The organism is Bacteroides sp. MSK.20.82, assembly GCF_019052485.1.
In the GTDB taxonomy this organism is placed as follows: Bacteria; Bacteroidota; Bacteroidia; order Bacteroidales; family Bacteroidaceae; genus Bacteroides; species Bacteroides thetaiotaomicron.
In genome coordinates this window covers 1-57671 of record NZ_JAHQUN010000001.1, presented here as the reverse complement: position 1 = coordinate 57671, position 57671 = coordinate 1, and the positions used below count along the sequence as shown (strand labels likewise).

Here is a 57671-nt window from a genome sequence, read left to right as displayed (position 1 = left end):
ATAAAGGTTGATGCCCAATTAAAAACCATTGACATCATGCACTTTGGTTGGAATATAGGTAAGGCATTTGGCAAGCCACGTTTGCAGACAGCCACATTTATCAAAAGGGTATTTGCTCATACCCTCCGTGATTCAGAAATATCTACCATTGAGCGTAAGATGTCGCATACGGAATCCGTATGCAAGATTAAATTAGATAGGAGAATTGCATAAAATCACCACATATAATGACAACATAAATAGTCAAAGCGAACTTGATTTTTCAATTATTGACAAATACGCTTTTATTCCTTGTAGCTTATTCTTTATAAATTCGTGCGTTGAGAGCTGCTTGGATAGTATTGCTATCTTTTTTTTTATAACCCAAAGGAGCAAGAAGTCGGTTATTTTGGCATATTACACCTGTTATAATAGGATTTTTAGTTTGATAATGTGTCTTTTTGTGACTGATTCTGAATCCTGACTTTTTAATGATTGCAAGGAACTGAGGTACTAGATTTTTAAAATCAACTTTAGATGACAAAGTTATATCATCAACAAACATTGAAAATTTAATATGATGCTCCTTTGCTAACTGGTCAATTTCCGTACCTATGGGTTTAAATACCAAATTAGCAATTAAAGTTGAGGTTGGAACACCTTGCGGAACTTGATATTTATGAGTAGTTAGTTTAGTTAATATTCTTGCTATAGCAGGCGTACAACCCTCTCGAAGAAACATTTGAAAAACTTGCTTATGAGAAATAGATGGAAAAAATGACTTCAAGTCTGTCGTAAATATATATTTATTTCCTTGATGAAGACGAGCATTACGCACATTATTTTTCCCCCGAATACCACCATAAACATATTGAGGAATTTTAACTTGCTTTGACATAAAATCGTAAAGGCGCGTTTGAACCTCTTTTAGTTTTCCTCTAGACGAGTTTATTTGTCTAGTGGCAATTTCTCCATTACTATTCTTCTTTGGTTTGTCAGTAAACTTATTAAATTTTACTCTTTCAAAAGAATAATAGTAATCTTCTATGTGTGCCAATAAGTAATCCAACTGTCCCTTATTAACACCCAGTATATATAGTAAATATTTTTCGTTTGTTATCATCAAAAAAAGAAATTAGAGAGCTGATTATAACAATTCAAAAAAAGATTTGCACCATTCAATCAAAGGCTTCATTACATTCGATAATTGAATCAATGCCTTTATAAATTCAGCAATGGCTTTAATCCATTTTGCCAATTTTTTTATCTTCTTCTCCTGTGTTACAATCATTGGAGAACAATGGAGGGAAATTTTGTAAGCCTTCTTCCCTCTCTTTGAAGGCTTCTTCTTTTTTTTAGCCATAAGCATTTAATTTTAGTTCGGGCAATATTGCCACGTGCCTAAAATCAATATGACCTAACTAAAATATGCTTAGACATTGTCTTCCATTGTACTCTCTATTTTCACGTGCCTAAAAAATGGACACAAATTAATGAAGTAGATACGAATCTTCCATGTATCGACAATCGGAAATAATGAACGAACTATATGAGATGTTCTTGTCTCCATTCTGCCATACTTCAAAACTATATCCGCCCCATTTTACCAATGACTTGGTGCGATTGCTCGCTTTAGGTTTTAGCATAATCTAGTCTCCAAAGCCTTCCTCAGTCTATCAAAGAACTAATACATTGTAAACATAGCGAAATCTTCGCAATTATTCTACCAACTACATCAAAAAGTTATTCATCAGTTATATTTTGGTGAATAATTCCACCATTGAAACACCTGTTTCCTTTGCCATCGAACAATTAAAAACGATTGGCGTATGCAAAAAGAAACAGTAACATTTGATAAGCTGCCCGAAGCGGTAGGTTATCTGACCGAACAAGTCATCGAGTTGAAAAGAATGGTATCGGAACTTCAACCGCCCGCATCAGACAAACACGTGTTGGTTGAAATTGAGGATGCTTGCCGTATTATCAGAAAAGCCAAGCCTACCATTTATACATTGGTACGCAAAGGGCTGCTTCCTGCCTATAAGAAAGGAAAAAAACTCTATTTCTACGAAGACGAACTTCTAGCATGGATTGAGAATGGTCGAAGAAAAACTTCCGAGCAAACATACGAAGAGATGCTTGCCAATATGCAAGGCGGCATCCGTCATAAGCCCAAATCATCCGTGAAACTTTAATAGGTGTGGCTATGGATACATATTCTATTAATCCGGCATCCATCATTGACGAAGCGGTTGATTTAAGTATGCGACTAACGGGTACTGATTTCCCTGTTAGCATATTCCCTACAAGAATCCAACGTATCATCAGCGAGGTACACGAATGCCATAACTACCCAACCGACTACATTGCCGCAGCTATCCTTACGGCACTAGCAGTCGGCATTGGCAACACGCATCTTGTCCAAATCAAGCAAGGCTGGGTGGAAAGCCCTATCCTATATATAGCATTAATTGGACGACCGGGAGCAAACAAAAGCCATCCGCTCAGCTTTGCGATGAAGCCGTTTCTTGATTATGACTACCGACAGAATCAGGAATTTGAAAAGGCACTTGCAAAGTACGATGAGCTGATGAGCATGAGCCGCAAGGAACGTGCGGAAAGCGGTAGTGAGCAATTTCCACAAGAGCCTATCCGCAAACGCTTCTTGGTTTCGGATGTAACGCCCGAAGGATTGAGCCTCATTCATGCTCAAAACAAACGTGGGTTATGCTTGTGGGCTGATGAATTATCCGCTTGGTTCAAGAATTTCAACCGCTATAACAACGGTTCGGAGGAACAGTTTTGGCTCTCAGTATTCAGTGCAAAGACCACCATGTCCGACCGCAAGAACGCCAAGAGTTCCATCTTCATCAAGCGTCCGTACATATCGGTTATTGGGACTATCCAAAATAAAATCTTGAATGAGTTGGCTAAAGGTGAACGTTCCAGCAACGGGTTTATCGACCGCATCCTGTTTGTAATGCCGAATCTGCAACAGAAAGCACGGTGGAATGACAAAGAACTGCCGGAAGATATAGAGCAAGAGTGGAATGCCATCATTGACAAGCTGATACAATCAGAGTGCCACCTCAATGAACATGGAGAGATTGAACCACAAATCCTTTTTTTCTCAGAGGATGCCAAGAAACGGCTTTACGAGTGGCAGCACCATTTTTCTGAGCTGTGCGACCGGGAAACAAACGACACCATCGTAAGTATCTATTGCAAGCTGGAAATATACATCATCCGTTTCTGTCTGATTATCCAATTAGCACGATGGACTTGCGGAGAATGTGATAAGACCTGTATCGACCTGTTGACAGTGGAACGAGCAATCAAACTGACGGAGTATTTCAAAGAGTCTGCATTGAACGTTCAAAATGTCCTCAATGAAAATACGCTCAACAGCCAACAACAGACAATAGTCAATCTGCTTCCTCCATCCTTTACAACCGCCCAAGCTATGCAGATAGCCGAGCAAAACGGGATGAAGGAGCGCACGTTTCAACGCTTTCTCAATGACAACATCGGGACATTGTTTCGCAAAGAGAAACATGGAGAATATTCAAAGACTAACCCGTGACATTTTTGTCGGTATTGACACTTTCCAAACGAAAACGACAATAACGACAAAAGTGACACACTAAAAAAGAAACATACAATGAGTACACATAGATTCATATTAGAACCCTACAAAGGTGTCAGCACTCGACATACTTGTCCGAACTGTCACCGCCAAAGATGCTTTTCCAAATACATTGATACAGAGAAGCAAATCAAGTTCCCAGAATACGTGGGGCGTTGTGATCATGAGCAGAAATGTGGTTATCACTTCACGCCTCGTGATTACTTTGAGCAGAATCCATCTGAGAAAGAAAAGTTTGCAGAGAATAGCTTCGGAAGTTATACACCTATTAAAGAAGTAAAACCGATAGCCATCTCCTACATGGATTTGGATATAGTCAACCAATCATTACGAGGCTATTCTGCGAACAAGTTATTTCAGTTTCTATCGGCCCAATTCGGAGAGACGGAAACATTGAATCTTATGAAGAGATACAAGGTTGGTACATCCAAGTATTGGGATGGTGCAACCGTATTCTGGCAAACGGACAATCGGAGTAAAGTCAGAACTGGTAAGATAATGCTTTACAATTCCAAAACGGGTAAGCGAATAAAAGAACCATACAATCATGTTACGTGGGTGCACTCCGTATTACACAAAGATGATTACAATTTGAAGCAGTGCTTCTTCGGTGAGCATCTGCTTTCCGAAGACAAAAACCGTCCAGTTGCGCTGGTCGAAAGCGAGAAAACGGCAATTATTGCATCTTACTATCTGCCGCAATTCCTATGGATAGCATCAGGTGGAAAGAACGGTTGCTTCAATGTCAACAGCCTATCCGTTTTAGCAGGAAGAAGCGTTGTATTATTCCCTGATTTAGGTGCAACCGACTATTGGCAGAGCAAAATCAGCCTGATGAAAAGCTGCGGAATTGAAGTACAAATGTTCGATTATCTGGAAGCCAACGCTACCGAAGACGAACGCAAAGAGGGCTACGACATAGCTGATTATCTACTCAAAGTGAAGCCTGACGAAGCCATTCTTCAACAAATGATAAGGAAGAATCCTGTCTTGAAAACACTGATAGAGACATTCGATTTAAAGCTCATCAGCGTACAACAAGGCACTCCACAACCGAAGGTTTTACCACCCAAGAAGCGAGGATTCAGACTTTGAACTCAGGGAGAGGAATCGAGACTTTTTTACTGTAGCAAGTTAATGTCGGTGTATTACATTCCCCGACCACTTGCTCCTCAAAAAGTCTGAGGAGGCGGCTCCCGATGGTCACACATTATTCACTAAAAACAGATTCAAATGGAAAAGAAATATACAGTAACACTCCGTCTGTCATATCAGCAATACGCATGGCTTGGTGCGCTTTGCAGACGGAGCAAGCAGACTCAAAGCGAAGTGATCCGTTCGCTCATCGAAAACGGTTCGGTACGTGAACGAATCACGCAAGAGCATATTCACATCATCCGTCAACTGATTGGCGAAAGTACCAATCTTAACCAGTTGGCAAGACAGGCAAACACCTACGGTTTCTTCGCCGTAGCGGACAGATGCAAGGAAATGGCTCAGCACATTAACCTACTTATAAAACGTTTGAAAGATGATAGGTAAACAGACTAAAGGGACATCGTTCGGTGGCTGTGTTAGCTATGTTCTCAAAGAGGAGAAATCCAAATTGCTGGAAGCAGTTGGAGTAGAAGGTACACCCGAACAGATGGCGGAGCAATTTGAGTTACAATCGCTGCTCAATGATAAGGTAAAGAATATTGTCGGACATACTTCGCTCAACTTCTCACCGGAAGATAGCGAACGCTTGAAATATGATGATGAACTGATGTTGCAAATTGCCCACGACTACATGAAACTGATGGGAATCGAAAACACGCAGTACATCATTGCCCGGCACATCGACCGTGAACATCCGCATTGCCACATCGTCTTTAATCGAGTGGACAATGACGGCAAAACGATTAGCGACAAGAATGACTTTCGCAGGAATGAGAAAGTTTGCAAAATGTTGACCGCCAAATATCGCTTGCATTTTGCCAATGGTAAAGACCATATCAAGGAGGAACGATTGCGCCCTTATGACCGAGCAAAGCATGAGATATACAAAGCGTTGAAAGAGGAACTGTCCCAAGTACAAAATTGGGCTGACTTAAAGGATGCACTTGCCGACCGAGACATTGATATGAAATTCAAGGTCAGCCGAACTACACGGGAAATACAGGGTGTAAAATTTGAGTACAACGGTTTTTCTTTCTCCGGCTCTAAGATTAGCCGAGAGTTCAGCTACTTGAATATCGACAACCGACTGGAAGAGAATGCTTGTGCATCCTTGTTTGAATCACCCAAACAGGAATCCAGACATAAGGAAGATAATGTACAACAAAGCGTTTCCCATTCCGATGATGGCTCAAGCATCAGTCTCGGCTTGCTAAACGGCAACTCGTCCTACGATGCCACTGCCGCAGAAGAAGCCGAGTTCAATCGGCTGATGAAAAAGAAAAAGGCTAAGCGCAAGCGAGGCTTTCATTTATAATCCACTTTTTATTAACACTTTAAATCAATTATTTATGGAAGATTTGATTCTAGATTTCAATCTCTACTTGTGTGAGAAGTTCGGCTACAGAAACAGTTGTAGCGTGATGCAAAATGCCAATGGCTTTTGTGTGAACATCAGTGAACGTGATCTAGACTGCTACATCCGCTTCTGGGAGTATAGTTGTGGAAGAGGCAATTTCCCCGACTGGTCTATCATCATTGTGCGCAGTAACTTCAAGAAGAACCAAGAAGAAAGCCTGAAAGATTTGGCTCGCTTCTTCAAGGAGTACATGCCACGCTACGGTTACAAATACCTTTGTACCGAAGGTGATAACTACAAGTATTATCAAACACTCGGTTTAAAGCTCATCTATCGAGGAATCTTTGATCAAAACAATTATGGATTGCCGATTAAAGACTTAAATGTCTGACACATCGTTTAAAATTGAGGAGGGGACTTTTCCTCTCCTTTTCTTATATACCGATAAATCAGAATTTAGAAGCAATGGCAAAGCAGCTTTACGATTACTGGTTTGTGCAATTTGACTTTCCAGATGAGAATGGAAGACCATATAAGTCAAGTGGCGGTGAAATGGTTTGGAATGAGAAGTTGAAACGTAAGATTCCTGCATCTTGGGAAAACAAAAATATAGAGGATATTGCTGATGTTTACAATGGTGCAACCCCTTCTACTATTAATGAACAAAATTATGGAGGAGATATTGTTTGGATTACTCCGAAAGATTTATCTGACCAGAAGCAAAAGTTTGTATATCAAGGAGAACGCAATATTTCGCAAGCAGGATATAATTCTTGCAGTACTCATTTATTGCCTCCAAATACAATATTGATGTCAAGCCGTGCGCCAATAGGTCTGTTATCTATTGCTAAGACTGAGTTGTGTACCAATCAAGGATTTAAGAGCTTTGTTCCCAAAGCGGAAAACATATCAACTTACCTGTATTATTATCTAAACATTCACATCAAGCAGATAGAACAACTAGGCACTGGAACAACATTCAAAGAGGTGTCTCGTGAAGACGTGCTGAAATTTCCAATTCTAAAGCCAAGTGATGCAATCTTGGATTTATGGGAAAAGCAAGTGTCAGCTCTTAATAACAAACAGTTTGTAATTCAAAAAGAAAACGAATTCCTTACTAAGCAACGAGACGAACTTCTCCCACTTTTGATGAACGGTCAAGTATCGGTAAATTCTGATTTAGCAGTCTCTTATATTACAATACTTCGTTAAATTTATACCTAATCCGTTGAGAACAAACAAGTTAATTGACAAAGTTTAGCAAAATAAAATAGGTCAAGTGGCTGATTATCATTATCTTTAATGGTATCCTACCACACATTAAAGGTATGAATAAGACAGCACTTGACCAATATGAGGAAATCGTAACCGATGCTTTGAAAAGTTGTTCGGCGAAGTTACGCAAAAGTTTTGAAACAGCATTCATCCAACTCATGATTTTGTATATGGTACTACCAAGAAAGATAAATTTCACACAAATGGGGCGTTACTCAGATAGCTCGGAACAACGCTTCCGACAGTTGTTTGAACGTGGGTTTGACTGGATGCAGTTCAATCTCTTCCTTATGCGGCAGCGGTTTGGTGAAAGCGCCAGGAAAGCCATTGCCATAGACGCAAGCTACATTTCAAAGTCGGGAAAGAAGACTCCCTTATATCGGCAAGTTCTGGTCGGGATGCGCTTCTGCAATGAAACGAGGATTGGAGATTCTCGGCATTGGCATTATCGACATTGATAGTCGGGACTGTATGATGCTACGTGCGGAACAGACACCGGACAAGGCGTATATGGAAAAGCAAGGCGAAGATTACAACCTTGTGGACTGGTATCTTGACGTACTCCGCAAATACAGGGACAAGTTGCTCGGCATAACACGTTATATCGTTGCGGATGCTTGGTTCTCAAAGGCTAAGTTCGTGGGTGAAGCCTGTCTGCTGGGATTTCATGTCATCAGCCGCCTACGTGATGATGCCGCCTTGTGGTATTCACATAACGGTGTCCGCACAGGCAAACGGGGACGACCGCGTATCAAAGGAGAGAAGATTGATTTTGAGAGACTCGACCTTCAGCATTGCGAGATTCTAGACATTGAAGGAGGAAGGGCTTACTCAGTCAAGGCATATTCAAAAGCAATGAAACGCAACATCAAAGTAGTGGTTCATTATCCGGAATCAGGAGGACATAAAATCTATTTCTCCACCGATCTTGACATGCCGGCCAAAGACATCATCGAATACTACCGTACACGATTCCAGATTGAGTTTTGCTTTCGGGATTCAAAGCAGTTTACCGGACTCAATGATTGCCAAGCAAGAGACTTGAAGAAACTCGACTTCGCTTTCAATGCTTCACTGGCCTCGGTAAACATCGCAAAGGTCATGCGGAAACAATACTATCCGTCGCTTTCCATCGGATTGCTAAAGGCCTATCTGAGTAATATTTATATGTTCAAAAGATTTTTTAGCAAGTCCGGTCTGAAACCGAACAGAACTTTTAATACTAAACTTATCCAAGAACTATTTGGCATAGTGGCAGAAGCCGCTTAGCCGATATGTTGAATTTTTAACGGACTGTTAAGACTATAAGTGAAAGTCACAAAATAGGCTGAAAGCTCAGTGGTCTTCCTCGCCCATTTTGTCTCTTTTAACCCAATTCGGTCGTTAGAACGAATAAAAATAGTCAGTCGCTTTACTTTTCTCGTTCTAATGACTGATTGAGGTTTATCCGCTAAAAGCCCTACTTAGGCCACATATCTACTATAAATTCTTTATTCCAGGCATCTTTCTCCGCTAAAACATATTCCGTTTCCCACTTGCCTAACGAATATCCCACTATATGCAATTCGGCTCCTGTCTTACCGGCCAGCTTAAACTTGCCGCTGGTGTTGACCTTGAACTGATAGTCGGAACCCGTTACTACACTTGCAGACAGATCTGTTGAAACAGAAGGACCTACTTTAACGAAAGGACCTCCGCAATAGGCTATATTGACTTCCGTCTTGAAATATACACCCAGGCTTGCAGCCACTTCACCAGAGTAAGTGATGTTGGTTCGATCTACATAGCAGTTAAACGAATGGTTGTATTCTTTATAAAAGACCCAGCCTCTGTCTCTTGCATAGGAAGGACCCAGCTTAAAGGAAGAATCAAAAGTCATGGGCAGAGTTATGCCTATCGTGCCTTTTGCATGTGCATTACAGTCCATAGTTAAAGTGGGTATAACCATGACCGAAATGTGAATGGGACCTGCTATCGGGAATACAACTACAATAGGAGGATAATAGACTAATGGGACTTCACCGCCGCTTGATTTATCCTTCACATCCCATTCAACGAACAGAGGACCATCCAGTTTGTACTCACCTGTGAAGTAGCAATCAAAGTTACGTAATTTGAACCAGGAAATGTTGATGCCGATTTCAAGGTCTAATGCTGTGTGGGTCTGTACATCCTTCAGTCCAATGCGTAAGCCTTTTTCTTCGTATGAATAATTGGTTATTCCATCCTTGTTGAAAATGTGCCATGTAGCTTCTTGGGCCAGCAGCTCTTCGGCTGTTGCATACTTTTTGCCATTGTCTTCTGTACCGCTGAAGATAACCACGCTGGGATGATAAACGCCGTCTTTGGAATAACGGTTCTTCAAGCCTTTCTCGCCGTAGTTAACATACAATTCCGTGCTCAGCTTGAAGTCGCCATGCTCTATCAGGTCTGCCAATGTACCTTGGGTTGTCGTCAGAATAGCATCCTTTCCGTTTGCCGATACATTTGATACCTTCCGAATGAAAGGTGGCGTGTCAATGCTGCGCCATATAGACAACACATCGTTCTTGTTTACCTTTGTCTTTATCTTATCCAGGTATGCCTGGCTCACACGAATCTGTGTTGTGTCAGCATTTAAGATCTCCACATCGTTCGGATTGATAAAATCAAAATAGTTGAGAGCTTGGGCATTTTCTGCAAGCTCAATTTCGCCTTTCTCAATAGGCGGATCGGGAGAAACATTGTTATCGTCATCGTTGTCACAAGATATTACCGTAAGTGATACGAAGAACAAGGCAAGAAAAGCAAACTTGCCTGATTTGAAAAAAGACCAATACTGCTTCATAAATGTGGATTATTTTACGCCTTCCAGGTTTCTTGGAAGAACCTGATAATACATGGAAGCGTGAAACCGGAACACCGCATTTTGAGTGGAGTCACAACAAAACAAGCATAACGCTTCCTCAATTGTTGATATACCTAATTTCCGCAACACTTTTGTACAAGAATAATTTAAAGCACTGAGTAGTAATGTATTACCCAGTGCTTTGTCATGTCAGAAGATTCACTTAACTTCGTGTTGCAATAAAAATCAAACCAATCTTCAGCAGACATGGCTAAAGTACAAATAAAATTCGATTCAATCACACCTTTTGGCGGAATATTTTCAATCATGGAGCAATTTGATGCTCTTTTATCGGACGTAATCGACTCCACATATAGGACTGCGTAGCAGAACCTATGGTTACCAATACAGTGAAATCATCCGTTCTCTCATGTGCGTATTCTTCTGTGGCGGCTCGTGCATTGAAGACATATCCACTCATCTCATGCCCCATCTTTCCCTGCATCCCAAACTTAAAACCTGCAGCGCAGACACGATTCTTCGCGCCATAAAAGAACTGACTACAGACAACATAACGTATTCATCTCCAGACTCAGGTAAATCATATGACTTCAATACAGCTGACACAATGAACGAATTGTTGGTCAAGTCTCTCATTGCTACCGGAGAATTAATATTATATATAAGAACAAAATTATTAGAATTATGAAAGAAAACATCATTCAGGCGATAGTTGCGGAAATGCAGCGTGACTTAGATTGCCGACAAATGGCACGGCTTAAAGCTGTGCTTACATCAGAACTGCATAATGTAGAAATCATTGAAAAGAGCGATTGTGCCACACAGCAAACGCAGGAGAATGAACATCTTCTTAACTCTTTTATATCAGCCAAAAAGATAGAGGGATGTTCAGAAAAGACATTAACTTACTACCGTAATACCATTGAACGGTTGTTAGTCACGCTTTCATTGGCAATTTGTCACATTACGACAACAGATATTCGTACTTATCTATCCGATTATCAAGAAGAACACCAATCGAGCAAAGTGACCATTGACAATATGCGACGAATCTTTTCCAGCTTCTTTGCATGGTTGGAAGATGAAGATTATATCGCCAAAAGCCCGGTAAGACGCATTCACAAGGTTAAGACAGATTCACTTGTAAAAGAGGTGCTTTCTGACGAACAATTGGAGCAACTTCGAGATAGTTGCACGACCAAACGAGATCTTGCTATTATAGACTTTCTTTCATCCACGGGTATTCGTGTGGGTGAGTTGGTCAAACTGAGCCGTGAAGATATTGATTTCCACGAACGGCAGTGCGTGGTGTTCGGAAAAGGTAACAAAGAACGTGTTGTTTACTTCAACGCCCGTACCAAACTACATTTGCAACAATATCTTAATGAGCGAACAGACAGCAATCCAGCCTTATTCGTTTCCCTCAATTCGCCACACTCACGACTGACTATTAGCGGTGTGGAAGTTAGAATCAGAAAAATGGGGCAAGCACTTTCTATGCCAAAAGTTCATCCTCACAAGTTCCGTCGTACCCTTGCAACAATGGCTATCGACAAAGGTATGCCCATCGAACAGGTGCAGCGACTACTTGGTCATGTACGCATTGACACAACACTGCACTATGCCATTGTGAATCAAAACAATGTAAAGTTGGCGCATAAGAAATATTTGGGATAACTGAACCACAAGAATCTGCCTAAAATTATGTAACTTTGCATCCAAAACAGGATGTATATGACTAAGTTATCATCAATCGCAGATTATGTAACCGACAAAATCAGTAGCAACGATATTGCCTTACGCGAATATGTTACTACAGACTGCATATTACAAAACAAAAAAGGACGGGAAATTGCAACCAATCTTCCGCCACAGTCTTGTTGTCTCACTCGCTATCAACATGGCGATGTATTAATAGCAAATATCAGACCATATCTCAAAAAGGTTTGGTTTGCAGATATAGACGGTGGAGCCTCTTCTGACGTGTTGGTTTTTAGAGCTAAAGAGGGACATTCGCCAAGTTTTCTTTATGCCGTACTACTTCAAGATTCTTTTTTTGACTATGTAATGCAAGGAGCCAAAGGAAGTAAAATGCCTCGTGGAGATAAAGAGCAAATTCTAAGATATGAAATGCCAACACTTTCTTGTTCGGAGGAAAGCATTGGCACATTTTTCTTGAATCTTGACCAAAAAATCAGACTCAATGAGCAGATAAATCAGAATTTAACGGCAATGGCGAAACAACTTTACGACTATTGGTTTGTGCAATTTGATTTTCCGAATGAAGAAGGGAAGCCTTATAAATCAAGTGGTGGGGAAATGGTTTGGAATAAAAAGTTGAAGCGAGAGATTCCAAAAGGATGGAATATATCTTTAATAAAAGATTTTGCTACCACATATTCAGGAGGTACACCCAAATCAACAAATATAGAATACTACAACAACGGAGAAATAGCTTGGATAAACAGTGGGGAACTGAATAGTCCTATAATCACTAAGACTACCAATTATATTACAAAATGTGGATTAGAAAATTCAAGTGCAAAGTTATATCCAAGCAACAGTATATTGGTCGCAATGTATGGCGCAACAGCAGGTAAAGTTAGCTTGCTAACATTCGAAGCTTGTTCTAATCAAGCCGTTTGTGGCATTATCCCTACAATAGAAAATATGTTATACTATGTGTACTTCCATATATCATCGTTATATAGCCATTTTATTACACTCAGTACGGGTTCCGCAAGGGATAATATTTCTCAAAATACAATCAAGAATATCTTATTGCCTATACCAACAAGAAATATTCTGAAACTATTTGATGAGAAGATTGGAAGTATCTACCAAATGATTGTAAATAACTATCAACAAATAGATTCATTGGCTATGCAGCGTGACGAACTATTGCCGCTTTTGATGAATGGTCAAGTATCGGTAAATTCTGATTTATCGAACGGTTTATAGCCGTTTTCCCATCGATAGTACGAATAGTTTTGGCCAGTTTCTTTTGCTCAGCAATAGAAATTGGCTTTATTTCAATGGCTTGGTATGCCTGCTCTAGTTGTAGGTTCTTAATTCCTGAAGTTTTGCCCTCAAAATTGAAGAAAGCTCCCATGTTATAAAAGTGCTGAATGTAGAGATAAATGTATTCCGCATCCCACTCTTTTTTCACACGGAATGCTGCGCAAAAGTTTGAACAATCAACCGATTGCAACTTTTCTATAAGGTTAGGCGTTATAAGGCAAACTCTTCCTGTCGATTGTGTGGGGCTGCCTCCTGATTTTTCTACAATTATATCACCTACTTGTAGCAGCTTATTTTCATAACTACGTTTTGAAATATACCTTTTGGGTATATGATTATAATCTTGGTTTTTGATGGGCTCAATATCTGCACCACGTACACAGAAGACTTCGCAAGGAGTGTCTTCCGTATGTGATTCATTGCCCCAATCACCTGATATAAAAGTCTCTATGGTTTCTATTAGTTTCATTATTAAGAAATCAGATAGCGTTAATACTTATTGAAAGGATGACAGATATGAGCGCAACTATCAATGCCCACTTTGCAATTAAACGAGAGTATTTTGCTTCATACAATGATGCAAGAATACTATGGTATCTTTGCTCTTGACAAGCTTTATAGCCTTCTGGTGTGAGAGACATTTGCTGTGAGTTTTCATCAAAATTGATGAGACCCAACCATAACATTTCATGGACCCAAAGTTCAGTTTGTGCATGAATAGAGTCAATATAGTCAAATGTGCATTGTTTGTCAAGATACGTATGGATGTCCTTATATGATACATAGTCCTTACCAATATAAAATTGATTGGCAAGTAAATAATCCAAGATTTTACAGAATAGCCAATATTTCACTCGGCAATCTTTTGATATTTTGGTTTCACTTTTAAGAAATTCTTTAATTTCAGTCATTATATCTAATCGTATATATTTACTTTTGTAGTTTTATTACCAGTTTCTTTTTTCTTCAAAATTAGCTATTTTCTTTGACTCCCAATGCTCGTTGAGAATTTCGTAGAAGCGGTCATATATCTTTCTTTTAATAGACTCAGAGTCAAATTCGTTATCATAATAGCATTGGCTATAATCCACAAAGAACCGCTCTTGCGGCAATAGTTTCTCGTACTCATTGTCCAATACCCCCTCTATGGCGTCCTCTAAGCAGGGTGATATTTCATCGTAACACTTGCTTTGGTACTCTATTGAGAGAATATTAAAAAAGTTAAACGAAGAAGGATAATCATCTGTACCTATGTGAATGTTCCAGGAGTTTATTTTACGAATGGCTCGCTTACAAAGACTGTTTATGATGCCTTTTGCAAAATACTCGCATTGATCCTGTACTTCTTGGATAAGTTTTTCGTCTTCTGTCATACTATATCTATATTATTCACCCAACATTCCCCTAACTTCTTTATCGAAGTCAGAATCAATCCGTTGGGTTTTATTAAAAATATCGTATTCGCTTTCTGCCTTTGTCTTGGCTTGTGCCGCAGAGATTCGCCCTTTGTCGGGCAATATCTGATATTTGCGGAAAGTCAGAAACTCATTGACACTGGCTGCAAATTGCTCCATATTGAACGTGTTTTCACGCTCTATAAGGTCTTCTATATAGTCGAAATATCCTGTTACTACACGTTCCAACCGACGGATTTCATTTTCCTGCAAATAGTTCTTGGCTATTGACACATCCGATTTCAAGATACGCCCATCGGGAGCATTCTTCCATGTAGTCAGCCCCATGTGTTCTTGGGTATGGTCAGCCTTAGTGTAGATGATTTCTGCTGCTGTTTGCCCGGTAATGGCATAGTGAAAACGGTTCTGTATCATGGCATAGAAATCGTGTGTGGTAGGCGAGTTCTTGTCATAGTCAATACTGCACTCTGCATATATATCGGTAATCTGTTGCCAAATACGCCGTTCACTGGCACGGATGGAACGTACCCTTTCCAACAATTCACGGAAATAGTCTTTTCCGAATACTGCCGTTCCCTGTTTTAAGCGTTCATCGTCAAGCACAAAGCCTTTCTTGATATACTCATTCAGAATCTTGGTAGCCCACTGACGGAACTTGGTAGCTTTTGGAGAAGATACACGATAGCCAACAGCAATAATCATATCAAGATTATAGAAATCAACCAACTCTTCAACCTCGCCTCTTATGCCTCGATTTACGACGGTTGCAATTTTTGCAACCGTCGTGTCTTGCTGTAATTCTTCCTCTCTAAATATATTGGCTATGTGGCGGCTAATACCTGATTTATCAATACCGAAAAGCTCTGCCATAGCCTTTTGCGTACACCAAATGGTTTCGTCTTTTATAACCACCTGTACTCTTCCCTCTTTATCGGGAAGATTGTATAACAAAAACTGTATTTCGTTACTCATTGTTTCCTACATTTTCGTTGAACTGCAAAGCATCCAACTGCTTCATAATTTCCTCTTCCAACCGATGGCTTTCTTTAAATTGCTCGGAGAGTATTTGTTTATAATTTGCCATACGGTTGTTAAACTCTTCTTCCGTTATATCTACATAATCTATCTTGATGTCGAAATATTGTCCAGCAGAAAGAGAATAGCCCTTTTCCTTTATCTCATCGTAAGAAACAGCTACGGAAAAATCCTCTACAACTTCTTTGTTGCGGAACGTATTGACTATTAAATCTATCTCATTATCAAGCAAACGTCGTTTCTGGTTATTGCCTTCTTTATATTCTTCACCTAATTTGCTTGCATCAATCAAAATTACTTTATCTGCTGTTGCCGACTTATCAAAGAATATAACGGACACATTCGTTCCGGTAGTAGCAAATACATTAGTAGGCATTGATATACATCCACATACTATATGTTCATCTACAATTTTTTGAAGAATATTATAGGCAACAACATTGTTACGTTTTTTTGATGTAATAAAACCAGTTGGGACTACGACAGCTGACTTCCCTGTATCCTTTAAAGAGTTTATTACATGCTGTAAGAAACACAAATATATTCCCATCTGAGGCTTTTCGGGATTGATTTTTTTAACCTTATTCGGAACTCCAGCCCAAAACCGAATCGTATCAGCAGCTAATGTATCACGATACTCTGGAAAATCAAGTTTAAATGGAGGATTTGAAACGATAAAATCAAATTTCTTCAATGCGCCACTTAATTCTGTATGTGATGGTTCTGTCAATGTATTGCCCTGTACAACATTTGGCAGAGAAGCAGACAAACTATTCAGAATAAGGTTTAGACGCAACATTTCACTCGACTTTTCTGATATATCCTGACTATAAATCGAGCATCTATCTTCTCCTATCTGATGAGCAAGAGCCATAAGCAATGTACCTGTTCCAGCCGATGGGTCGTAACAAGTCACGCCTCGTAAATCTGCATTGTCCCCGACCAATAATCTCGCCATAACTTGGGCTATGGCACGTGGAGTATAATATTCGGCATATTTACCACCTCCGGCATTATTAAATCCCTTCAGCAAATGCTCGAATATTCTTGAAAAGAAGTCATACTTCTCAATAAATACATGTTCAAAATTGAATGAAGCAACATTACGCATCAGCGATTTTGCAAATTCATCACGCTTTTGTTGGTCAGTTACAAATGTTGTTATGGCACTGAAGATATTTACCTTACTTTTTCCGGAAGTTGTTACAGAAAAGGTATCTGCATTGATATTGGCTATATCTATTAATGTAGCATCCAACAATGTAGAGAAATCTCCCTTTCCTGTGAAATTATATAGATGAGAGAGTGTATGTTCAGGTTTAAGTCTCGGCACAGAAGCAGGCAAATAACTGAAAAGGTCTTCTACCTCTTCCTCTGTAAATGTATCATATTCGGCATCCCACTTTTCTGCTTTGCTTAGCCGTTCTCCGTACATTTTATCTCGCTTGGCTTCATAGCCGAACTTATCATTAAAGAACTTGTACAGAAACATTTCTGTGACAATTTTATATTCGCTTCCTGTTCCTGCCAAACCAAATGCACCTGTTGTACTTTTCAAAGAATCAATCAGGGCAATCGTTGATTCTGTTATATTTATATCGCTCATAATCAATATGCAAAATTACGTTGTTGGAAATATTCTGTTGTGATAAGATTGTTGATATATTTACGGTCTGTCAAATTTGCCTTAATTCCAAGGTCTATTAATTTACGACCAATAATAGCCAATACATCACGCTTAAAGGCATCTTCATTATCCAAAACATTGATATTCAAGAATAACATATTGTCTATTTGAGACTTCATCTGTGACAGATTCTCGGCTATTTCATATTCGTGTGCAGATATAATAGGCTGTTCACGTTTTTGATTTTCCTCCTCAATCCGCTTGTGAATACGAACAAAACGCTCATCACCCTTATATTTTTTCTTCAAGATATTATTCCGTCTGTTTATTTCCCGAATCTTTTTCATTACATTATCCATGTAATCAATGCTGTCTTTTGCATCTTGAGTATTTTGCGGAACAAAACCTTTTTTACGGAAATATGCTCGGAACTCATCTGCAAGGATGACATATTTTTCTTCATTCCTATCAAAATTGGCATCAAATTCAGTTTGTACCTTTTCGCAACGCTCACGAATATCATTGACAACAATTCTCAGTTCCTCAGATATTCCCTTTTTGAACTCAAATTCCAATTCTGACAGAGCGACATTGATTATTCCGGCAACATCTGCTTTATGCTCTGTACTTTCAAACAGATTCATCCTCTCTATGCGATGCGTAACCTCTGTAACCAAAGTAGGAATACCACCAAAAGCCAAAGACTCTATTTTTTCTTTCAATTCATCATCACCAAAGGCTCTGACTTGATTCAAAATAGCTTTAGCATCATTCAATACTGACCGTAGTTCATAGAGCCTGTCTTTATCCTCAATTTCATCAATTTCCTGTCTGAACTCTTCCGGATTATCGCAAGTGAAATTAAAGAGAATACTCTTGATTTCTTTCATTTTCGCTATTATCTCTTCCTTATCTTCGATAATAGCATTACCAACAGGCTCGTCCTGTTGGATCTCCTTAATATCCGCTGTACGGTTTAATTCTCTCAGATAGCGGTCATTTGTAGAATCAAAGTTTTCCTTTATATCTACAAAGTCAACCACATAGCCATATTTAAAATCTTTATACGGACGATTTACACGCGTAAGAGCCTGTAACAAATCATGACCGTCAAGACTACGTCCCAAATATAGTTTCTTCAACCTGGGAGCATCAAATCCGGTAAGCAACATTTGATTGACAATCAGTACATCTACTGTCTGCTGCTTCTTATATTCTTCAATATATGCCTTTCTTTCTAATTTGTCTCCTTCATCATGCAATATCAGAGAGGCACGTAATGGTTTGGCATGACCATACGCAACCATTGGCTCTGCTACCATTCCCAACTGTTCTTCCCATTTATCTTCAATGCGCTGCGCAAATCTAAAACGCTGCTGCCATAAACGAAACATTTCACGAGCCTGTGGATTTGTTTTGCACACGATCATTGCCCCGATAGAATCATCAGCTTGTTCTTTTCTGAATCTTCGCAAATCAGAAATGATATAATCAAGCAAAGCATTCAGGTAACTTTCATGCTCAATTATTTTATTTTTGTCTATATCACTTTTCTTGACCTCTACGTTTCCAGCCAATTTATCAAGAATGCTCTCAATACGCTCTTTATAAATGGTTTCTATCGGTTCACGCATCAGTTTTAGCGTATAACCATCCGCTATCGACTTATCATAATAGTAGGTGTCAATGTAATCACCAAAGACACGCCAAGATTCTTTTTCTTCTCGCAACAAAGGAGTTCCTGTCAATGCGATTTTTACAGCATCCTTATCAGCTTCCAGAAGATTTGCAAGAAAACTACCCTGTGGACTATATCCTCTGTGTGCTTCGTCTATAAAGAATACACGCTGAAGATTAGTATTATAGCCTGACTCTATCTGTATTTTAGTGGAATCCTCCTTAAATTTCTGTATGTTTACAACCATTATTTCCGCTTTACCCTCACTGTTCACTACAGGGGTGGTATCGCGGATATCTTTCATTAAATCATCCCGACTATTGACATTCCTTACGACTAAGCCACGTGCAACAAACTCATCACTCGCCTGCTCCATCAGCGCAATACGGTCCACTATAAAGTAGAATTTAACAGCCGTCTCGCGTTTTGCATAATAATCGGTCAAACTACGAACTGAATAATACGCCAATGCTGTCTTGCCACTGCCTTGTGTATGCCATATTATTCCACTCTTGACACCTTTAGATAGTTTTTTGCGAATAGCCAATGATGCAAACAATTGCTGATAGCGCATCACATGTTTTTCAAGAGTTGTGATTTTACTGCCATCTTCCAGCTCTATAGTTCGATTAACATACGCAAAGCCATATCTTAACAGAAACAAAAACCTCTCCCGGCAAAGCATTGATGTCAAAACACGATTCGTTGGAGTATCTACCTTCTTATTGGTTTCATAATCGGGCAAGTTTTTAATAACGATACAGTTCCTATGTTTGAGAACCTGTTTTTCTGAATCTTCCGTCAACGCTAAATATGGATATTTCGACACGAAAGTAGCATCAGCCTCTCTAAACACATTAAAGAAAGCTCTCTCTTTTGCTGCACAACAATAAAATGCACCTTGTATCGGAACTCTGTTTTCATTATCGTATTCCTGATTATTGGAAAAAATCATCAATTGGGTAAGATTGATAAAGCGACGAAAACTCTTGCTCCGCATCCGTTTATTAATCCTATCCCGCTCTGCTAAAATTCCATCGTGATTATTAGGCTTCTTGACTTCGATAAAAGCTAAAGGCAAGCCGTTTATAAAGCACGTAATATCCGGACGGAAGCTATCACCGGATTCGACATTTTCGCATGTAAACTCTGTCGTAACGTGCCATTCATTATTATTCGCATCAGCGAAATCTATCAACTTCACACCACTGTTGGAAGAAAGCATAGTATAGAATTCCTTGCCCAAATCATCATTATTCAAGATTCCGACAATTTTATCTAGTAACTGGCTGCATTCCAAGTCCGTCAAAGCAGGATTCAGACGTTTTACTGAACGGATAAAAATATCCGTCAAAATATTCGTTTGGGGATTGTATGATGTTAAATCATCCAAATATGTATAACCGAGCTTGCAAAGATGCAATGCAGCCGGGACTTGTACTCTTGTATTCTCCGTAAAGTTTTTCATTGCATTTTACCTTTCCTCTTTATCTGTTATCAAATCCTTTAAATCCACCTGTAAAATCTCAGCAATCCGCTGAAGTGTTTCCAAATTCGGCTGAATTCTATTGCACGCATAAGCATTGACCATGCTAAAACTTTTATCAAGTTGCTTGGCTAACCATGTCTGGGAGATGCCTTTATCCGACAAAACAGTCTTTATTTTATTTAGCTTCATTGTTTAATGCGATTTTATAGTGCAAATATAGCGAATTATATTCGATAATGGTGTATATTTGCATTAAGAAAAGGCTATACTTAAATAAGTTATACCTCAAAACAGTTGAAATTAGACATATTTATGCAAAATCTTCGATTACGAATATAACAGTAAGTACAACTATCCTCAAAATCACTGAAGTTGAATAACAATGGGAAAGACTGTAACAACATATTTAATCGACGGAGATCCTAAAGGAACTCAATATGCATTCATTAGCAACAAAATTTGCCAAATGTTTGTCGTACCACGTTCTAATCTCTCCTATTTGAATACACAAGAGAAATTACAAAAACCTGCATTCTATATATTACTGGGGGAAGATGAATCAACAAAACCGCAGGCATATATAGGTGAAACGGAAAATTTCAAAGAACGTGTAAAAGACCACGACAGCAAAAAAGCGTTTTGGCAAAAAGCACTCATATTCGTATCGAAAGATGCCGATATGACTAAAGTTGATGTGCAATACCTAGAACATAAAGCGATAGCCGAAGCCAAGAAAGCAAACGCTTTTGTTTTAAGCGATAATAAACAAATCCCTAAAGCACCGAATCTACCAGAGCATCAACAGGACTCAATGGATGAATTTTTCGAAGATGTGAAGTTTCTGGCATCATTTATCGGTTGCAATATTTTTGATGTATCACAACCCAAAGAAGAACATCTATTCTACACCAAAGGTAGAGGATGCAATGCAAAGGGCTTCTATAGTTCCGATGGCTTTACAGTCCTAAAAGGAAGTACTGTTGCCAAAACAATGGTTCCGTCTTTCAACTGGAAAGAAAAACGAGAAAAAATGCTTCAAGATTACACTTCTACTGAGAACGGAATATTGGTATTGACATCAGATAAAACTTTTTCAAGTCCCAGTACTGCCGCAGATTTCTGTATTGGTAGCAGTAATAATGGCTGGTTGATATGGAAAGACAAAGATGGAAACACATTGGATTCAGTTTATAGAAAACAGCTGGATTAATAACATATCAATTGGAAGCATATATGGAAGAAAAAGGATTGTTTGGAAATTAGCAGGAATGTAAAATACACAATCAATTGAAAATCAATCTATGTCAAAAGCAAAGCTAAAAAAACACTTGTTGTCACTTACAAAAGAACAGATAACCGACATTGTTCTTGAACTATACGATGCACGTAAAGAGGCAAAAGATTATCTGGAGTTTTATCTTGCCCCAGATTGCAACGCTGAATTAGAAAAGAGCAAGAAAGCTATCAGAAACGAGTTCTTCCCAACTCGTGGATTTTCCGAAAAGCCGTCATTTGCCAAATGTCGAAAAGTCATTTCCGATTTTCAAAAGCTAAAACCGGAGCCGACCACTGTTGCCGATTTAATGTTGTTCTATATCGAACAAGGATGCGAATACACACTTGAATTTGGCGATATGTGGGAACAGTTCTATACAACACTGGAGGGAAATTTCGACAAAGCTATGCGCTTTATCTTTCTCAACGGATTGTTAGCCTGTTATTACGAACGGATTGAAAAGCTTATTGATAGCGTATCGGATTGTGGTTGGGGATTTTATGATACATTACAAGATATTTATTCTGAATATCGGTAGTGTTTTTAATCTTTGATAAAGCCTTGCCCTACACAAAAAAGTAAGGAACTGAACCTGTGCGCATAATGGCACAGATTTAGTTCCTATCCTGTCCCTTTAAACTACTCCATTGATTCCCGAATAATACGCAAAGTTTCTTTCTTATACTCTTTGCGGTCATATTCAAATCCTCTGCACATCCAGCAACTACACGGAGTTCCTGTAGTTTTGTAAACTTGTGCCCATTTGTCTTTTGCCAACTCAAACCAATGAGGATGTTCATAATAGCTTCCATCCTCACGAATGATGCAATGACCATAAGCGGCATACAGAATCATACGAGTCTTAAACACACGAGCCATTTGTTGGCGTCTCCACAATTTATTTCTTTTGTCCATCGTCTCTTTCTATTAAAGTTAGGATGAACAATGATGTTACTTTGGTGAGACTTAATATATCCATAGCATAATACCTTTAATGTTATACCCTTTCGGATACAAAATTAAGACAAAACATCAACAATATACCAGTATGGGTATAATTTGTTTGTATCTTTTAGAGGTATGTAATACGCGCATACATTTTTTATGCGAATAATTCAACCTTATTACACTTTTCCCAACGTATATCACCCATTGCACATTGCTCTACACTTTTTCAAGCGAATCAAACGTAAACCTTACAAAAGTTTTCAGGTTTTATGACCGATTCTATCATCCAACACCTTCTGGAAAATAAAAAACACACCGCAAACCACAGAAATTCCAAGAAAACCACTACCTTTGTATTCAACAAGTGTTCTGTAACATACCTGCGGAAATGCCCTATCATTCAACACCTTGTATCTGATAGCGGACATTCGCAAAAAAGGCTAAAAGAAAGCGGTACAACACATATATGCAAAGCTATGAAATACACCGATTTGCATTTGTCCCCACATTCTGTGTATTTGTCAAAACAGAGGTTGTACCGATTAAAATGAACAGTCACTGATAATCAGTGATGTAAATATGCTGCGTCGGCAAGTGATGGCTTAGAATCTGCCATAACCAACTATAACCATTCAGAACAAAGTCGCTGTATTTCAGCGACTTTTCTATTTTAACACTTTCCAATCCGTATTTGGAAGTAACGGTTTTTATCCATATTTTTCTATCATATTTCTACCGCGACACAAATTCACGGTTAGCCCGAATGTCACAGTGACGCATTAGTTGACGTGTGTTGACAATGGTTTACATGTGTAGACAAAAAGGGAAATTAAAAAACAAAGAAAATGATATAGAAATATGGAAGTAAAGAGAATTTGTCAATGGTGCGGAAAACCATTCATTGCACAGAAAACAACGACCTGTTATTGTAGCCCTCAATGCTCGAAGCGAGGTTACAAACATCGTATCAAGGAGCGCAAAATGGAACTGCGCCATATTCAGGAAATGCAGGAGTTGCGCTCCAGTTTGGAGAAACAAGAATATTTCACTTTTTCGCAGGCTGCCCGATTGATGGGTGTGAGTCGTCAGTACATTTATAAATTAGTCAAAGAGGATAAACTTAGAGCATCCCGAATTAGCGGAAGAATGGCTTTGGTAAGGCGTGCAGACATAGAGTTAATGCTCAAAAGCAAACCTTACGAACGACTGGTTGCGAAAAACGACTTCAACATCTCCGAGTATTACACAGCCGAAGAGATTGCGGAAAAATATAAGGTCAACGCCAAATGGGTGTGGACTTACACTCGGCAACATAAAGTGCCGAAAGTGAGAATCCGCCAGTTCAACTATTACAGCAAGAAACATATCGATGCTGCCTTTGCCAAATACGAGGTAGATTCCGACCTTACTGAATGGTACACACCGGAAGAGATTCAGGAGAAGTACGGTATGACACGTGTCGCCATCCGTTCGCAAGTGTATCGGAACAACATTCCCTCCAAGAAAGAGCATGGGCAGATATTCTACTCAAAGCTCCACTTCGACCTCTCGAAGAGTTCCGAACAGGAGAGCAAGGCGGAATACTACACCGTCAAGGAGGCGATGGAGAAATTCAAACTCTCTCGTGATTCGGTTTACGGTATTCTGCAATTCCATCAGATCAACCGGGAGAAGAACGGACGGTTCGTCAGATTCCTGAAAGTGGAGTTTGACCGGGTAATGGGTGCCCGCAAATAGTCTAATTTATGGCTATCCGTAAATTATTCAAAAATTAATCCCTGCTGTAGGTAATCTGCATGACTACATTATAGAGTTTCGCCGACGAATTAATAATAACCATAAAAATATAACATTATGCATGAATGCAAGACCGTGACATTAAGGACACGTCCGCTAAAAGGCAGGATGATGTCTTTCTATCTGGATTATTATCCGGGGTATCGAGACAAAGAGACAATGAAAGTTATCCGTCATGAATCGCTTGGTATTTATATCTATGCCAATCCGAGGAACAAACGTGAACAGAATTTCAACGAGGTAATGACCGAGAAAGCCGAAGCCATCCGTTGCCGCAGGTTCGAGTCGGTAGTCAATGAACGGTATGACTTCTTTGACAAGTACAAACTCAAGGCAGACTTTCTGGAGTATTATCGCAAGCAGCTCCGTAAGCATGACCAGAAATGGGAGTTTGTCTATCTGCATTTCAATAACTTCGTACATGGCAAATGCACCTTTGAAGAGATTGACATCGACCTCTGTAACAAGTTTCGGGAATATCTGCTGAATGCCAAGAAGCTAAGGCGTAACGGACGTATCACACGGAACTCCGCATCAGGATATTGGTCTACTTTCAGAGGTTTCCTGAAAATACTCTACCGTAATGGGATGATAAAGACCAATGTCAATGACTTCTTGGAAAAGATAGAGACAGAAGATGTAATGAAAGAGGCCCTGTCTGTTGAGGAACTGTACAAATTGGCCGAGACACCTTGTAAGAAGCCTATTCTGAAAACGGCATCGCTGTTTTCCTGTATGACCAGCTTGCGCATCAGTGACATTCTCTCGCTATGTTGGGAAGACATCGTGGACTATTCTGCCGGAGGAAAATGCGTACACATCATTACGCAAAAGAACAAGGCGGAAGACATCATTCCCATCAGTGAAGAAGCTTTGGGATTGATTGGCTATAGTTCTGAAAAGAAAGGTTTGGTATTCAAGGGGCTTATGCGTAGCTGGACGCAAATACCGATGAAAGAGTGGATTCGTTCTGCCGGAATTACCAAGAACATAACATTTCACTCGTATCGTAGAACATTTGCAACGCTACAAGCAGCTGCCGGAACGGACATCCGCACCATACAGAGCATCATGGCGCACAAGAGTATCACCACCACGCAAAGGTATATCAAAGTCGTGGATGCCAACAAACGTGAAGCCAGCAAGAAAATTACCCTGACACGGCAAGACTGACAGCTGCTTTGTCCTCGATTTCTGCGGTCAGAGTATGATTTTTCACCTAAAATCATACTCTGACCGTGATATTTAGCATGATACGTGGTAACTATCATTCTTTTTATTGCAACTATCTGGAATATCGATTATATCTTTAGCGCAAAACGATTCCAAACACTTGCAGACCATGACGAATAAAAAACAAATTCAGACTAAAAAGATAAGTTTTATCCTCGCACTGTCCGTTATCATTTATGCGGCTATAGACACTTATCTTTTCCTTTGCCATGACATCAATATCATGCGCATAACGACTCCTGTCATCCTTGGACTGGTAATAGCTATCATATTATGCGGACTCCTGCACAAATTTTTCTATAAATGGCTGACAAAAAATCCTATCAACTTCTCTTTTGGCGAGCCATCTACCCCTATTGTAAAATCAGAGAACATCATAGAATCTATGGATGCTACTGAAACGCAGCCCATCAAGCAACCGATGGATTTGCCTGAACAAGAGTCTTCTCCATCCCAACAGTCGAATCAAGATACTGTAAACTCTGATTGTCCGCAAGATTCTCATTTGAATAAATATGATTCCATATTGGTGGAACTCAAAAAGAAAGAGATTGAAAGGCAAGTGGAAATCATGGATGCGATTCGGGAATATGTAACCGTCAAAACTGCCCCCTATCTCTCCAAAGAGGATATTGCCACCCTCATTGCCAATATAGAGTATATGGCTTACGATCAACCTGAGTCATATAAACCGATTCGTTCCAATATAGACAATCCGCTGAGGTCGCCGGGGCTTCGCCATTTGGCATGGAATGTCGGTGAACGCTTGAGAGTGCCCTTAGCGAAAAGAGCCATTTTTATCAAGAAATCATTTCCATACGAACTCGTAAACGCGACCCTTGAATATCTTAAACTTAATTTACGGGATAATGTCTCAAGCCAGATTCCCATTGATGTACCAGATAAAGGCGACTATCGCTTCCATTTAGATGTAGATAATGATGACTCGCAATAAAAAAAGTATGCAGACGAAATAATTAATCCGGTCTGTATTGTTCTGCAAGGTTTCATTGAGTTGGTTCGCAGCATGTTAAACGATTAAAACAATCATAATATGGAAAAAGACCAACTGACATTCAACGACCTGCCGACTGTGGTAGGCGAACTATGCGACAGAATCGCAAGTATGGAAAACCTGCTTACGGAGAAACTTTCCAAGCAGTACGAAACCAAAGAGAATACGCACGTCCCCATGACCGTACAGGAGGCTTGCAACTATCTTAAAATGCCGTTGTCGACCTTTTATTACAAGGTCAAGAAGGACGATATTCCGGTTATAAAACAAGGAAAGCATCTCTACATCTATCGTGACGAACTGGATAGATGGCTGGAATCTTCCCGGAAGAATCCGGCTCCGCAAAGTTTCGAGGAAGAGAATGAATCCTTGCTCGCCTCCCATCGCCGTAAACCGAACCCTAAAAACTGGTAGCGATGGAAAAGACAGACACTATTATTCTTTCTCCGGAAGAATTGGCCGCTTACATGGCAGAGTCTACAATAAGCGTAACAAGTACATACGAACACTCCCCGGTGGTTCTGATGGTGGACGATACTGTTATCGGAACATTGGGAAACTTCAGTGCTTCCATCGGGAAAGCCAAAAGCAAGAAAACTTTCAACGTTTCAGCCATTGTCGCATCGGCATTGAGTGGCAGCAGCGTTCTTCATTATCGGTCTACATTTCCCGAAAATAAGCGGAAGATTCTATACATAGACACAGAGCAGGGGCGGTATCATTGCCAGCTGGTATTGAAACGCATCTTACGTTTGGCCGACTTACCGGAATACAAGAATCCGGATAATCTGATTATGCTGGCTCTGCGCAAGTTTTCCCCTAAACTACGTCTGGCGATAGTCGAACAGGCCATTGGCACAATACCGGATTTGGGATTGGTCATCATAGATGGCATTCGTGATTTCCTTTACGACATCAATTCCTCCAGTGAATCCACCGACATCATCTCCAAATTCATGCAGTGGACGGATGACAGGCAAATCCATATCCATACCGTCTTGCATCAGAACAAGAATGATGAGCATGCCCGTGGTCACATCGGCACGGAACTCAACAACAAAGCGGAAACCATCATGCAGGTCGAAGTGGACAAAGAGGACAAGACTGTAAGCGTGGTCGAAGCCGTCCATATCCGTGACCGCGAGTTTGAACCTTTCGCTTTCCGCATAAACGAGGAAGCCATGCCCGAACCGGTAGGGTCCTATCTGCCCAAAGAGAAGAAGACCGGACGACCAATCAAAGGACCGTTCGATCCGGACAAGGAGATTCCAAAAAATGTACATCGTCCAGCATTGGATGCCGTTTTTGCCAATGGCAACATCAGCAATTACGATGATTATATAGAACGCTTGAAAGAGGGTTACGGATTGCAGGGTATAAAACTCGGTTATAACAAGGCGGTAAAGGTCGCAACATTGCTCAGCGACAAACAAATGGTTATAAAAGAAGGGAAAGATTATGCATTCAATCCAGAATACCATTATTGAGTTCAACTTTACTTTATTGTTGGGGCATATATATAAGAATAAAGCAAAGTCGGAGGAAGACATCATGTGAGATATTCATATTCTCCCCTCTTTTAGAGACTCGTATCATCCTATGTTTCCTATCCGAGTGCCAGTTCACTATACGCATCCGATATGGCTTGTCGTGAAGCATCAACAGGTAACTGTTGCGAGATATGCCAAGGTATAACCTCACTGCGTTACGGTTGTACATTGGCGCTCTCGCCTGCTCAGTTCCCTCGCCGGTGCGGTACTCGCAAGCTCGCACCTATTCAACCATTATAAAATAATTCAAATGAAAGAAGATATTAAAAATACATCGGACTCCTCGAAAGAAACCAGAAACGTCTTCATCGGAGCAAAAGTCACTCCTACTCAGAAGGAGCAGATAAAATCACTGGCCGGACAATGCGGCATGACTGTAAGTGACTACATATTATCACGTGCGTATAACTTCAAGCCCAAAGCAAGGCTCACGAAAGAAGAAGCGGTATTGTTACAGAATCTGGACGATTGTCGGTCAGACCTCGTAAAATACACCTCCGCCCTACACGGAATGTCCACAAAGCAACGTATGGTAATGTTCAATCAGATTCCGTTTATGGTGGGTTGGCTGAAAGAATTAGGCAATGTAGCCGAAAGTGTCTGCCAGTTCCTGAATGCAGTAAAAGAGAAGAATAAAATTCCGTCTAACCCAAAATCCGAAGAAGAATGATTGCGAAAGCCAAAGCCATATCGCACGGTATAAACGACATCCGTTACATTACCGGCGAATCACAGCACAAAAAACATCCGGAAAAGATTTATCGGGTATTGGACAATCTGTTGCCCTCAGAACCGGACGCTATGGGAATATGGAGCTCCATGCAGTTGACCCTATCCCAACATCGACCGATAAAGAATTCCGTTATCAGAATCGAGCTGAGTCCATCGCCCGAACATACCCAATTTTATGACATCGAAGATTGGCAAAATCTTTGGCAGGAATTCGCCGAGGAGTTCGACAAACAAGTGATTACCGGCAAGGATGGACAAGTCCGTTCCTGTCCGACCAATTTGGTGGGTAGCAAATACTCGGTTTGGCTTCATACGGAATCTAAAGGCGAAGTTCCCCACCTTCATGCAGCGGTTTGCCGTTTGGATGAAAACGGTAATATCAACAACGACCACAACATTCATCTTCGGGCGCAACGTGCAGCCGAGCGAGTGGCAAAGAAACGTGGCTGGACAACAGCGGCACAAATCAGAAATCGAAACATTCCACAAGTGAACCGGGACTGTATGGAGGTGTTGAAAGCAATGCCATCGTGGTCATGGGATGAGTACAAGAATGCTCTTATACGGAAAGGTTATACCGTCCATGAAAGAGAGGACAAGAAAGGTATTCTTCGTGGATATGCCCTCATGAATGGAAACACCAAATACAAGGCTTCAGAATTGGGAATCGGCAGAAACCTGATGGTCTCGAAACTTCCTGCGACATGGGAGAAACTGCATCATCAGCCAGCTACTGCCATTAGAAACAATACACCCCAAGCCGTTCAACAGGCAGCGATACATAAGATTGCTCCTATCGACTATACCCAATATCTCACATATAGTCAGGAGATGATTTCCTATACCCTCAGCCATGAAGGTAAGGATTACAAATTTTATATCCCGGAAAAAGTACTTGATTGTTTCAATGACGAATTTGATTACAGGTTTATTGCCAACTGTCAAGAACTTACCGATATGGCTGTAGCTATATTTGTCGGACTGATAGATACCCCCAATGTAACAACCGGAGGAGGTGGCGGTGGCTCACAAAGCGACCTTCCGTGGAGAGATAAGGACGAAGACGACTTGCTCTGGGCGCGCAGATGTGCTCGTGCCGCCAGCCGGTTCTTAGGAAAGAAACCGAAAACAGGATTAAAACGATAAGCGCATGAAGAAGAAATTTGATTTTTCCGCAGAAATGAGTGAAGCGGAATCCATAAGATCCACTCCCAAGAATGAATATCTGGAGGAAGAAAACCACTTACTCGATATCAATGTGCAAGAACTTGCTAGGCTGAATAACAATGTATATAAGCTGAGAACAGAAGTTGAAAATCTGTCCGGTTCTATACGTGAGTGCAAACCTATCATTTCTGAAGAAATGCATAAGTTGGCAGTTGAATTTGGAGCAAGGCTTCTCTGCAATTTTCTTGATCAGATTGAGAGCAAATGCAAGGAAGCCGAGCGGAGAATGAAGAAAGCCGACAATGCCATCCCCCTCCCATATACGGCATTCTACATTTTGATTATCATTGTAGTCGCTCTATCTTCTTTTTTCGTGTGCATGATAGTGGCTAATGCAGAGATTTTGCATTCCGGATTGATTTGGAAGGCTACTACTGGTTGTATTCTTATGGCTGTCTCGGGGATTGGTATAACGGTAGCAATACAGAAGTTTTTGGATAGAGGTAAATAAACGAAAAGTCTCAATCGGATAGAGATTACTACCAGTTGAGACTTTATTTTCATGCTTAAATTAGTCTTCTAAATCTCTTGCGACTTCAGGGAAATTATCTTTAATAGTTCCTTTGATACCACCATGTATAGAATACTGCCTGACTTGAGTAGTTTGAACTTTTGAAGACTCATGATCTTCTTTGGAATACAGAATAGGAACTGGTTCTGACTGATAGTAGTTTAACCTGTCTGTATTTATATATCTTATTTCATACGCCTCTTCAAAAGGAGTTATGAGATATATCCTTATTGATGCATCAAATGTGTATATCTGTTGACGGCATAATTCTCCGGGCAAAATAGTCTTTGTTTCTCCTTGCCGTATTTGAATATAATCGCTTTTCGGTTTTAACCTTACATCTAAATGATGACGAGCCTCATTTATCATAATGCGATACACTTCTACCGGATATGAATTGTTTTTAATCTGGATCTTCAATCCCCACATCGTATCATTCTTCAAACTTATCTGAATTTTGGGATATATGTTACTTCCAGCTTAAATTCGCTCTAATTGATAATGACGTGAGTACATCTCAGCCATTTGCGACAAGCTATTAATCTGCTGCTGAGTTCCTTTCTGATTTCTTAAGACAAGAATAAAAGTTGCAGCTGTCGCCAAGGCTCCCAAAGCCATAATACAATCAACAATAATCTCAAATAACATAATTACTTTCTAAAATGATATTCAAATATACAACATAATTCTGAATCACAGAACAATTGAGAGCGAAGAAATTACAGCATTAATTCCCTCGCTCTATACATAACTTTATTTACCCAGTGACTTGAACACCTTAGCAATGCAACGCTTTTTCTGCTCCATATTGGGATGAACATATAAGTCCAACGTAGTTGAAATATTGGAATGCCCTAATAATACGCTGACTGTTTTATAGTCACAACCGACCTCTATACAACGAGTCGCAAAACTATGACGGAGTCCATGATACTTCAGCTTGGGAATATCAAGTTTCTCCATAAGCCTTTTATAGTAGTTACGGTACGTACGTGGTTCTGTCGGACACTCGTCATTGGTAAGAATGTAATAGTCATCATTAACTACTTTTTTCAAAGGCTTTAACATAGTAAGCAATTCTTTGTTTATCGGGATTTCACGGCAAGAGTTTTTTGTCTTTGGCGTGTTGATGACCAGCTCTGTATGTTTTCTCTCTCCTTCTATGATATAGATGCGTTCTATCGTCCGGTTAACGGTTAGAATTCCATCATATACATTGATGTCGCTCCATTTCAAAGCACAGATCTCCCCTATACGCAGACCGGTACTAAGGCTGATATAGATACCAAGTCCCGGAAAGGAAAAGTGGCTCTGAATATAGTTCAGAATCTTTTTATGATTTGCCACGGACAAGACCTCCAACTTTTTACCAGCAACGTCTGTTGGGTACTTAATATCCCATTCGTAATAGTTCATCCATTCGTTTTTCACTCCGAATTTCATAACCATCTTCAGGACAATAAGAATGTCCTTAACAGATTTCACGCTCAATCCGCCTTCCAACTTTTCAAGCACAAAGCCTTGTACATCATTTTCATGAAGTTCGTTACTCTCACCAAACTTTGGCAAAATGTGATTTTCAAGAATCAACATGTAGGCTGCCAATGTCGATAGTTTCACATACGGTCGCTTGTCCTCTCGCCATGCGTCCGAAATTTCTCTAATTGTCTTCTGAATCATAATTTTGAATTTAATTGGTTCTAATAATTAGAGAAATATAATAGGTAATGTTCCCCATTTGAGATTTCCGGAATTTAGTGGGGAGTGGGAAATCTATCCTCTTACAGATTTTATGAGTTTCAAAAATGGAATGAATCCTGATGCCAAAAGATTTGGGCGTGGAACAAAATTCATTTCGGTGATGGATATTCTTAATAACCAATTCATTTGTTATGATAATATCCGTGCCTCTGTTGAAGTTGTGGATGGCGATATTGAAACTTATGGTGTAAACTACGGCGATATCTTATTTCAGCGCAGCTCTGAAACGTTAGAAGATGTAGGTCAAGCCAATGTCTATTTGGATAGCAAACCCGCAGTGTTTGGTGGTTTTGTTATTCGTGGAAAAAGTAAAAGTAACTATTATCCTATGTTTTTTCGTTATCTTTTGGCTTCACCAACTGCACGAAAAAAGATAATCGTAAAAGGAGCCGGAGCACAGCACTTTAATATAGGTCAAGATGGATTAAGTAAAGTTTGTCTTAATATTCCTTCAATTCAAGAACAAGAGAAAATAGCAAAACTATTTGAATGTATAGATACTCGAATCGCTACCCAAAACAAAATCATTGAGAAACTGCAATCCTTAATTAAAGGGCTAAACGATAATATCCACAAAGGTATTAAGGGAGAAACCGTCTGCTTTTCAGATTTGGGTGAAGCTTATTCTGGATTAAGCGGAAAAGGCGGTGATGATTTCGGATATGGTGAGCCATTCATTACTTATATGAACGTGTATCAGAATACTTACATCTCGGAAAAGGATTATGAATTGGTACAAATCGCTCCCAACGAAAAACAAAACAGTGTGCAGTACGGTGATGCCTTATTCACACTCTCATCTGAAACTCCGGAAGAAGTTGGTATAGGTGCAGTATATTTGGGCAATACGCAGAAACTTTATTTGAATAGCTTCTGCTTTGGCATTCATTTCTATGATGAACGTGTATTACCTCAATACCTTGCCCACTTCATTTCAAGTTCTTCATTTCGTAGGGCTATATATCCGTTAGCACAAGGGAGTACACGGTTTAATCTTCAAAAAAATGACTTTATGAAGATGAAGTTTTTACTACCAAGCTTAGAGAAACAAGGACATATAGCTAACACTCTTGACGCTTTGCATTGCCGTTTGGCAAATGAAAAGTCATTAACGGAACAATACATTTTATTGAAGAAGTATCTATTAAGCCTAATGTTTATATAAACATTTTCTGAAGCAAATACCGTTTCTGCTGTTGAAGACAACTTATGTATTCTTGCTCATTATCCAATTTTCTCTCAGTGAGTTCAAACATACTACAGATTTGTTGTTGAACAGACATTGGTGGGATCGGGAATCGACTCTTACCTAACGCAGTTTGGTTGATACTTGCTTGTGAAACTGCTTTATTGCAAATAGTTTGAAAATGGTTTATTGCCCAATCAGTACAAAGAAGTAAATGCAAAAAACGAGGTCTAACTATGGTTGTATTGGGTATAATTCGCAATAAATTCATGCCATGATAAAGTCCATAATCTTTGTCAAGATAGGCTGTATTTCCTATATACTGAATACTATTGATATTGCTAAACAGAATATTACCTACGTTTAACCTATAGCTTTCAGGAATACACTCTACATAGCCAATTCGTTGTATATCAATACAATGTTTGCTAATAGTTTCTATGCGAGAAACCTTATAAGGGGTTTGATAACTCACTTGTGTTCCTGAATAGCCACTTTTTATTTGCGCCAAGTCATCCAGTCTATATAAAATCCAATCATTCTCTGATGAAAGCAATTGCTGACTAAGCCCTTTAATTAAGGATAAAAAATCAGCAATTTCACAGGAAAGGGATATTCCCCATATTCTTTACTCTCCTTGCTGTTCCATCAACTCCTTATAGTGCTGTTCATATTCTTCATCAGTAAAACTTTCAGCACAACTTTTGGATCGAGTTAAAATTCGTAGATTCTCTTGAAATAATATTTCCTGTCGGCTCATTTGAGAACCAAAATATTTAGGAGAATAAAATCTATCAATCTCTGTTTGCTTTAAATTTTTATACCCAAGAGAAACGGCCATTTCTGAAAGTAAGTCAAGTCTAAAAGAATTACTACTATCAAAATGAGGTGATTTTTCGTTTAAACTATCTAAATATTCTCTCCATGCATGTCTAACTTTTTTGTTTTCCTGAAATACTACATCTATTGTATTTAAGGCATCAACCCATTCTTTTGTTATTGGGGTTGATTTTCGATCTGCCATTAGTGTAAGGAAGACTCTTAATTGAGCATCTTTTTTTGCTTTTCTATTTTGGTACTTTATTCCTAATACCCAAACAATAATTGGGATAATAGCAACAGCAATAATCTGACCGATGCCGATAATGATTTGTATATATTCTGTTGTACTCATAATGCTAAATTTATGCAAAGGTAGTCTTTTAGATCAAAACCTATTTGTATAATTCGAAAAATTTTATCTTTAATTAAATATCACACAAGCTAACTATGCAAAATAGCAGAATACACTGCTTCAAGATTGACTCTTCTACACACTTTGATAATAATATAATGAGGAATATTCCGTTTCTAATGTGATGGATGTAGAGCATAATGTTACAAATAATGCGATGTTTTGAGGTATAACCGTCTGGTTATCATAATGAAATTAAGGATTGTTTATTTGTAATGTCCGCAATTAGTTTGAAAATGCTTCACTCTGATTCTTGGGAACAATTCAAGATTCAAGATATTGCATCAATAGGACGTGGTAGAGTTATTAGTTCGGTAGAAATTAGCCAACAAGAAAATCCGTTATACCCTGTGTATTCTTCTCAAACATCAAATGACGGAATTATGGGTTATCTTGATGATTTTATGTTTGAAGGTGAATATATCAGTTGGACGACTGACGGTGCAAATGCAGGAACGGTATTTTATCGTAATGGAAAGTTTAATTGCACTAATGTCTGTGGCTTGTTAAAGCTCAAAAAAGGATTTGATGCCCATTTCGTTTCATTAGTCTTAGCAGAAGCAACAAGGATGTATGTCTCAACTAATTTAGCAAACCCGAAACTTATGAATAACACAATGGGAAACATACAAATCCGTCTGCCAAAATTAGAAGAACAAAAAAGAATCTCCGTTGTTTTCAGAAAGTTACATGGACTATTAGAGACACATAATAGTTTGATCATCAAGTATTCAAAGCAGAAACAATATTTGCTCTCGCAGATGTTCATATAAACATTTGCGAGAGTAAGTATCTCTTTTGTTCTTCGTATCTTATCTTTGTTTTTGCTTCAATATCCAATTTGCTGTTTAACGAAGTCATTAGTGAGGCTATTATACTTTGTCTTTCTTTTGAAGGTAGTTCAATTACAAGCGAAGCTATTTCTGAAATATAATGCCTTTTATGTCCTTCCGATTTAAGTTCCCAATATGATAGATATTCAAACATAAATCGAAGATTTACATTCGGTTTTGCTGTGAGTATTTTTATTGCCGAAGACTTTACCTTAAAAGGGAATGATACATATTTTGCATCCATTGTGAAATCGTCAAAGATTATACACTCTCCTTTTTGATATATGCCAAATTTTTCGTCTGTATACCCCAAGATAAAACCTTTATTCGCAGTTAGAACAGGGGTTAAACTTGTGTCGGTAGAGTATTCATCATTAGCTACAATATATGCAGTAGGTTGTTCGTAATCAAGTAGCTGATTGATTTCAAAGCTCTCTGTATATTCATCTTTCAATAAGGAGAACATCTTTTTTCTAATTGCGGACTTTAATTTTTTCAAATCCTCAATGATTTTGTTTTGGGTGGCAATACGCTCATCTATTAGTCGTAACAGTGTAGCTATTTTAGTTTGCTCCGCTTTGGATGGAATACCAACATAACACTCGGAAAAATTCTTTGTGCTGATGGAATAGATTTTTGTTCCCTGTGCTATTCGTCTAATCTGATTATGAAATGCGGATGACGAAAAAGCATATCCTTTGAAGCCGACAATAGTTTTATTTTTATTGTCTCGCCCATGAATTGTGTGTAAACCACAAACAATATCCTTATTATCAAGATTAAACAACTCAATGACTTTAGCAACCTCATTCGTATCTTCCGAAGCATCAGCAAAGGCTACATCTCCCTCTTTACACAATTCAAAGTTTTTAGGCATATTACCTTCTTTGACATTGGGTAGTTTATCTCTTCTCAAATCCACCATAGTAGGAAGCCCAACATGAATGAGTCCATAATGTAAGTTCATCATGGCTTTCTCCCCATATTCAAGTTGTTCCCAACTCAGAGAATTGGTTGAATAGAAATCCAATAGCTCAGACACTTTACATATTTCCCACTCTCCACTAAATTTAGGGAATCTCAAATGGGGAACATTAAGGACTTTATTTTCGTTATTATCTGTCATAATCATTATTCTTTATCGGGATTGATATCAAACGGCAACAATTTGTCGCCATTATTAAACCGGTCGAAATCAGAGATAAACGAACGGTCTTGAATCACTTTATATTTTTCATACTCACCATACGCCTTCTCTCGTGCTTCTTCTTGAGAAACTTTACCAGCTGAATCTTGTACTTGATAGTCCATTGTAGCAAGAAACTGTTCAAGACGCTGCTTCCATTCGGCCATCGTTGTAATGATATGGCGTTGGGCACGCTGCTCTGCAAATTCAAGAAATACGTTAGTTATGCCGTTGAGTTCTGAAACCTCTTTGTCTGACAAGTAGTTCTTTGCCACAATCGTATCAGACTTCTGGACTCTGCCATCGGGAGCTTTCTTCCAAGTGGTCAATCCCATGTGCGGCATTTCCGAGTCGGCACGTTCATATACTATTTCGGCAGCGGTACGATGAGTTACAGCCAAGTGCATCATATTTTGCACCATCTTGAAGAACAATTTGGTACAATCCGATTTCGAATCGTAATCGGCACTGCATTCGGCATAGATGTCTGTTATCTTTTGGTAGTATCTGCGCTCTGATGTGCGTATCTCACGAATACGCTCCAGCAAATCATCAAAATAATCTTTGCCAAAGTGTTTTCCCTGCTTCAAGCGTTCGTCATCAAGGGCATATCCTTTAATAATAAACTCCTTCAATACAGATGTAGCCCAGATACGGAATTGAGTGGCCTGATAGCTATTGACACGATAACCTACCGCAATAATGGCATCCAAATTATAGAACAGAGGTGTACGTTCTACATCCCGTTCTCCCTCTGATTGAACTATCCCAATTTTTCGGATAGTTGCCTCTTTTGTAAGCTCGCCTGTTTCGTAAATCTGACCAAGATGATAGTTGACAGTCCGTACATCCACCCCGAACAAATCGGCCATACGCTTTTGTGACATCCAAAATGTTTCACTGTTGAATATCACTTCTATTCGTGCCTCGCCTTGCGCCGTTTTATACAGCAAAATGTTAGAACTCAACGAATTTTGCATCAATTCGTTTGTCGAAATTGTTCGAGTAAAATAATCGCGAGCTTGTTGTACCAACACTTTTTGGGCATCGGCATTTTCGGCAACAATCATACACGCCATACGCGAAAGACGGAAGATATTGACCTTACGGAATGAGCCGCTTCCAATCCTTACCATATCAACCGCTTGGTTGAAATGGTCGTCTACATTCATTCCTTTTTCACCTGCCACCTTGATAGCCTTGTCTATGACTCTTTGGAATTTCCAATAAGCCGAATAGCCCATAGCAGCGCACAGGTCGCGAGAACTCCAGTATTCGTTTCCGCCCTCATCCTGACGGCGTATATTGTCGAATGATGGACGCATTTCGGGGATGTTGTCTATCTCTGCCATAGTGTAATTATTCAACCAGTCCCAATTCTTTCAAATAGCCTTCTATTTCCTTATCCAGTTCGGCTCGCTTGGCTTCCAATTCCTTTATTTCAGCCATGACTGCTTTGATGTCAATAGGCTCTTCTTCCTCAAAAGTATCGACATAGCGAGGAATATTCAAATTATAGTCATTTTCGGCAACCTCCTGCAACGTAGCAAGATGACTGTACTTTTCAATTTCCTTGCGGTCACGATAGGTTTCTACAATCTTCTGTATATGCTGAGGGCGGAGTTTGTTCTGGGTCTTGACCTTTTCAAACTCTTTGCTGGCATCAATGAACAAGATATTATCGTCTTCCTTACGGCATTTCTTCAATACGAGAATACAGGTCGGAATACTTGTACCATAGAATATATTGGCTGGCAAACCGATAATAGCATCGATATAGTTTTTCTTCTCTATCAGGAAGCGGCGTATAACACCCTCTGCATTCCCTCGAAACAGAACTCCGTGCGGAGCAACGCAAGCCATCGTACCACCTTCATTGAGGTGATGAACCATATGCAGAATAAAAGCATAGTCGGCTGTTTTCTTAGGTGCAAGTCGTCCTGCTTTACTGAAACGGTCGTCGTTGTTGAATTTGTCGGCAGCACTCCATTCGGCAGAGAACGGAGGATTTGCAACCACTGCATCGAACTGCATATCATCGAATGCGTCCCATTCAAGCGTATCGCCATTCTCTATTTTGAAGCTGCTGAATCGGATACCGTGCAGCAACATATTCATTCGGGCAAGGTTGTAAGTAGTCGGATTTTTCTCCTGTCCATAGATATATGCCGCCTTACCGATACTTGCTGCACGGAGCAATAGTGAACCACTACCGCAAGTAGGGTCGTAAACATTACGCAAACGGTTATGCCCAAGAGTAACAATCTCCGCCAATATGCGGCTGACCTCTTGCGGAGTATAGAACTCACCGGCTTTCTTGCCTGCGCCGGCTGCAAACTGGCTAATCATATATTCGTAAGCATCGCCCAAAATATCAATTTCTTGCGAGGCCTCTACACCAAAGTCAATATCGTCCAATGCAAGAAGCACATTGCTGACGAGCGTGTTTTTATCATCTGCTGTTTTTCCCAATTTAGGCGAAGCCAAATCAATGTCCGAGAACAATCCGCCAAAATCCTCTTCACTATCCTGTCCCAAAGTGCTGTCTTCTATACGCTTCAACGAGCGTTCCAACATAGGAAGAACATTTTCTTTCCGCTTGATAGCCTCAATTACGGACGAAAACAAGAACTTCGGTTCAATGAAGTAGCCTATATTTTCCAAGCACTGGTTCTTAACCTCTTCCTGCAATTCCGGTGCATCCGAATCGGTCATTTCCCATAATTCCTTGAATGTAACTTCATCATCATCCAACGCACTGTTAGCGTATGTTTCTATCTTCTCCGACAGGTATTTGTAGAAAATGAATCCCAAGGTAAAATACATAAAATCGCTTGCCGACATATTGCCACGCAAACGGTTTGCGACCTCCCAAAGCTGGTCACGGAGTTTCTGTTGCAGTTCTTCGCTCATATCTTTATTGCTCTATATTATCTTGTTTACATCACTTTCCGGCAATGGTATATTGCTCTCTATTATACTTCTCAGGTCATCTAGCACTTTCCCTTTATATGAGAAATATTTTGCCCCTTGATATGCACCCGATGTATTCCGTTTCTCTTCCGGCATAAACGTACCGACAAAAGGGGACAATTTATAAATACGACCTTCGTATTCAACGGAATCATCGCTTGCCACCTTGACTTCCGTATCCGTAGGAATAAAGGTAACGCATTCCCCTATTTTAATACCGACCATGCTGAATTTGAAACGACCTCGCTTTACGGTTCGCTTCTGCACGACAGGCAATGAATCTTTTTCGTTATGGCAAACCGGTTTATTATCTACATAGACCGTAACAACCGCATCATCAATCATCTTGGCTATGTCATTGAATATATCCAAAGCTATTTGTGGCGGCACATTGAAAAACTCCCGATTCTGACGAATACGCAAATCCGTCAACCGATCAATAGTCTTGTGTACATGCTTTTCAACATCGTTATATTTGACCGTCTGAATGGTTGCATAAATCTCAAAAGGCAACGGAACAGCCGTGTTGTCAAGTTCCTTGGAACGTATATCTACAGGCCGCGCACTTTTACCGATCTTGACCCAATCCTCACGAAAACTTGGATTAGTCAAGATATACACATATCCGGGTTCATTTGTCTTTACCATATCAGTATTTCTTTTAATCCCAACTGAAAGTGCGTATGATATTACGCAATCTGTCTAAAATCCTCGTCAACGCCTTTCTCGTCTTTATCAATCCGAGATGCTTCTCTTTCAATGCTTTTTGTATGATTTCCGGCTGCTCTTTTTGCAGGTAGTCATATTCTTTGAGGAAGTGATTCAATACCGATGACGATATTTCCTCTTCCTCAGCCAATGAGTTGACGGCATTTTCTCGCTCAACGGCAATATAGTGGTTCAACCGTTCTTCCAAATCGCTTGTACCGTCAGCTTTGTCTCGCTGAATCATGAAGTTTTCCTTATCGTCATCCACATTCTTTTGAATGAAACCATCGATAAGTTTGGCTTTGCTGCGCATTTCTGCGTCTTTAATCATCGTATCAATGATATTCTGACGGCGTTCTGCGTAATCGGCACTATATGGGTCAAGTTCTGCAATGAGTTCAAGGATATATGCCACATTGATAATGTCGCTATGTAGGAGTTCAAGGCAGAAATCCACATCACCGAAGTCTCCGTCATCCGGAACATCTGTATCATCATCCGGTTTGGGTGACGGTGCTGGATCAACGAGTGCAAAAGTATCATGGATATCAAGATACTTACTCCTGAAATCCATAAACTGCTGTTCCGTCATGCCGAGATCATCAGCTTCTTCGCTATAATCCTCATATATTTGAATCTCTGCGTGTTTACGGATAATATCACGAAATGCCAAAACAAACTCTTTCTTAGCCGTTTCGCTCTGCAAAAGGTCTATGCAGTTTGTGTCCGGGTATTTCTTCAGAAAATCGGATGCAAGTTCCTTGTATTCCTGTTTGATTTCTTCAAACGGAGGTCGCACTATTTCTTCCGGATTGTTGCTGTTACTGAATAATTTGATAGCAGCATCCACATTGCTCTTCAAATCACGGAAACATACAATCTTTCCGAAGCGTTTCTTTTCGTTCAGCACACGGTTCGTCCGGCTAAATGCCTGCAACAAGCCGTGGTATTCCATGTTCTTATCTACATAGAGCGTATTAAGTTTCTTGCTGTCAAAACCGGTAAGGAACATTCCGACAACAAGGCAAAGATCAAGCGGCTTCATATCGGCTCGCTTCTTTTTCATGCGCAGGTTGATGTCATCGTAATATGCACGGAAGTTCTCAGTCGTAAACGATGTGCCGAACATTTCGTTATAGTCATCCATGATGGCTTGCAGCTCATCGACTTCGCCTGCACTGTCATTCAGATAAGAACCTGTACCCATTCCTGTCAGTTCATCATCCTGACTTCCATTGGCTGCATAGGTAAATACTGCACCTATACGAATCTTAGGATTCAGTTCCTTGAATATCTTGTAATAACGGATAAGCATCGGCACTGACTGCACGGCAAACAGCGCATCGAACTCTCCGTCAAATGTTGACTTATTGAAATTATTAAGGATGAATTGGGCTATTTCCGTCATGCGATTGGTACTGCCGTTCTGCACCTCCTCACTGCCATGATAGTATTCCACAAGAAAACCGAGAACATTCTCATCAGCAATGGCATCCTTAATCAGATAGCGATGCAGGCAGTTGCCGAACACCTCTTTGGTCGTATGACCATCAACTGCATTCTCTGTAAATATTGGAGTTCCGGTAAATCCGAATATCTGGGCATTATCGAAGAATTGCATAATCTTCTTATGACTCTCCCCGAAATGGCTACGATGGCACTCATCGAATATCATCACGATACGAGAATGGCGTATCGAATCTATTTTGCTGCTATACCATGTCTTGCTTACGGCTGCATTGAGTTTCTGAATAGTGGTAATGATAATCTTGGAGTTGCTATGCAGACGTTTTACCAACTCGTCCGTATTGTCCGTACCGTCAACGGCTCCCGGTTCAAAGGCTTCATATTCCGACTGTGTTTGTGTATCAAGGTCATGGCGGTCGACAACGAACATTACCTTATCTACATCATCTAACTCCGAAACGAGTTGCGCAGTTTTGAATGAAGTCAAAGTCTTTCCTGCCCCTGTTGTATGCCAAATATAACCGTTATCATTGGAGTTCTGCACTCGATCCAATATCTTTTCTACTGCATAGAACTGGTATGGGCGCAACACCATCAAGCATTTATCACCTTCATGTAATACGATGTACTTTCCGATAATCTTACCGAGCGTACACTTTTCCAAGAAAAACACAGCAAACTTATCCAGTTCATTGAATGGCAGGTTTGCCGCATCCGTCCAGTTGAATGTAAATTTATATCCGCCATTGGGATTATTGGCGAAATAACGAGTGTTCACACCATTGGAGATGACAAACAACTGAATATAATCGAACAACCCATGAAAGGATGTCTTATGATAGCGTTGAATCTGATTGTATGCCTGTTTGAGTTCTACTCCCCGACGTTTCAATTCAATCTGAACTAAAGGGAGACCATTGATAAGAATCGTCACATCATAGCGACACTTCTTTCGTCCCTCCACCGTAATTTGGCTCGAAACCTGAAATTCGTTCTGACACCATTGGGTACGATTAAGAAACTCTACCCAAATGCGCTGTCCGTTAGCCGTATCAAGAGGATATAGGTCGCGAAGCTTCTTTGCTTTTTCAAAGCGAGTACCACCTTCCAGATAGATTAATATCTTCTCGAACTCTTCATCCGTAAATGAGTTACGGCCAACTTCCGCCAGTTGTTTCTTGTTGTGAATTTCCAACTGCCGCTTGAAATTGGCATAAAGATTATCTTCTTCGGTAATCTGAACATACTCGTAGTCCATTTGCCGAAGTGTGGCTATCAGTCCGGCTTCCAACGCCGCTTCGCTCTGTATTGACATATTCTTGCGCCCTGTTATGGTGTTATTACTTATCTATTCCGGCTTGCAGTATTCTGATACCTAATGCATTTTCTATCTTGCACAAGGTTTCTAATGACAGATTCTCGCGACCTTTCAACACCTTGGAGACATATTGCTGAGTGCAATTCATCTTCTCGGCCAACGCTCGTTGTGTCATACCAAGTTCCTCCATTCGGTTTGACATAGTTGCAGCGATAGCTTGCGAATGACACATCCACTTTTCGTCTTTATTCTCCTCCGTTCCTTCAACCAATCCTAAAACCGTGTCTATCTGTTTTTCAGCCATTGTATACATCAAAAAATACCTTTGCCTTACTCTGTAGGCAAAGGTAGTATAAATAATCGAGATGACACAACTTTCAGGTTGTTGATTGATTTTTTTTGAGCAAAGAATATTCCTATTTAATTGCTGTTATCCTTAAATCATATCTACGGCTACCAGCATCAAGAGCAACATCATACTCTTTCAGTCCTTTTTCAACTGCAATCAGATGTAATTCATCCTTATCCTTTGGGATTATATCTGGACCATAATAAATTGCATTCAAACATCCGACATCTGGAATTGATGCATAATTATTCTCATCCTCTAAGTTATAATACAGCATTCTCCATTCATGTTCATGTTCGTATTCTTTTTGGTCCTTATAAAGATAAGATCGATACCAATATAATTGATTGACTGATATCATGGAAGACAAAAAGTTCAACCAATTTTTATCTCCAACTTGCTTAAAATACTCGTAAGTATGAATATTTCCCTCATCCAATGTAACGTCAGGTCTTAATTCAGTATAAATCACAGGAAAGAGATTTACATCCATTCCCAATGAGTTATATTTAAAAATACATTTTCTAAGATCGTATTCTAATGCAAATCCCTTATACCCATCAGCATATCTATCCCACATATATTTTGACTGTACACTTTCTGTAAAACATGCTATTTTTGCACTATTTCTCGGATTTCTAAAACGCGACTCTTGCTTTTTTATCGCAGACCCAATGTTGTTACAAAAATCCATATATTCATCTGTCAATATTTTATCTATAATTTGTTCATCCGTATATCCACACTCTCTGTAGTAACATATTTGCGTTGCCTTTTCTGCCCTTATATCAGAGGATTTCTGGGTTATATGCGACAATGTTATGCGCAATGCATCCTTTAATGCCTTTTTTAAATCTTCGCGAATTTTGTCTTGATCTATATATAAATATGAATCATACTTATCCGGAAACATTCCTGCATGGCATAATGAAATAGTTCCGGATTTTAATGATTCAATAGTATAACCTTTATCGTCTATTTTACGATATCTAAAAAGTTTTTCTGGAATATTAGGAAGTATCAATTTGTAAATATTACTCCATACATCTGAAGTTGCAGCTTTATCTATATTGAACGGAATATAGGATTGCTCTATAATTTCCTGAAATTGTTTTCTAAAATCTAGCATCTTTAAGTCGTGAATTGTTATATCCTTTTATTTCATTAACTCAATAACATCTTCTGGCAACATTGCATTCCCAGCATCATCTTTCGGAGCACTCTTAAGAAACAGCACCGGAACGATGGTGTAGTTCTTGATAAATAGTAACAAATTAGCTTTACGGAGAAGTTCGCCTGTCAGTTGTTTGCCATTCTCTTGGGTTGTCCATTTGCATTCGTCAACCAGCAGATACTTTTTATCGAGCGATTCTGCCATCACATCAAATTCAACTTGTTCCGGCTTTTTGTCCTCATTGAGAAATGGGTAGCGCCTTGGTTATCGGCATTATGAAGTAACTCATACACAAAATGTGCTTTGTCTTTATAAAGATTCTGGGCGATTTCCAATGCTCCACGATACATAGGATTCTTGAAGATTGTCCAAGCCTCCCGACCTTGTTTACTGAGTACCTTGAAATATAATTCCTCCTCCTGATTCATAACTGCTCCTTGATTTTTCTGATGACGTCTTCCACCTCTTCGGTCATTATTGCACCATTTTCATGATCGCAAGTCGTGAAAAGATTTTCTCCGAGGGTATAACCTATTTCCTCGTAGAATTTTAGTTTACGCTCCCATGAAGCCTTGTATTCCGGAACGACAAGCATTCCCAGATGTTCCCAGATGATTCTATCACCCCATGGGGTTTCAAAGGAAAAGTCGGGAATGCATCGGTGGCCATTTTCTTCCAGTAGTTGCTCGTACTCAAATTCCACCCCAGCATTTACCAATTGGTTTACAATTACAACTTCTGACTTGCTACGCACAAACAGACCTTTCTTGGCTGTTCCATGAATCAGGCCCTCAACATAAGGAATATTAAGACGTTCGGCTCGAACGGAATAGTCAAATAGATTGGTATTTCGTCGCGCGAGCACTGAGGCTTGTGGTTTAGTAAATTCTCTCAACCAACCAATAGAATCTTGAACAAGCAGGACTACACGCTTCTTTGCTCTGGTAAGAGCTGTATATATCAACTCACGACTTAAAATGCGGCCGGTTTTGGGCAATACCACAAAAACCGTATCAAAATCGCTGCCCTGACTTTTATGGATTGTAATAGCGTATGCAAGCTCAATAGCAGCATCCTGGTCTTCCCCTTTATCTCCCCTGAAGCCGAAGGTTTCATGAGGTATGCCAACATACATAACATTGATATGTCCTTTATTTATAGACTTAACAAAGCCTATCTGGCCATTGGAGAGAGGATATTTTTCTTTTGATGGATAGGATTCTCGTAATATATTTTGAAGTTGAATGACTTTATCATTCTTATATATCTTCTGGGTTCCGATTTCCTGATAATCCCCTTTGCGATTGATATTATTTCCAACCCATGACTGAAGATAGGAATTCAGTTGATATGTACCCCATGCGGGATTTATTACTGGAGCAAGAATCTGAAGATTTTCGAGCGCTGCCGGATCTGACTCAAGCGATTTTAAGTCGTCAATACCTATTTTTTGCTTCAAGGATTCTGGCAGTTCGACATCGGAACAAGCGAGTTCCTTGCAAATTGCATCCCTAAGGATTTGAGGCAGATCCTTTTCATCGTTCCAGTAATAAACTGAAAGATCGCCTTTGAGATTCTTGCTTTCGATTTTCCAAAATATTTCATCGGCAAATTTCTCCGGTTTGTTTCCACTGAACCAAGAGGCCAAAGTCAAGACATCTGAATCTCCACTGGCTATTGTGCGCACAACGGTGCGGAGATAGGTAATGGCAGATTTCAGATTGGCGTCCGCGTCATCACAATTAAGATAATGGCATAAATCCGAGAAAGCCCTGCCCGGACCTATCGGAGGTAGCTGATAGGGGTCTCCGATAAGTATTATTCGGTTTATGAACTTCAGGTCAAGCGACATAATAAGCGCATGAAACGTGTCGGTAGTTAGCATCGAACATTCATCAATGATTATATTCTTAGCACGTGAGTATTTGCGCGAGTCTTCAGTTAGACGCGGTTTCATGTTTTCAAAATCGAAGGCGCCGAGACTGGCAAGAAACTGAGCTACGGTTTTTGAACTCACATTTTCGGCCATATTACTGAGCCTTACTCTCGCCTTTCCAGTGGGAGCCAGCAGCAGAACGCCTTCTGCTTTTATCTTGTCAGAACAGAGAAAGGATCTCACTACGGTAGTCTTACCGGTACCTGCGCCTCCCGTGAGAACTGAAAGGCGCTTTTTGTCCATCATTTCAAGAGCTTTGGCCTGCTGCTCAGTAGCCTGTTGACTGCGCTCGTTTGTAGGATCATAATTCTTGTCTGACATAGCGAGGGATAGCCAGTCCTCACCGGTAGGCTTCTTAACATCTCTCTTTGCTCTTTCTCGTAGCACTTTCCGAAGAAACTCCTCCATTTGATAATATTCCTTGAGTTGGATAGCAGTAGGGTTCTCATCAGGAACATAATCGAAGGATACTTCAAAAAACTGGCGATGTGTGAGAAGTATGTTTTTCGGGAGGCGAGCTTTGTCTTCTTCCGTCATTATGTCGCGCAGATAGTCCTCCATCTCTTTTATTGACACAAGGGTATCACCATCTGTTAGAACGGAATAAAGCCTTTCAACGACTAATGATCTAAGGCGTCGAGTATCCAAAATGGACTCCGCTGCGAACGGAGGCACTGGAACATTATCACCCTGAATTGTTGGGTCGGGGAAGGCTCCAAGATCAATTGTACGCGTTGAAACTTTCTCTATAAAATTCCGAGCGCACCATTCGCTGATGAGGTATGGATTGCTTAGTATATCAGACTCTACATCATCTATAAAATGCTCAATAACATCGGATTCAAGTTCAAATCTGGATAAAGTGATAAGACGCTCACGTACATTACTTGTTTGGCCCTCCCAACTTATTCGATACGTAGGAAGAGACGAGTTGTAAACAGCACTATCAACTTTGATTTCCTTATTTAGCAACTTTTCAAAATGCCCCCAGGGATTGTCTTTCGGTCCACATCCTTTTTTTCGCAGGTCGCTTTCAATCAGATTGCCATAATCTATTCCCAGCGCTTTAAGTGCTGAAGCGAATGAAGGGAAGGGAGTGATTTGTTTCTTGACATGCTCAATACGGGCATCAATCCACCTGAGTTGACATTGCCATCCCTCGATTGAGCCAGCCAAGCCATGTCGAATTACTGCCTCCAACGAACGCCGAGCAGCTTCAAGAATCAATAGCATTGAATGATTGCTTATAAAATCACAACCATATGATAGTTCATCAAATATCTTTCCGCTACTGTCAAATTTATCCAGCGATAATTTGATCTCATCAAGAGCCTGTATCTTTGACAGACCCTTCCCTTGGAATATATTCTCATCCAACTCCAGATATTCTTTATAGGGGAGAATGAAGCCGCGAGATTCTTTCAGGTCTGGGCGAATGGAATGAGAGAACATTATCTCCCATAAGGGATATGTATAATCGGCAGTTGTTTCGTAGTCTTGAACACCACAATTTTTTACTATATCCCCCATTCCCACAATCATTCGTAAACCTTCATCGTCAATCGGATTGCCTTTCTTACAATAAAAGACGCATATCGATTCCTCGGTTATCTCTGAGCTGAACCATTTAAGCACATCATACAATCGCTCAGGATTATAAACCCAAGCCGAACCGAAAGGTGCACTTTCGGCAGGGCGAAATTCAGGATGCTCCTTGCTAAGGTCTTTCTGTGCATCCATATTCAAGTAACGGAATGGTATTCCAAGAGCTGAATAAGCTGGTATCATTACTTTTGTAGGTAATAACTTAGAATGTGGATTGTCTGAATTCCAAGCATATATGTGAATAAATTCACGCTCATAAGCCTTGTAATTCATGAATCCCCCATTCTCTCCAGCACAAGCAGGACGTTCTTTTGTAGTTAATTTAGACCAGTCGATTCCACACGACAACTGCTCACAATCTACTTTTGAGTTGACAATATTAGGTAGTTGTTTACAGAATGTATTACAACGAGGATTTGCACATACATGCGAATTCCAACCATTGTCGTGCCAAGGTACTCGAACAGATATATGTTTCATTTTTTTAATCTTTTTACAATGTTAAATTATTGTTATGCAAAATCATTATTACAATTATAAACTCATCTAACTGAAACTACTCCATCTTACATCGCTCATCCAACACTCCGGCAAACATATCCATCTCTCTCTTGGAAATCCCCAATCGTGTTGCCAATTCTCGCCATCCTTTTATAGCTTCAGTTACCTCAACAACAATCTTTTCTGCTGTTGTACGGTTTAGCATATAGTCTTCGCAAGCATCCAGCAAAATACCCAGTTCTGCCTTATTGGAGGTTGATGAGACAAGCAGACTCTGATACTCATTCAAAGTAGGGTTCATGTCATATGCAGGAGAAAGCGTCCAACCTTTTGCAGTCAAAAGAAAACCATGATTACGGAAATGATCATCGCTATTACCAATGCAGATATTGAAAGCCACACGGCGATAGAGTTCCTGCAGATTCTCTTCCACATTCGTGCAGTTCTGGATTATGAAATCGACTATATCCAGATAACCATGCCCTGTAGTTGCATTGTCACCGTCATTGAGTCCCAATAAAGTCATTGCAGAAGCAAAGTGAATCCGTTTCCCCTCTTGGGTTCTGTCGAAGCGTTGAGAAAGCAACGTGTGATATTTCTTTCCTGTTGCCAGCACTTTGGTCTTTGCGGCATTTATACCGGCTTTTGCAGCAAGAAGGTGACTGAAATGCTCCCAAAGTCCGGCATCATAATCATCCTTGCGAGAAGGGAACTTGGCTATATAAAGCGTTTTATCCGTGTCTATCACACTGGCTTTAGGTCTTGCACCTCCCAATGAAGAACCGGGCTGCACGAGTTGGGCAACCCATTTCCTGTCAGGCAGGACATTCCCCTCTTCACTTTTCTCAATTTCCGCACTGGCCGCAATCAACTCCCTTATATCCGCCAGAGGTGGGATTTTCAACAACTCACTTACATTTATAAATCCTCCGTCTTTTAACTCCTTGAAACGGAAAGCACCCATTCGGGAAAAGTCATCGATACCAGTCAAAAAATCGAAAGAAGATAGTCTCCGTACCGGTCGCCCCTCTTCCATCGCAGCAATCTGCTCACGTCGCAACAACAGCGTTCGTCCCCAACGATCCGGCAAAGCATCCGAGAAACATCCGAATATATCTTTCTCCGGTTGCGTATATTGCTGTCCCGGATAATTATTGAGGTCATCACTCAGAAATAAATCTCCGTGTTTCTTCAGCCATTCATCGCTGAAGGTAAAGCAATAGCTGTCCGAGCCACGAAGAGATTCATAGCCTAACTCGCCAACGAGTTCTGTCTCGTTGAGCCAGTCAAAATCGGCATAAACATATAACATCTTCATCGTTTACTCCTTTTTTGAGGCACGTTCCCTTGTCTTCAAACTCAAATCCTGCAAGGCTTTTCCCAATTTATCTTCTTTGGCTAGCCACAGAATATCATCGTCCAGTTGCAGAGCATAGAGCACTCGCAAATAAATTCCGATTGCCACAGTCGGCGCACCTTTCTCTATTCGGGACACAGTCAACGGAGAACAGGTGGCACGTTCTGCCACCTGAGCTACGCTCAAATTCCTGCGCAAGCGAGCCAGTTTAATCTGCTCTCCCACAACTGACATTTTCTGCTCCAACTTTCGGGGCAACTTGGTTCCCATTGTATTCTTTGTCATATTAACTCATCATATAATATGCAAAGATACTACTTTATATCTATTTAATGATGTATTGCGGACGCAAAAATCACAAATTCAAAAGATACGACTATTAAATACTGATTTTGCTACCAAAATAGAGATTTCAAAGAAGCAGACTTCTACCTTTATCTATGATTATTTCCAAGATAAAAGCCAGCTTCTTCAATTTAAGCATCACTCGATGGGCTTCACCAATTCTTCATCCTGCCATTCCGCAAGAGAAACAATCGCATTGTATTGCTCCAAAGTCAAATCCGATTCACTATCGTCTGAGCATTCGTATTCCCACGGCAGTTCGTAAACAGTACCTTCTTCCTGATAACCCATATAGTTATGGTACGTATTAGGAATTAACCGCACATAATCTTCTTCGCGCAGAATCCTCAAAAGTTTCTCGGCATCACGAATCAATAATGGCACTCCGACCTTATATAGAGCAGTGGCAACCTCAATGGCCAGCTCGACATTTGCCGAGTAGCTATTAGAAACAACTATCATCCAACCCTGCTGTGGCACCTTCGATGCAATGATGTTCAAGCGCGAAAACCCCAACTCGCCATAGTGGTCTGTTGCAAACCGTATAAAATCCTCCGGGCTGTCAATGTCATAGAGTTTATCTACATCTACGAATTTCACTCGTTTGTAATAGACTACATCTCGCAGTTCTTCCGGGATATTCGGTTGTTCTTCGTAGAGACGGTTTCCAATACTTCGCTTCCGGTAGTATGCCTCATAAGCCTCGTTAGCGATACGATAATATGTGCAATATTGCCGAATGGTCATAGTCTTCAGATGAAGTGCGGAATGTTCCTTCGCAGAATCCTCCAAAGCCTTTATCGCTGTTTCCCGATCTTCCACATTAATCTTAAAGCTCGGAGCTATCCTATTGAGTTCCTTTCGTGCAATCCGCCCAATCCGTTGCTGGCACGGCAGATTGTGCGCCACATAGTCGTTGAACCCATCAGGATTTGCAACAATAACATCAACCAGCCTCTGCAAATAGCAGAAAAGTCGGGCAAGGGAATCCTGATACCATCCGTCATCTGATTCTCCGTCGGCACAAGAGGAGCGATTTGTTATGACGAAATGCGCATGTTTTCGGTCTGTAATGCGAATCGACCGGAACTCTTCGTATTTATAAGAGGTAACATGAAACCACTGCGTTTCCGTTGGATTGAACGCAAGCCAGTCCGCAAGGAAGGCTTCTTTGCTTTGATACTCTCCCGAAGCAATCAGTTCCTCGACATCACCCCATTCCTCTGGAGTGGGTCGCGGTACCACAATGTAGAAGCCACGGTATTCATCATCCCCCATTACGGTAAGTTGCTCGAACTGATGCTGAATTTCAACTAGACGTTCCAGCATATTGCCGCTAACTGTGATTTCACAATGACGCATTTCACCCATTGCTTCTATATGCGAAGCGTTCAAGCCAACCTCATTTGCCAAATCAATAAAGAGTTTTCTATCTATTATTCTTTCATCCATTGCTTAATGCTCATTAAATTTCAACATGCTTTTTCGGATCAAACCCATTCACAATGTGCTCATTCGCAAAAATATATCCCATCTGATTACAGATTACTTTTGTACTACCAATCTCTGTGTCTATATTGGTATGTGAATGTCCATAAATCCAAATATCTATCCGACTGTTGGCAATCCAATCACCATATTCGCTAGCAAATGCACTATTCAGTACGGAGTTCTTGTGCTGTGGATCAATCACCTCCAAAGTAGGCAAATGATGAGTAACCACCACAATATGACCAGCCGTGCTCTCTTCGACACTTTTCCGGATAAAATCAATACAGGTCTCATGCATCCGATTGAATTCCTCTACCTGTAGCAATTTTCCGTCAAATTTGATTTGGCGAAAGTCATTCATACCTTTCCACACGAAATACTCGTCATTCGGGTTAATCCGTGACCATAGCGTACTCAGGACAAAATCGGTATCATCGATACGGATTACCTGATTCTGATAGAACCCTACATTCTCACGGAACATCCACTTCCATTGTAGCCCTCGTTCCATCACGTCCGAATAATTATAGTATTCGTGATTGCCGGGAACAATCAGAACCTGCCTGTAATTATCCGAAGCCCATTTCCAGAATTTCATCATAGGAGCTATTCTATCCCTAAGATAGAATATATCTCCAGCCAAAACCAGCACGTCACCGGTAACAGGTAATTCATTATGCTTTAAATATCTGCTGTTCTCCCTGAACTCCAGATGTAAATCGCTCATGTATTGTATCTTCATTGCTCTTTCATTTTTAATTGTTCAACTTGTTTTTCAATAATTATCTTCATCTGTGCAAATGAAACCGGCATAAAGTTGTTGTTATCAACACCTACGTCATATTGTGTAGGATAGAGATACTGAAGCCGGGCTGCATCAATTCCAGTGTTATTCTTCCTCGTATGCACATGGCCGAACAGTTGCCATACATCTTTATAGCCGCCATCAAAGCACAGAAACGGATAGTGATTCAAATATATCTTCTGTTTATCCACTTCTATATGCATCTGCATGGTCACATGCTCAAACCTATCGACATACCCCTGCCTCAAGTTCTTTAAATCATGGTTGCCGAGAATCAGATATATCTTGCCATTCAATCTATCAAGAATTTTAGTCCATTCAGCTGAACCGCCCAGACAGAAATCACCCAAGTGAAAAACAGTATCATCCAAGCCAACTGTATTATTCCAATTGGAGATAATCGTTTCATTCATCATTTCCACATCCTCAAAAGGTCTGTTGCAGAAACGAATGATATTTCCGTGATAAAAGTGGGTATCAGATGTAAAAAATACCTTACTGCCATCAAATTTATAATTCATTTCTTCTCAATTTATGTGCATCGCTGCACGTTAATAATCTGTTTGTCAATCACCCATCAGACGGAAATGACAGAAAAGCATCGTAAGATAACTGTCACAAATGGGTATAAAAACAAAATAGTTGGAAAGTTCGGTAAAGACTCTCCAACTATTCAGTTTATATTTTCAATCAGGGGTAGAATAAACTACACCATGCTATGTTCTTCGTTGGAAAGTATTTATAATACAAGGTTCAATGCCAAAGACATGAACACACAGTACAGATTCAGGGCGTTTGTTACCCCAAATTGTGACCTTCGATAATATGTTCATGCTATTTCTTTGCATTGTTAGTTTTTATATCGTTTCAAACTCAGCGCAAAATTAGCAAATAAATTCCATATCACACATCGCTTTCTGAGAAAATCCACGTAACCTTTTGCCTATATGCCGCATAATAAAAACTGAACCTATGCAATTAATACACAGATTCAGTTCCTTATCATTTAGCTCACTCCATTGATTCCCGAATAATCCGCCGAGTCTCTTTCTTATACTCCTTGCGGTCATATTCGAATCCCCTGCACATCCAACAGCTACACGGAGTACCTGTTGTTTTGTAAACTTGTGCCCATTTCTCTTTTGCCAATTCAAACCAACGGGGATGCTCATAATAGCTTCCATCCTCACGAATGATGCAATGACCATAAGCGGCATAAAGAATCATGCGAGCCTTAAACACACGAGCCATTTGTTGGCGTCTCCAAAATTTGTTTCTTTTGTCCATCGTCTCTTTCTATTAAAGTTAGGATGAACGATGATGTTACTTTGGTGAGACTTAATATATCCATAGAATTATACTTTTAATAATCAAATTATTGCAGCTGTATATCATTCTTAATCTTCCATCTGATTAGAGAGAATCTTCATCATCCTCTTCCTCAAAACCTTCTGATGCATTTGCTATCAGTGCCTTCCCTATTTCCAATTGTAGGTATTTCGGAAGACGAAGCAGTTTTGCCATAAGATGGCTATAAGTGAACTCTACTTTAGTGTCGAGTATTGGTTCTTCTTCTATGCTCGTATCAATTTTCTTAACAGCATCAGCATCTTTAATAAAGTCGGAAAAGTCTGGCTTCTCCATCCAATTTTCTATCATACCGTCATGTTTGATTCTTAAACGGATATAATCCCCACAATCATCCGCCTCCGGAATTAAGCCATTAGGTACATAATCGGTAATTTTACATATTACCTTTTTATCTTTATCAAGCAAGAAATAGGTTCCGCTATCACATACCTTAGCTTGAAGATATAAAGTTCCATATTCTGGTTTCCAATCAAGAAGTTTATGAACTTTCAAGTCAATTATGCCAGACCACATCCCTTTAGAAACCAAAGGATACTTGTTTTCATATAGCTCACCAAGCCAATCATCTGTATAGCTACACATTTCCTCATTGTATGGGAAGTATATCACCAGATAGTGAGCCACCTCATTCAAATTCTGTTCTTCAATTCCAACTAATATCTGTTTTGCCATAATCAAAATTTTTAAATAGTAGTCAACAGACTCACATCAACATCAGGAATGATAACGTCCGCAAGCCTGTCTTCGACAAGGAATCCCATATACAACGGAATGGTGAGTATATCTCCCTCACGTCCTACATTATATTGCCCCAACTTGATTGCATTCTTGACATGATACACATCCTTATTTTTAAGAATGGTAGCCATACTTTTTGCCTTACCGGTCTTAGCCTTGACTTCAAGGATGACGCATTCGCCTTTGAACCTTACCAAGAAGTCCAGTTCAAGCCCACTGTCCTTATGGAAATAGTATAGCTTCTGTCCGGACTTACACAGGAAATCCGCCATGAGGTTCTCAAAGATAGCTCCCTTATATCCAAGAAGATTCCCCTTCAATATATCAGCCTGAGTGCCATAGTCGAGCATTGCTACAAGGACACCTATGTCAGTAGTGTACACTTTGAAACAATCTTTGATGGAATTGCCCTCCAACGGCAGTTCCGTAATCTGCGTGTTATAGCACCTACGGACTATTCCGGCATCCTCCAACCATTGAATGCTACCGATGTATTGAGAAGACCTTCCTCCCTTTTTGACTATGGAATATTGGAATTTCTTATTCTCCTTGGCTAATTGCTTCGGAATGGATTCAAAACATTCACGGATATTAGATTTGTCCGCATCATCTGCATATTTAACCATATCCTCTTCGTATCCGGCAATAAGATTACGCTGCTTCTTATATATGAGTTCGATATTCTTGGTTTCAAGGAAGCAATTCACCACTTCCGGCAGCCCTCCTACAATAACATATCTGTATAGCAGCTCCATCATTGCCTTGTGAATCCCATCGGGAACAGCCTTTTCGTTCTCAAAACATGATTTGACAGAATCGATAACAGCCTCACCGATTCCGTTTGCCCATAGAAATTCCTCAAAATCCAATGGGTACATATCAATTACGGTTTCATATCCGACAGGAACAGAATCTTGCCCGACATCCTCTTTCTTTTTCTTGCTTTGACCATAGCCTTTCACTCCTAAAAGAGAACCTGTGGCAATAACATCAAAACGTCCGTCTATATAAAATGACTTCAAGGCTGTCCTTGCTTCCTTACATTCCTGAATCTCGTCAAGGATAATGCAGGTTTTCCCTTCAATGAACCGACTGCCTTGAATCAAAGCAGAGAGGTTGAGAATGATGGTATCGACATCTATATTGCCAGTAAAGGCAGACTTCTTGTCAGGTTCAAGAATGAAGTTCATATAGACCACACTTTCATAATTCTCCCTTGCGAATTTCTGGACAATATATGCCTTCCCGCACTGGCGAATACCTTTTATCACAAGGGGCTTTCTGCCCTCGGCCTCTTTCCAATTAGCTAAATATGTTTCTATTTTCCTTTTAAGCATAACGCAATCTTATTCTTTCCGCTACAAAATTACACTTTTTCGAGCGAATAAACCAAGGTTAAATACATTTTTTCAAGCGAATAAATCGAATTTAGTTACACTTTTTCCAACGAATCATCCCTATTACACAACATTTTTTCAAGCGAATCACAGCATAAATTATCGAAACCAACTTTACTTTATCTCCGTATTCATATATACGTTCATTAAAGTAAAGCTAACAAAGGGGAGAAAAAGAGATAGCTTCGCCCAAACCAAGCCGAACCAGACCTATAGACTTTCTCTTTTGGCTGCAAAATATGAGCAATCTAAGTATGAAGATTGAGCAAAATACAACTCCAAGCAAAGCAATACTCACCTCCTACCAGGTCACAAGAAAACAACCCGGAAATCTGTGAATCTGTCTTCCATTTTGCAGCCTGAACCGGCGAAATAATCCCCGATATACCTTATCTTTGCGAAGCGGAGGTTTCGAGGCGAAAGAGAGCGATTTTCCCCATTTTCCCTCTGTTTTGAGACTGGCAACGAAGAAAAGTGTTAAATCTTCGATTTTTGACGAAAAAACAAGTAATTTTTTGAGCAGTCTATCTTTTAAGCCATAAACTACTGATAATCAATTAGCATAATATGCTGCATCGGCAAGATTGGTAGGTTTGACTGCGACACCTATTCCCGAAACAATGGCTTTTTTCAATAACAATCGCATTGTCAACTATACATTAGAAAAGAGTATCGTTGATGGTGTGAATGTGGATTGTCGGGTATATAGAATAAAAACCCAAGTCACGGAAACGGGTGGGGCTATATTAGAGGGTGAGAAATTTAAAGAAGAAACAAGATATACAGGTGAGGTCAAGACTGTAAGTAGTAAGGAAACCAAAAACTACACAAATAAAGAACTTAATCGGAGTGTTATTAATCCGGCACAGATAAAGTTAATCCTTTCGACCTATCGGGATGTGGTTTATACAGAATTGTTTAATGACCCGCAACGTAAGCCGAATATGGACTATTTGCCCAAAACCTTGATATTTGCTCTCAATGAAGCTCACGCTACAAATATCGTACAGATAGCTAAAGAGGTGTTCGGACGGAATGACGACCGCTTTGTTCAGAAAATTACTTATTCGGCAGGCGACAGTAACGAACTGATACGCCAATTCCGTAACGACAAGGATT

General features: G+C 40.0%; 56 protein-coding genes and 3 pseudogenes (1 of these 59 running past the window's edge). 26 read left to right on the top strand and 33 right to left on the bottom strand.

Annotation, left to right across the window (positions count from 1 at the left end):
- Positions 1-213, top strand: partial view of a hypothetical protein gene (locus KTR07_RS00290; protein ID WP_005859030.1) — the 3' end only. It extends 663 nt beyond the left edge of the window; the window shows 213 of its 876 coding nt (coding positions 664-876); the start codon falls outside the window, past its left edge; it ends in the stop codon at positions 211-213.
- An 85-nt stretch (positions 214-298) separates the two neighbouring features.
- Here KTR07_RS00290 and KTR07_RS00285 read toward each other — a convergent pair whose 3' ends face one another.
- Both KTR07_RS00285 and KTR07_RS00280 read right to left on the bottom strand, forming a co-directional pair.
- Positions 299-1102 carry a reverse transcriptase family protein gene (locus KTR07_RS00285; protein WP_254306521.1) on the bottom strand — a complete coding sequence of 268 codons (804 nt, stop codon included), beginning with the start codon at positions 1100-1102 and terminating at the stop codon, positions 299-301.
- 24 nt (positions 1103-1126) lie between these two features.
- Positions 1127-1342, bottom strand: coding sequence for a hypothetical protein (locus tag KTR07_RS00280; RefSeq protein ID WP_005859034.1), 216 nt, complete (start codon positions 1340-1342; stop codon positions 1127-1129).
- A 466-nt stretch (positions 1343-1808) separates the two neighbouring features.
- Here KTR07_RS00280 and KTR07_RS00275 point away from each other — a divergent pair, with 466 nt between their 5' ends.
- The 9 genes from KTR07_RS00275 (at position 1809) to KTR07_RS00240 (ending at position 8684) form a co-directional block, all read left to right on the top strand.
- Positions 1809-2174, top strand: coding sequence for a helix-turn-helix domain-containing protein (locus tag KTR07_RS00275; protein ID WP_005859036.1), 366 nt, complete (start codon positions 1809-1811; stop codon positions 2172-2174).
- Positions 2175-2185: 11 nt separating this feature from the next.
- A complete protein-coding gene (locus KTR07_RS00270; protein ID WP_005859037.1) occupies positions 2186-3562 on the top strand; it encodes a DUF3987 domain-containing protein in 1377 nt (458 codons plus the stop codon).
- A gap of 78 nt (positions 3563-3640) precedes the next feature.
- Positions 3641-4720: a DUF6371 domain-containing protein gene (locus KTR07_RS00265; protein WP_005859039.1), complete on the top strand. Its 1080-nt coding sequence runs from the start codon at positions 3641-3643 to the stop codon at positions 4718-4720.
- Between the two features lie 138 nt (positions 4721-4858).
- Complete coding sequence (locus tag KTR07_RS00260; RefSeq protein ID WP_004316509.1) at positions 4859-5167, top strand: MobC family plasmid mobilization relaxosome protein; 309 nt, start codon at positions 4859-4861, stop codon at positions 5165-5167.
- Positions 5157-6098 carry a relaxase/mobilization nuclease domain-containing protein gene (locus KTR07_RS00255; RefSeq protein ID WP_005859041.1) on the top strand — a complete coding sequence of 314 codons (942 nt, stop codon included), beginning with the start codon at positions 5157-5159 and terminating at the stop codon, positions 6096-6098. Before KTR07_RS00260 ends, KTR07_RS00255 begins: the two co-directional genes overlap by 11 nt.
- A gap of 34 nt (positions 6099-6132) precedes the next feature.
- On the top strand, positions 6133-6531 hold the full coding sequence (locus KTR07_RS00250) for a hypothetical protein (RefSeq protein WP_005859043.1): 399 nt from the start codon (positions 6133-6135) through the stop codon (positions 6529-6531).
- A 74-nt stretch (positions 6532-6605) separates the two neighbouring features.
- Positions 6606-7352, top strand: coding sequence for a restriction endonuclease subunit S (locus KTR07_RS00245; protein ID WP_005859045.1), 747 nt, complete (start codon positions 6606-6608; stop codon positions 7350-7352).
- Between the two features lie 116 nt (positions 7353-7468).
- On the top strand, positions 7469-7873 hold the full coding sequence (locus KTR07_RS28300; protein ID WP_005859047.1) for a hypothetical protein: 405 nt from the start codon (positions 7469-7471) through the stop codon (positions 7871-7873).
- Entirely contained in the window at positions 7827-8684 is an 858-nt protein-coding gene (locus tag KTR07_RS00240; protein ID WP_227154503.1) for a transposase, read from the top strand. Before KTR07_RS28300 ends, KTR07_RS00240 begins: the two co-directional genes overlap by 47 nt.
- 190 nt (positions 8685-8874) lie before the next feature.
- Here the strand turns inward: KTR07_RS00240 and KTR07_RS00235 are convergent, their stop codons facing one another.
- Entirely contained in the window at positions 8875-10242 is a 1368-nt protein-coding gene (locus tag KTR07_RS00235) for a hypothetical protein (protein ID WP_005640468.1), read from the bottom strand.
- Positions 10243-10509: 267 nt separating this feature from the next.
- Here KTR07_RS00235 and KTR07_RS00230 point away from each other — a divergent pair.
- The 3 genes and pseudogenes from KTR07_RS00230 to KTR07_RS00220 form a co-directional block, all read left to right on the top strand.
- A pseudogene (locus tag KTR07_RS00230) lies at positions 10510-10915 on the top strand (IS1380 family transposase); the annotation flags it as partial.
- A gap of 32 nt (positions 10916-10947) precedes the next feature.
- Positions 10948-11940 (top strand): site-specific tyrosine recombinase/integron integrase, encoded by a 993-nt coding sequence (gene xerA / locus KTR07_RS00225; protein WP_005859054.1) that lies wholly within the window; start codon positions 10948-10950, stop codon positions 11938-11940.
- A 51-nt stretch (positions 11941-11991) separates the two neighbouring features.
- Positions 11992-13224, top strand: a complete 1233-nt coding sequence (locus tag KTR07_RS00220; RefSeq protein ID WP_005859056.1) for a restriction endonuclease subunit S — start codon at positions 11992-11994, stop codon at positions 13222-13224.
- Here KTR07_RS00220 and KTR07_RS00215 read toward each other — a convergent pair.
- The 7 genes from KTR07_RS00215 to KTR07_RS00185 are packed head-to-tail and all read right to left on the bottom strand — an operon-like array spanning position 13145 to position 20717.
- Positions 13145-13753: a restriction endonuclease subunit S gene (locus KTR07_RS00215; RefSeq protein WP_005859058.1), complete on the bottom strand. Its 609-nt coding sequence runs from the start codon at positions 13751-13753 to the stop codon at positions 13145-13147. The genes KTR07_RS00220 and KTR07_RS00215 overlap by 80 nt on opposite strands.
- Before the next feature lie 10 nt (positions 13754-13763).
- Positions 13764-14195, bottom strand: coding sequence for a hypothetical protein (locus tag KTR07_RS00210; protein ID WP_005859071.1), 432 nt, complete (start codon positions 14193-14195; stop codon positions 13764-13766).
- A gap of 36 nt (positions 14196-14231) precedes the next feature.
- Complete coding sequence (locus KTR07_RS00205) at positions 14232-14657, bottom strand: hypothetical protein (protein ID WP_005859074.1); 426 nt, start codon at positions 14655-14657, stop codon at positions 14232-14234.
- 12 nt (positions 14658-14669) lie between these two features.
- Positions 14670-15671: a virulence RhuM family protein gene (locus KTR07_RS00200; protein ID WP_005859076.1), complete on the bottom strand. Its 1002-nt coding sequence runs from the start codon at positions 15669-15671 to the stop codon at positions 14670-14672.
- Positions 15664-17340 carry a class I SAM-dependent DNA methyltransferase gene (locus KTR07_RS00195; protein ID WP_005859077.1) on the bottom strand — a complete coding sequence of 559 codons (1677 nt, stop codon included), beginning with the start codon at positions 17338-17340 and terminating at the stop codon, positions 15664-15666. Before KTR07_RS00195 ends, KTR07_RS00200 begins: the two co-directional genes overlap by 8 nt.
- A 2-nt stretch (positions 17341-17342) precedes the next feature.
- Positions 17343-20507, bottom strand: a complete 3165-nt coding sequence (locus tag KTR07_RS00190) for a type I restriction endonuclease (RefSeq protein WP_005859079.1) — start codon at positions 20505-20507, stop codon at positions 17343-17345.
- A 6-nt stretch (positions 20508-20513) separates the two neighbouring features.
- Entirely contained in the window at positions 20514-20717 is a 204-nt protein-coding gene (locus KTR07_RS00185) for a helix-turn-helix domain-containing protein (RefSeq protein ID WP_005859081.1), read from the bottom strand.
- A 193-nt stretch (positions 20718-20910) separates the two neighbouring features.
- Here KTR07_RS00185 and KTR07_RS00180 point away from each other — a divergent pair, with 193 nt between their 5' ends.
- Both KTR07_RS00180 and KTR07_RS00175 read left to right on the top strand, forming a co-directional pair.
- Positions 20911-21738 carry a GIY-YIG nuclease family protein gene (locus KTR07_RS00180; protein ID WP_008779797.1) on the top strand — a complete coding sequence of 276 codons (828 nt, stop codon included), beginning with the start codon at positions 20911-20913 and terminating at the stop codon, positions 21736-21738.
- Positions 21739-21829: 91 nt separating this feature from the next.
- A complete protein-coding gene (locus tag KTR07_RS00175) occupies positions 21830-22342 on the top strand; it encodes a DUF6155 family protein (protein WP_005859085.1) in 513 nt (170 codons plus the stop codon).
- 101 nt (positions 22343-22443) lie between these two features.
- On the opposite strand, the gene KTR07_RS00170 is transcribed toward KTR07_RS00175, so the two are convergent.
- Positions 22444-22719 (bottom strand): hypothetical protein, encoded by a 276-nt coding sequence (locus tag KTR07_RS00170; RefSeq protein WP_005859087.1) that lies wholly within the window; start codon positions 22717-22719, stop codon positions 22444-22446.
- A gap of 891 nt (positions 22720-23610) precedes the next feature.
- Between KTR07_RS00170 and KTR07_RS00165 the strand changes: the two genes are divergently transcribed.
- The 8 genes from KTR07_RS00165 (at position 23611) to KTR07_RS00130 (ending at position 30757) form a co-directional block, all read left to right on the top strand.
- Positions 23611-24489, top strand: a complete 879-nt coding sequence (locus tag KTR07_RS00165) for a helix-turn-helix domain-containing protein (protein ID WP_032575811.1) — start codon at positions 23611-23613, stop codon at positions 24487-24489.
- A 117-nt stretch (positions 24490-24606) separates the two neighbouring features.
- Positions 24607-25722 carry a site-specific integrase gene (locus tag KTR07_RS00160; RefSeq protein WP_032575809.1) on the top strand — a complete coding sequence of 372 codons (1116 nt, stop codon included), beginning with the start codon at positions 24607-24609 and terminating at the stop codon, positions 25720-25722.
- A gap of 169 nt (positions 25723-25891) precedes the next feature.
- Positions 25892-26737 (top strand): hypothetical protein, encoded by an 846-nt coding sequence (locus tag KTR07_RS00155; RefSeq protein WP_032575807.1) that lies wholly within the window; start codon positions 25892-25894, stop codon positions 26735-26737.
- A gap of 99 nt (positions 26738-26836) precedes the next feature.
- Positions 26837-27211 carry a helix-turn-helix domain-containing protein gene (locus KTR07_RS00150; protein ID WP_032575805.1) on the top strand — a complete coding sequence of 125 codons (375 nt, stop codon included), beginning with the start codon at positions 26837-26839 and terminating at the stop codon, positions 27209-27211.
- Between the two features lie 2 nt (positions 27212-27213).
- Entirely contained in the window at positions 27214-28284 is a 1071-nt protein-coding gene (locus tag KTR07_RS00145) for an AAA family ATPase (RefSeq protein WP_032575803.1), read from the top strand.
- 313 nt (positions 28285-28597) lie between these two features.
- Entirely contained in the window at positions 28598-29017 is a 420-nt protein-coding gene (locus KTR07_RS00140) for a hypothetical protein (RefSeq protein WP_032575801.1), read from the top strand.
- Positions 29014-30225: a hypothetical protein gene (locus KTR07_RS00135; RefSeq protein WP_032575799.1), complete on the top strand. Its 1212-nt coding sequence runs from the start codon at positions 29014-29016 to the stop codon at positions 30223-30225. The genes KTR07_RS00140 and KTR07_RS00135 overlap by 4 nt, the downstream gene beginning before the upstream one ends.
- A gap of 4 nt (positions 30226-30229) precedes the next feature.
- Positions 30230-30757 (top strand): hypothetical protein, encoded by a 528-nt coding sequence (locus KTR07_RS00130; protein ID WP_032575797.1) that lies wholly within the window; start codon positions 30230-30232, stop codon positions 30755-30757.
- Between the two features lie 60 nt (positions 30758-30817).
- Here KTR07_RS00130 and KTR07_RS00125 read toward each other — a convergent pair whose 3' ends face one another.
- Together KTR07_RS00125 and KTR07_RS00120 are read right to left on the bottom strand one after the other, a co-directional pair.
- Entirely contained in the window at positions 30818-31261 is a 444-nt protein-coding gene (locus KTR07_RS00125) for a hypothetical protein (protein ID WP_133303588.1), read from the bottom strand.
- 309 nt (positions 31262-31570) lie between these two features.
- Positions 31571-32497, bottom strand: coding sequence for a site-specific integrase (locus KTR07_RS00120; protein ID WP_032575794.1), 927 nt, complete (start codon positions 32495-32497; stop codon positions 31571-31573).
- Between the two features lie 58 nt (positions 32498-32555).
- Between KTR07_RS00120 and KTR07_RS00115 the strand changes: the two genes are divergently transcribed.
- On the top strand, positions 32556-33743 hold the full coding sequence (locus KTR07_RS00115; protein ID WP_254306520.1) for a restriction endonuclease subunit S: 1188 nt from the start codon (positions 32556-32558) through the stop codon (positions 33741-33743).
- On the opposite strand, the gene KTR07_RS00110 is transcribed toward KTR07_RS00115, so the two are convergent.
- Both KTR07_RS00110 and KTR07_RS00105 read right to left on the bottom strand, forming a co-directional pair.
- Positions 33736-34320: a restriction endonuclease subunit S gene (locus KTR07_RS00110; protein ID WP_053087094.1), complete on the bottom strand. Its 585-nt coding sequence runs from the start codon at positions 34318-34320 to the stop codon at positions 33736-33738. The two genes, KTR07_RS00115 and KTR07_RS00110, sit on opposite strands and share 8 nt — an antisense overlap.
- Before the next feature lie 72 nt (positions 34321-34392).
- Positions 34393-34938, bottom strand: coding sequence for a DUF6680 family protein (locus KTR07_RS00105; protein ID WP_032591968.1), 546 nt, complete (start codon positions 34936-34938; stop codon positions 34393-34395).
- Positions 34939-35213: 275 nt separating this feature from the next.
- Between KTR07_RS00105 and KTR07_RS00100 the strand changes: the two genes are divergently transcribed.
- Positions 35214-35771 carry a restriction endonuclease subunit S gene (locus tag KTR07_RS00100; RefSeq protein WP_229055239.1) on the top strand — a complete coding sequence of 186 codons (558 nt, stop codon included), beginning with the start codon at positions 35214-35216 and terminating at the stop codon, positions 35769-35771.
- On the opposite strand, the gene KTR07_RS00095 is transcribed toward KTR07_RS00100, so the two are convergent.
- The 18 genes and pseudogenes from KTR07_RS00095 to KTR07_RS00010 all read right to left on the bottom strand — a co-directional run bounded on the left by KTR07_RS00095 (position 35764) and on the right by KTR07_RS00010 (position 56492).
- The gene (locus KTR07_RS00095; RefSeq protein ID WP_172769918.1) at positions 35764-36957 is read right to left on the bottom strand and encodes a restriction endonuclease subunit S; all 1194 of its coding nucleotides are present in this window, start codon (positions 36955-36957) and stop codon (positions 35764-35766) included. The genes KTR07_RS00100 and KTR07_RS00095 overlap by 8 nt on opposite strands.
- A gap of 5 nt (positions 36958-36962) precedes the next feature.
- Positions 36963-38369: a RhuM family protein gene (rhuM, locus tag KTR07_RS00090; protein WP_032577709.1), complete on the bottom strand. Its 1407-nt coding sequence runs from the start codon at positions 38367-38369 to the stop codon at positions 36963-36965.
- A gap of 7 nt (positions 38370-38376) precedes the next feature.
- The gene (locus KTR07_RS00085) at positions 38377-39930 is read right to left on the bottom strand and encodes a type I restriction-modification system subunit M (protein ID WP_032577711.1); all 1554 of its coding nucleotides are present in this window, start codon (positions 39928-39930) and stop codon (positions 38377-38379) included.
- A gap of 12 nt (positions 39931-39942) precedes the next feature.
- Positions 39943-40638 carry a GIY-YIG nuclease family protein gene (locus KTR07_RS00080; RefSeq protein WP_032577712.1) on the bottom strand — a complete coding sequence of 232 codons (696 nt, stop codon included), beginning with the start codon at positions 40636-40638 and terminating at the stop codon, positions 39943-39945.
- 13 nt (positions 40639-40651) lie between these two features.
- Positions 40652-43480 carry a type I restriction endonuclease subunit R gene (locus KTR07_RS00075; protein ID WP_032577714.1) on the bottom strand — a complete coding sequence of 943 codons (2829 nt, stop codon included), beginning with the start codon at positions 43478-43480 and terminating at the stop codon, positions 40652-40654.
- A gap of 25 nt (positions 43481-43505) precedes the next feature.
- A complete protein-coding gene (locus KTR07_RS00070; RefSeq protein ID WP_032577722.1) occupies positions 43506-43787 on the bottom strand; it encodes a helix-turn-helix domain-containing protein in 282 nt (93 codons plus the stop codon).
- A gap of 112 nt (positions 43788-43899) precedes the next feature.
- Complete coding sequence (locus tag KTR07_RS00065) at positions 43900-44961, bottom strand: DUF2971 domain-containing protein (protein ID WP_032591964.1); 1062 nt, start codon at positions 44959-44961, stop codon at positions 43900-43902.
- 27 nt (positions 44962-44988) lie between these two features.
- A pseudogene (locus KTR07_RS00060) lies at positions 44989-45252 on the bottom strand (ATP-binding protein); the annotation flags it as partial.
- Entirely contained in the window at positions 45210-45434 is a 225-nt protein-coding gene (locus KTR07_RS00055; RefSeq protein ID WP_032575778.1) for a hypothetical protein, read from the bottom strand. The gene KTR07_RS00055 and the pseudogene KTR07_RS00060, both read right to left, overlap by 43 nt.
- Positions 45431-49027, bottom strand: coding sequence for an ATP-dependent RecD-like DNA helicase (locus tag KTR07_RS00050; RefSeq protein WP_080767452.1), 3597 nt, complete (start codon positions 49025-49027; stop codon positions 45431-45433). The genes KTR07_RS00055 and KTR07_RS00050 overlap by 4 nt, the downstream gene beginning before the upstream one ends.
- 76 nt (positions 49028-49103) lie before the next feature.
- A complete protein-coding gene (locus KTR07_RS00045) occupies positions 49104-50366 on the bottom strand; it encodes a type II toxin-antitoxin system HipA family toxin (protein ID WP_021862425.1) in 1263 nt (420 codons plus the stop codon).
- 3 nt (positions 50367-50369) lie between these two features.
- Complete coding sequence (locus tag KTR07_RS00040) at positions 50370-50690, bottom strand: helix-turn-helix domain-containing protein (RefSeq protein ID WP_021862424.1); 321 nt, start codon at positions 50688-50690, stop codon at positions 50370-50372.
- A 198-nt stretch (positions 50691-50888) separates the two neighbouring features.
- The gene (locus KTR07_RS00035) at positions 50889-52202 is read right to left on the bottom strand and encodes a hypothetical protein (protein ID WP_021862423.1); all 1314 of its coding nucleotides are present in this window, start codon (positions 52200-52202) and stop codon (positions 50889-50891) included.
- A gap of 13 nt (positions 52203-52215) precedes the next feature.
- Positions 52216-52983, bottom strand: coding sequence for a metallophosphoesterase (locus KTR07_RS00030; RefSeq protein WP_024987109.1), 768 nt, complete (start codon positions 52981-52983; stop codon positions 52216-52218).
- A complete protein-coding gene (locus tag KTR07_RS00025) occupies positions 52980-53567 on the bottom strand; it encodes a metallophosphoesterase (RefSeq protein WP_021862421.1) in 588 nt (195 codons plus the stop codon). Before KTR07_RS00025 ends, KTR07_RS00030 begins: the two co-directional genes overlap by 4 nt.
- 490 nt (positions 53568-54057) lie before the next feature.
- Positions 54058-54333 (bottom strand): hypothetical protein, encoded by a 276-nt coding sequence (locus tag KTR07_RS00020; protein ID WP_021862420.1) that lies wholly within the window; start codon positions 54331-54333, stop codon positions 54058-54060.
- Positions 54334-54459: 126 nt separating this feature from the next.
- Positions 54460-55089 (bottom strand): hypothetical protein, encoded by a 630-nt coding sequence (locus KTR07_RS00015; protein WP_021862419.1) that lies wholly within the window; start codon positions 55087-55089, stop codon positions 54460-54462.
- Positions 55090-55100: 11 nt separating this feature from the next.
- The gene (locus KTR07_RS00010) at positions 55101-56492 is read right to left on the bottom strand and encodes an ATP-binding protein (RefSeq protein WP_032575773.1); all 1392 of its coding nucleotides are present in this window, start codon (positions 56490-56492) and stop codon (positions 55101-55103) included.
- A gap of 626 nt (positions 56493-57118) precedes the next feature.
- Here KTR07_RS00010 and KTR07_RS00005 point away from each other — a divergent pair.
- Positions 57119-57671 (top strand): annotated as a pseudogene (locus KTR07_RS00005) (DEAD/DEAH box helicase); the annotation flags it as partial.

Bases quoted from the DNA above. Each gene is read 5' to 3' on its own strand.
- KTR07_RS00070 (WP_032577722.1), bottom strand. From the start codon at position 43,787: ATGGCTGAAAAACAGATAGACACGGTTTTAGGATTGGTTGAAGGAACG.
- KTR07_RS00285 (WP_254306521.1), bottom strand. From the start codon at position 1,102: ATGATAACAAACGAAAAATATTTACTATATATACTGGGTGTTAATAAG.
- KTR07_RS00035 (WP_021862423.1), bottom strand. From the start codon at position 52,202: ATGGATGAAAGAATAATAGATAGAAAACTCTTTATTGATTTGGCAAAT.
- KTR07_RS00135 (WP_032575799.1), top strand. From the start codon at position 29,014: ATGATTGCGAAAGCCAAAGCCATATCGCACGGTATAAACGACATCCGT.
- KTR07_RS00100 (WP_229055239.1), top strand. From the start codon at position 35,214: ATGTCCGCAATTAGTTTGAAAATGCTTCACTCTGATTCTTGGGAACAA.
- KTR07_RS00015 (WP_021862419.1), bottom strand. From the start codon at position 55,089: ATGGCAAAACAGATATTAGTTGGAATTGAAGAACAGAATTTGAATGAG.
- KTR07_RS00085 (WP_032577711.1), bottom strand. From the start codon at position 39,930: ATGAGCGAAGAACTGCAACAGAAACTCCGTGACCAGCTTTGGGAGGTC.
- KTR07_RS00185 (WP_005859081.1), bottom strand. From the start codon at position 20,717: ATGAAGCTAAATAAAATAAAGACTGTTTTGTCGGATAAAGGCATCTCC.
- KTR07_RS00145 (WP_032575803.1), top strand. From the start codon at position 27,214: ATGGAAAAGACAGACACTATTATTCTTTCTCCGGAAGAATTGGCCGCT.
- KTR07_RS00120 (WP_032575794.1), bottom strand. From the start codon at position 32,497: ATGATTCAGAAGACAATTAGAGAAATTTCGGACGCATGGCGAGAGGAC.
- KTR07_RS00130 (WP_032575797.1), top strand. From the start codon at position 30,230: ATGAAGAAGAAATTTGATTTTTCCGCAGAAATGAGTGAAGCGGAATCC.
- KTR07_RS28300 (WP_005859047.1), top strand. From the start codon at position 7,469: ATGAATAAGACAGCACTTGACCAATATGAGGAAATCGTAACCGATGCT.
- rhuM (WP_032577709.1), bottom strand. From the start codon at position 38,369: ATGGCAGAGATAGACAACATCCCCGAAATGCGTCCATCATTCGACAAT.
- KTR07_RS00240 (WP_227154503.1), top strand. From the start codon at position 7,827: ATGAAACGAGGATTGGAGATTCTCGGCATTGGCATTATCGACATTGAT.
- KTR07_RS00205 (WP_005859074.1), bottom strand. From the start codon at position 14,657: ATGACAGAAGACGAAAAACTTATCCAAGAAGTACAGGATCAATGCGAG.
- KTR07_RS00245 (WP_005859045.1), top strand. From the start codon at position 6,606: ATGGCAAAGCAGCTTTACGATTACTGGTTTGTGCAATTTGACTTTCCA.
- KTR07_RS00165 (WP_032575811.1), top strand. From the start codon at position 23,611: ATGGAAGTAAAGAGAATTTGTCAATGGTGCGGAAAACCATTCATTGCA.
- KTR07_RS00270 (WP_005859037.1), top strand. From the start codon at position 2,186: ATGGATACATATTCTATTAATCCGGCATCCATCATTGACGAAGCGGTT.
- KTR07_RS00170 (WP_005859087.1), bottom strand. From the start codon at position 22,719: ATGGACAAAAGAAATAAATTGTGGAGACGCCAACAAATGGCTCGTGTG.
- KTR07_RS00180 (WP_008779797.1), top strand. From the start codon at position 20,911: ATGGGAAAGACTGTAACAACATATTTAATCGACGGAGATCCTAAAGGA.
- KTR07_RS00045 (WP_021862425.1), bottom strand. From the start codon at position 50,366: ATGAAGATGTTATATGTTTATGCCGATTTTGACTGGCTCAACGAGACA.
- KTR07_RS00010 (WP_032575773.1), bottom strand. From the start codon at position 56,492: ATGCTTAAAAGGAAAATAGAAACATATTTAGCTAATTGGAAAGAGGCC.
- KTR07_RS00040 (WP_021862424.1), bottom strand. From the start codon at position 50,690: ATGACAAAGAATACAATGGGAACCAAGTTGCCCCGAAAGTTGGAGCAG.
- KTR07_RS00235 (WP_005640468.1), bottom strand. From the start codon at position 10,242: ATGAAGCAGTATTGGTCTTTTTTCAAATCAGGCAAGTTTGCTTTTCTT.
- KTR07_RS00250 (WP_005859043.1), top strand. From the start codon at position 6,133: ATGGAAGATTTGATTCTAGATTTCAATCTCTACTTGTGTGAGAAGTTC.
- KTR07_RS00280 (WP_005859034.1), bottom strand. From the start codon at position 1,342: ATGGCTAAAAAAAAGAAGAAGCCTTCAAAGAGAGGGAAGAAGGCTTAC.
- KTR07_RS00220 (WP_005859056.1), top strand. From the start codon at position 11,992: ATGTATATGACTAAGTTATCATCAATCGCAGATTATGTAACCGACAAA.
- KTR07_RS00275 (WP_005859036.1), top strand. From the start codon at position 1,809: ATGCAAAAAGAAACAGTAACATTTGATAAGCTGCCCGAAGCGGTAGGT.
- KTR07_RS00150 (WP_032575805.1), top strand. From the start codon at position 26,837: ATGGAAAAAGACCAACTGACATTCAACGACCTGCCGACTGTGGTAGGC.
- KTR07_RS00255 (WP_005859041.1), top strand. From the start codon at position 5,157: ATGATAGGTAAACAGACTAAAGGGACATCGTTCGGTGGCTGTGTTAGC.
- KTR07_RS00030 (WP_024987109.1), bottom strand. From the start codon at position 52,983: ATGAAGATACAATACATGAGCGATTTACATCTGGAGTTCAGGGAGAAC.
- KTR07_RS00075 (WP_032577714.1), bottom strand. From the start codon at position 43,480: ATGTCAATACAGAGCGAAGCGGCGTTGGAAGCCGGACTGATAGCCACA.
- KTR07_RS00020 (WP_021862420.1), bottom strand. From the start codon at position 54,333: ATGGACAAAAGAAACAAATTTTGGAGACGCCAACAAATGGCTCGTGTG.
- KTR07_RS00195 (WP_005859077.1), bottom strand. From the start codon at position 17,340: ATGAGCGATATAAATATAACAGAATCAACGATTGCCCTGATTGATTCT.
- KTR07_RS00025 (WP_021862421.1), bottom strand. From the start codon at position 53,567: ATGAATTATAAATTTGATGGCAGTAAGGTATTTTTTACATCTGATACC.
- KTR07_RS00175 (WP_005859085.1), top strand. From the start codon at position 21,830: ATGTCAAAAGCAAAGCTAAAAAAACACTTGTTGTCACTTACAAAAGAA.
- xerA (WP_005859054.1), top strand. From the start codon at position 10,948: ATGAAAGAAAACATCATTCAGGCGATAGTTGCGGAAATGCAGCGTGAC.
- KTR07_RS00095 (WP_172769918.1), bottom strand. From the start codon at position 36,957: ATGACAGATAATAACGAAAATAAAGTCCTTAATGTTCCCCATTTGAGA.
- KTR07_RS00265 (WP_005859039.1), top strand. From the start codon at position 3,641: ATGAGTACACATAGATTCATATTAGAACCCTACAAAGGTGTCAGCACT.
- KTR07_RS00210 (WP_005859071.1), bottom strand. From the start codon at position 14,195: ATGACTGAAATTAAAGAATTTCTTAAAAGTGAAACCAAAATATCAAAA.
- KTR07_RS00160 (WP_032575809.1), top strand. From the start codon at position 24,607: ATGCATGAATGCAAGACCGTGACATTAAGGACACGTCCGCTAAAAGGC.
- KTR07_RS00200 (WP_005859076.1), bottom strand. From the start codon at position 15,671: ATGAGTAACGAAATACAGTTTTTGTTATACAATCTTCCCGATAAAGAG.
- KTR07_RS00155 (WP_032575807.1), top strand. From the start codon at position 25,892: ATGACGAATAAAAAACAAATTCAGACTAAAAAGATAAGTTTTATCCTC.
- KTR07_RS00065 (WP_032591964.1), bottom strand. From the start codon at position 44,961: ATGCTAGATTTTAGAAAACAATTTCAGGAAATTATAGAGCAATCCTAT.
- KTR07_RS00055 (WP_032575778.1), bottom strand. From the start codon at position 45,434: ATGAATCAGGAGGAGGAATTATATTTCAAGGTACTCAGTAAACAAGGT.
- KTR07_RS00215 (WP_005859058.1), bottom strand. From the start codon at position 13,753: ATGAAACTAATAGAAACCATAGAGACTTTTATATCAGGTGATTGGGGC.
- KTR07_RS00050 (WP_080767452.1), bottom strand. From the start codon at position 49,027: ATGAAACATATATCTGTTCGAGTACCTTGGCACGACAATGGTTGGAAT.
- KTR07_RS00105 (WP_032591968.1), bottom strand. From the start codon at position 34,938: ATGAGTACAACAGAATATATACAAATCATTATCGGCATCGGTCAGATT.
- KTR07_RS00080 (WP_032577712.1), bottom strand. From the start codon at position 40,638: ATGGTAAAGACAAATGAACCCGGATATGTGTATATCTTGACTAATCCA.
- KTR07_RS00140 (WP_032575801.1), top strand. From the start codon at position 28,598: ATGAAAGAAGATATTAAAAATACATCGGACTCCTCGAAAGAAACCAGA.
- KTR07_RS00190 (WP_005859079.1), bottom strand. From the start codon at position 20,507: ATGAAAAACTTTACGGAGAATACAAGAGTACAAGTCCCGGCTGCATTG.
- KTR07_RS00260 (WP_004316509.1), top strand. From the start codon at position 4,859: ATGGAAAAGAAATATACAGTAACACTCCGTCTGTCATATCAGCAATAC.